This is a genomic window from Nesterenkonia lutea, assembly GCF_014873955.1.
GTDB classification, from domain to species: Bacteria; Actinomycetota; Actinomycetes; order Actinomycetales; family Micrococcaceae; genus Nesterenkonia; species Nesterenkonia lutea.
In genome coordinates, this window is record NZ_JADBED010000001.1 from 514,951 (window position 1) to 572,621 (window position 57,671).

Below are 57,671 nucleotides of genomic sequence, written 5' to 3' on the forward strand. Positions count from 1 at the left end.
GGCCTCGTCGCGCGGCCGGAGGAGCTTGCGCGCGGTGAAGGACACGCTCCCGGACCAGTTCGTGAACCGAGGATCACCTTCTGAGCAGGCCTCTGGCGGCGCGGTCTTCATCTGTGTGACAGTCCTGAGTGCGTCTCCAGCATGTCGCACAGGCTACTCGCTGACCTCCGAAAGTTCCTGAACAGAGCCCTTTGAGAGGCTGAGTGCATTCCGCCGGGCAGATCAGTCGGTGGGGCATTCAAGGTCGGCGGTGTCGTCGTATTCGGGGACCGGACGAGCCTCTGCATCCTCGACGGTGGTGGCGGCGCCGTTGCTGTTGATGTCCTCGATCAGCCAGTCCATCTCCGCGATCTCTCGCCGTTGGGCCTCACTGATCGCGACGGCGAGCTCGCAGACCCGGACGTCGTCGAAGTTGGCACGCTCTGAACGGGTGATGGCCATCGAATGGTGGGGGATCATCGACTTCATGTACGCGGTGTCCTGCACCGTGACCTGGCTGCGGTCCAGGACGACACCAGTGCCGAGCAGCAGCACGCTGATGACGACCACTGCGATGTTGGCCTTGGTGTTCTTGTACATGTTCATCATCCACGCGAACATCACCAGTCCCATGGCGCCACCCATGGTCAGCGCCATGATCATGCGGCTCTCGCTGAGGCGCACGTGGCTCCACTCCCAGGTGCTGACGAACATGAGGCCGTACATCACCACCATCCCGGTGAGGATCATGGCACCGAAGCGCAGATACATCTTCATCTGGTGGTGGGACTGTTTGGAGTCGTGGCCGTTCTGCGACTCGTGGCCGTGATGCTGGGTATCGTCACTGTGCTGCGTCATGATTTTCATCCTCTCCCATACTTCGATTGACCTGGTCGGACAATCTCATGTGATCGGTATCATAAAAAGCATTTGTTTCTGGGGCTACACTACTTTGTCGTTCAATGAATTGCACCAGGGGAAGGATGAGCGGCGTCGGGGCGTCCGGTCCTCCGGGGTGACGGACCCGGGTCACACAGGTGCCGCCGTGCTCTCCCGCACCACCAGTCGAGTGCGCACCACGGGCCGTCGGCTCGGCGTGGCGGGGTCCCGAAGCTGCTCCATCACTTCTTCGACGCACTCCCGCCCGAGCTCCTCGAAATCCTGGTCGATCGTCGTCAGAGGCGGGTCGAAGGCGTCTGCGTCACCGATGTTGTCGAAACCGACGACGCTGACGTCCTCGGGCACGCGTCGCCCGGCCTGACGCAGCGCACGATACAGACCCAGTGCCATCTGATCGTTGGCGCAGAACACAGCTGTGCACTCGGTGTCCGCCGGAAGCCGCAGCCCAGCTTCATAGCCGGAGCGGGCTGTCCAATCCCCGCGGACCACCGGGGGAACGGTTCGACCTGCGAGCTCGAGACTCGCCCTCCAGGCTTCCTCCCGCCTGCGCGCGGCATGCGAGACCAGGGGCCCAGCGATGTGCCACACGGTGTTGTGTCCGAGACCGAGCAGGTGCTCTGTGGCCTTGCGTGCCCCCGCGACCTGGTCTGCATCAATGCCGTAGGTGCCGGCTCCATGGTCCGCGTCAACGATGACTACCGGCACCCCGGGAGGAAGAACCAAGTGGTCCGAGTCGCGGAGATTGGTCTCCATGATCACGATCACCGCGTCGGCGGCAAGCTCCTCAAGTCGCCCGAACGCCCGGTGAACGCTGCGCTGAGTGGGGGTGCGCACCGGCAGGAGTGTGGTCGCGTACCCCACATCGGCCGCCGCCTGGGCGATCGCGTCGATGGTCCGGACGTTCCCGTAGGTAGTCATCGTGAAGGCGATGATCCCCAGCGTGCGAAAGTGTCCGCGCTTGAGGGCGCGAGCGGCGCTGTTCGGCCGGTACCCGAGATCGCGCATCGACTGCAGGACCTTGTCACGCGTGGGTCCGCTGACGTTCGAAGCATCATTGGACACTCGGGAGACGGTCTGTGACGAGACCCCCGCATGCGCTGCGACATCTGCCATGGAGACACGTCTCCCGACCTGCGGAGTGTTCAGCGGTGGCATGGCCGGGCTCCTGTCGATCGTGGTGACGATGGTATACCTGACCGTGCAGACTCCCAATACCAACCATTGTGACGTACATCATAGCGTGCTATGTTTACGCAAACATCGCGGGAGTGCAGCGTGAGGGGCGGGCTATGACAGTAGTTTCACCAGCAGTTGCGGCGGATCCTGCTGTGCGCCGTCGACGGCGGGCGGGAGCCGCCGGGTCCTCAACGGGATGGGCCTTCCTGGCCCCCTTCATGATCGTCTTCTTGCTGGTGTTCATCGCACCGATCATCTACGCGATCTACCTGAGCCTGTTTCGAGACCAGCTCATCGGCGGATCGGTCTTCGTAGGACTGGACAACTATCTGGTGGCCGCCCAGGACGGAAACTTCTGGGCGGGCCTGACGCGCGTGAGCCTCTTTCTGGCGGTGCAGGTCCCCATCATGCTGTTCCTCTCCCTGCTGGCAGCTCTCGCCCTGGACAGCGGTCGCCTCTACGGAAGCAGCTTCTTCCGGCTCTCGATCTTCCTGCCCTATGCCGTTCCCGCAGTGGTCGCCACGCTGATGTGGGGCTTCATGTACGGCACCCGGTTCGGGCTGGTGGGCAACATCAACGACAGCCTCGGCGTGAATCTCCCCGACCCGCTGTCCCCGGATCTGATCCTTGCCTCCATCGCGAACATCGTGACCTGGGAGTTCGTCGGATACAACATGATCATCTTCTACGCGGCGCTTCGGGTGATCTCCCCGTCCCTGTATGAGGCGGCCGCCATCGACGGTGCCAGCCAGCTCCGCGTCATCGCGCACATCAAGCTGCCAGCCATCCGCGGGGCCATGGTCGTGGCCGCGATCTTCTCGATCATCGGCAGCTTCCAGCTCTTCAACGAGCCCAGCATCCTGCAGACCCTGGCGCCGAACGCGATCACCTCGTCGTTCACACCGAATCTCTACGCCTACAGCCTCTCCTTCTCCGGCGGGCAGTACAACTATGCGGCCGCGGTGGCGATCATCATGGGTGTCATCACGATGATCATCGCGTACGCCGTTCAGCTCCGCGGCATACGGAAGGACGGGCAGTCATGAGCGGGGGACTGATCACCCTGCGCTCCACGCGCAGGCCCAAGACGCCGCCGAGCGTGCTGCGGCCCGCCAAGAGCAGACTCCTGACCGTGCTCATCGGTCTGATGGTGGTCTACTCGGTGGTGCCGCTCATCTGGCTCGTCATCAATGCCACCAAGAGCCAGCAGTCGCTTCTGTCCAGCTTCGGCCTGTGGTTCGCCGATGACTTCTCGTTGGTCGACAACGTGGTGGAGACCCTGACCTACGACGACGGAATCTTCCTGCGCTGGCTGTCCAACACGATGCTCTACGTGATCGCCGGGGCTGGGGGAGCCACCATCCTGGCCGTGCTGGGCGGATACGCGCTGGCCAAGTTTGATTTCGTGGGCAAGCCGGCGGTCTTCGCCGTGGTCATCGGCGCTGTCGCGGTTCCCGGCACCGCGCTGGCCGTGCCGACCTTCCTGATGTTCAGCGAGATGGGCCTGACAAACACTCCCTGGGCGGTGATCATCCCGACGCTGATCTCACCCTTCGGCCTCTACCTGATGTGGATCTTCTGTGCCGATTCGATCCCGCGGGACCTCATGGAAGCCGCACGGATCGATGGGGCCAACGAGCTCAGGCTCTTCCTGCAGGTCTGCCTGCCGCTGCTCAAACCGGGCATCGTGACCGTGGCGCTGTTCAACATGGTGGCCACCTGGAACAACTACTTCCTGCCGCTGATCATGCTCCGCAACGAGAACCTCTATCCACTGACGCTGGGGCTCACCGCCTGGAACCGACAGGCGTCGACCATCGGCGGCGAAGCCATATTCCATCTGGTCATCACCGGGGCACTGTTGACGATCATTCCGTTGATCGTGGTCTTCCTGCTGCTGCAGCGGTACTGGCAGAGCGGGCTCTCACTCGGAAGCACCAAAGAGTAATCGCGAACACTCTCTTGAAAGGGACGACATCATGAAACAGCTCACGGGGAGAACCTGCACCGGCACCGCTGCCTTCGCAATCTCTGCACTGGCACTGTCCGCATGCGGAGGCTCCGAGGAGACGACAGAGACAGACGCCGCATTGGAGGAGGGTGGCACCATCACCGTCTGGGCCTGGGAGCCCACCCTTGAACAGGTTGCCGAGGCCTTTGAAGCAGAGAATGAAGGGGTCACCGTTGATCTCGTCAACGTGGGAACCGGAGACGAGCACTATACGAACCTGCAGAACGCCATGCGCGCCGGATCCGGACTTCCCGATGTGGCCCAGGTCGAGTACTTCGCCATCCCGCAGTACATCCTGGGGGAGTCCCTGATGGATCTCTCAGAATTCGGTGCAGACGAGTACGCCGAGGACACCTTCACGGACGGTCCCTGGGGCTCGGTGACCTTCGGCGGCGAGGGGATCTACGGCATCCCGATGGACTCCGGACCCATCGCGCTCTTCTACAACGAGGATGTCTTCGACGAACACGGAGTCGAGGTGCCGGAGACGTGGGAGGAATACGAGGAGGCGGCGCGGCAGTTCCGCGAGGCGGATGACGATGTCTACATCACCAGCGATCAGGGCGATGCGGGACAGGTGACCACGATGGTCTGGCAGGCCGGAGGGACGCCGTTCAGCACTGAGGGCACTGATGTGACGGTCAATCTCACCGAGGACGAGGGCACCGCACAATGGGCCGAGTACTGGCAGCCATTCATCGATGACGAGCTGATCATGCCGGTGGCCGGCTGGACCGACGAGTGGTATCAGGCACTGGGCGATGGCAGCATCGCCAGCCTCACCATCGGCGCCTGGATGCCAGCGAACCTGGAATCAGCTGTTCCCGACGGTGAAGGCTCCTGGCGGGTGGCCCCGCTGCCGCAGTGGGAGGCCGGAGACTCCCAGACCGCCGAACAGGGCGGCAGCTCCCTCGCCATCCCCGAGGGTGCCGAGAACGCAGAACTGGCGTACGAGTTCATGGAGTTCGCCGGGGTCGGTGACGGAGTGCAGGAACGCCTGGACGCTGGAGCCTTCCCCGCGACGCTGGAGGACCTCCAGTCGGATGATTTCATCAATCGCGAGTACGAGTACTTCGGCGGCCAGCAGATCAACCAGGTCCTCTCCGAATCCGCTCAGAACGTCGCCGAAGGATGGGAGTATCTGCCTTTCCAGGGCTATGCCCACAGCGTCTTCAACGACACCGTCGGACAGGCCTACGAAGGTCAGGCCACCTTGGAGGAAGGTCTCAGCGACTGGGAGGACGATCTCGAAGCCTACGGCCGCGACCAGGGATTCGACATCGCCGAATAGCGCCGACCTCGAACCCCTCCAACGGCGCAGCTGGTGTTCAGACGCGCCGCCGCCCCGTCCCTGAAAGGAAACCTCTGTGGCCCAGTCGACTCCTGAATGGCTGTACCGACATCCGACATCCGCGCGGGCGGGGAACCCACGGCGAATCTCATTCGGGGCGGACTACAACCCGGAACAATGGCCGCGCGAGGTGTGGGACGAAGACATGCGCCTGATGAAACAGGCCGATGTCGACGTCGTCTCCATCGCCATCTTCTCCTGGGCGCGGCTGCAGCCGGCCGAGGATCGCTGGGACTTCGCCTGGCTGGACGAGCTCATGGACCTGCTGGCGAAGGCTGGAATCGGTGCGGATCTCGCCACAGCGACCGCCTCGCCCCCTGCCTGGCTCGCTGCCCAGCACCCTGAGATTCTTCCGGTGACCGAGAACGGAACGGTTCTCTCCCCGGGAGGGCGTCAGCATTGGAGGCCCACGTCGCCGGTGTTCCGGGAACACGCCCTGACTCTGGTGCGCACCCTCGCCGAGCGATACGGGGGCCACCCGGCCTTGGTGGCATGGCACGTCAACAACGAGCTGGGCTGTCACAACCTCTATGACTATTCCGACGACGCCGCCCGGGCCTTCCGAGTCTGGCTGCACCGCCGCTATGGGACGGTGGAGGAGCTGAATCGCGCCTGGTCGACCGACTTCTGGTCACAGCGCTACCAGGACTTCGATCAGATCCTGCCGCCGCGCACGGCGGCAGCGTTCCCCAATCCCGCCCAGCAGCTGGACTTTCACCGGTTCAGCTCGAACGCGCTCAAGCAGCATTTCATCGCCGAGCGCGACGTGCTGCGGGGGCTCACTCCTGAGGTTCCCGTCACCACGAACTTCATGGTGGTGGGGGAGACCAAGGGCATGAACTTCGCCGATTGGGCCGAGGAGCTCGACTTCGTCGCCAATGACCATTACCGCCTCCCGGTGGAGAACTCCCAGGAGGAGCTGTCCTTCTCCGCCGCCATCACCTCGGGTCTGGCGCAGGGAGAACCGTGGTTCCTGATGGAGCACTCCACCTCGGCGGTCAACTGGCAGCCGATCAACCGTCCCAAGCGCTCAGGCGAGCTGCAGCGAGATTCTCTCGCCCATGTGGCCCACGGTGCGGACGCGGTCTGCTATTTCCAGTGGCGGCAGTCAGCCGGCGGAGCAGAGAAGTATCACTCCGCCATGGTTCCCCACGCCGGTGAGGACAGCAGGCTCTACCGCAGCGTGGTGAAGCTCGGCCAGACCCTGCGTCGGCTCGACCCGGTCGCCGGGAGTCGGCGGAGGCCGGCGCAGGTCGCCCTGCTGATGGACTGGGAGTCGTGGTGGACCAGCGAGCTGGACTCGCACCCCACTGAAGACCTGCGCTACCGGCCAGAGCTCTTCGGGTGGTGGCTGGCTCTGCTGGACACCGGCGTCCGGGCCGATGTGGTCCAGTCCCGTCAGGACTTCAGCGGCTATGACATGGTCATCGCACCCGTGCTGCACATGGTGCCGGCGGCTCTGCAGAAGCGTCTGGAGCAGTACGTGGCGTCAGGCGGACATCTGGTCACCACGTTCTTCTCCGGCACCGTGGATCAGGACGACCGGGTCTGGTTGGGCGGCTATCCCGGGGCATTGCGCGAACTGCTCGGGATCAGGGTCGAGGAGTTCTCCCCCCTGCTCCGGGACGAGTCGGTCACGCTTGATGATGGAAGCACCGGCCGACTCTGGAGTGAACCGGTCGACGTCGCGGACGACGTCGTGGTCTTGCGCCGCTATCGTGGCGGCGACCTCGATGGGCGAGCCGCCATCACTCGGCGCGAGCACGGCTCGGGCTCCGCCGCCTACGTCTCCACCCAGCTCGACACCATGGGCCGTTCCTCGATTCTGCGCGAGCTCCTGCGGCACACCGAGGTGGTCGCCGAAGTGCCGGCTTCATTGCGCGGTCGGATCGAGATCACCCGGAGAACCGGCGACGCCGGGGACTTTCTCTTCATCATCAACCGAACCGACGAGGTCTTGGACATCTCAGAGTTTGAGGGCCACGACCTGATCGGGGCGGATCAGGGCTCGAAGACGCTCGCCGCCCGCGGGGTGGCCGTCCTGCGAGAAGTCCCCTGAGTCACTGAGTCACTGAGTCTCTGCGTCTCTGAGTCTCTGAGCCGAGCCCGAACCAGCATCCAGGAACAGAGGTGGCCGCTGTGACCGAGGAACCGCGGATCAGACTCGATCCGACGCAGACCTGCAGGATCCACCTGTGCTCTGCCGGGGTCTCGGTCCTTCTCGACATCTCCAGCGCGTCGCTGCCCTGGATCGTGCACTGGGGCGCAGCCCTGCCCGGGCTGAAGGCCGCAGAAGCCGCGTCGCTCGTCGCGGTCGCGGTGCCCCACCGCACGGGCAACGGGCAGGACCTTCCGGTGCGCCTGGACGTCATGGCGAGCCCGCACGCGGGCTGGAGCGGTCGTCCCGGACTTGTGGGAGATCGCGACAGCACCGCGTGGACTCCGCTCTTCAAGATCACCGAGGTTCATCTGGAGCCCCTGGAGCCCCTGGAGCCCCTGGAAGCCGTGGACCCTCAGGAAGGCGTCACCGATTCCACCCTGACGAGCGTCGGTGCGGGCACTCTGTTCGTCACGGCGGAGGATCCTGCATCGAGCCTGCGCCTGGCGATCGAACTGGAGCTCACGCGGTCGGGGCTGCTGCGAGGACGCGCCACGCTGACGAACACCGCCTCGAGGCGCTACCGCGTTCAGGAGCTGGGGCTGGTCCTGCCGCTGCCCGCTCAGGCCCGAGAGATTCTCGACTTCGCCGGCCACTGGGGCAAGGAGCGCGTTCCGCAGCGCCGTGAGCTGACCGTCGGGACGCATCTGAGGGAGGGTCGCAAGGGCCGCACCGGCGCGGACGCCGCGCATGTGCTCACCGTCGGAGAACCAGGCTTCGGATTCGCCGAGGGTGAGGTCTGGGGATTGCACACCGGGTTCTCCGGGAACCATCGCACCTGGGCGGAGCGGCTCTTCGACGGGCAGCAGGTTCTGGGCGGCTCTGAGCTGCTGCTGCCGGGTGAGGTGTCCCTCGCCCGGGGCCAGAGCTATACGACCCCGTGGTTGTACGGCGCATACGGACGGGGACTCGATGAGCAGGCCGCCCGGTTCCATGACTGGCTTCGGTCGCGCCCCCACCATCCGGTCCGTCCCAGGCCGGTGACGCTGAACGTATGGGAGGCGGTGTACTTCGACCACCGCCTTGAGAAGCTGGCCGCTCTGGCCGACCGAGCCGCCGCCGTCGGCGTGGAGCGCTATGTCCTCGACGATGGGTGGTTCGGGGATCGTCGCGACGACACTGCCGGGCTGGGGGACTGGGTGGTCTCTGCGGATGTGTGGCCCGAGGGACTCTCTCCCCTGATCGATCACGTCACCGGCCTTGGCATGGAGTTCGGGCTGTGGTTCGAGCCTGAGATGGTCAACCCCGACTCAGCCGTGGCGCGCGCCCATCCTGAATGGATCATGGCCCCCGGGGACCGCCTGCCGACCGAGGCTCGCAGTCAACAGGTACTGAACCTCGGCGTGCCGGAGGCCTACGCCCATGTCCGCGACCAGATGGTGGCCCTGCTCGAGGAATACCCGGTCGCCTACATCAAATGGGACCACAACCGCGACCTGCTGGAAGCAGGTACTCGCCCTGACGGACGCCCCGGGGTGCACGCTCAGACCCTCGCCGCCTATCGACTGATGGCTGAGCTGAAGGAGGGACATCCAGATCTGGAGATCGAGTCCTGTTCCTCCGGGGGCGCCCGCGTGGACCTGGGCGTGCTCGAACATGCCGATCGGGTATGGACCTCAGACGACATCGACCCGTTCGAGCGGCAGCAGATGCATCGATGGACCCAGCAGCTGATCCCGCCGGAGCTGATGGGCGCACACGTCGCCTCGGGTGTCTCGCACTCCACCGGGCGCACGCACACCCTGCACTTCCGTGCCGGCACCGCTGTGTGGGGACATCTCGGGATCGAGTGGGATCTCACCCAGGCGGATGAGCAGGAGAGCACCGAGCTCCTCGAGTGGGTCTCCTTCCACAAGGACCACCGTCGCCTGCTCCACACCGGAAGAGTCATCCGGCTGGACGCCGTCGATCCCGCCCTGCAGATGCATGGTGTGGTCCGGGCTGATCGCAGGGAGGCACTGTTCGCCATCATCGGCGCTGCGCTTCCCGATGTGGAACCCATAGGTCGACTGCGTCTGCGCGGGCTGGAACCTGAGTTCAGCTACCGAGTGCAGGACGTGACCCCCGGGGCCGCCCCGCATGGATTCCGCCGACCCCCCTGGTGGCCCGAGGAGCAGGGCGCTGTTCTCTCCGGTCGGGTGTTGCAGACGGTCGGCGTCCATGCGCCATGGTTGGCTCCGGACACGCTGCGCATTCTGCATCTTGACGCCACCCCCGGCTGAAGCAAACACGTGGTTCAGGCGTAGGGGAGCCTGTGCAGCCGCTGTCCCAGACGGTGCTGGCGCTCGGCCTGGATGCGCAGACGCCGGTACTCGCGGTTGCGGCGCTCGGCCATCACCGCGATCAGGAACTCCGTGGCAGAGGACGACGGCGCCGGGGGAGCCACATGGTCGGCCACCTCATTGGCCAGCCGGTTCGCCGTGTGCTCCAGGGCCTGGGGGTTGTGTCCCTTCGGGGACTCCTGCACCGTGCGCAGGAACCGTGACGCGCGGGCGGCCACCGGGTCCGGGATCCGGCCCAGATCCGCGATCTGGGTCCAGGAGGTCAGCTGCGGTGGGACCGGCAGCATCATCGGCTTCACAGCGGGCTGGCGGACCCGGATCACATAGGTGCCGGCGACCATATCGCCGAGCCGTTTGGCGCGCCGGCTGAACATCCCGGCGAACAGCGGGACCATGCCGAGGGTCAGGTAGATCTCCCCGAAGCCGACCAGCGCGCGGATGGAGGCATGCCGCAGACGGATCGCGCCGCCGTCGTCGCGCACCACTCGGGTGCCGAAGATCAGCCGCCCCACCGAGCGGCCGCGGGAGAGCGTCTCCACGGTCATCGGGATCAGCACCAGGCAGAGCACTGCTCCGCCCAATGTCACCGCGGCCTCCAGCGCCGGGTCCGACAGGGCGGCGCCGGCGGCCAGTCCGGAGAGGATCACGAAGACGATCAGGCCGATCCAGTACACGATCAGGTCCACGATCAGCGAGGCCGCCCGGGTGATGAGCGAAGCAGCGGGGAGCTCCAGCTCGACTCCCTCACCGGTGATCACATTGCGCACGCGCCAAGCCTAGCTGGTGTGGGACCAGGCTGGTGGGGGCTCACCTGCGGTGGGGCAGCTGCTTGAGGTACGCTGAGCGCGCAGCTCAAGCAGTGGGCTCTTGATTCTACTTTCAAGGGTTACCCATTGAAGCGCATTCTTCCGAGCGGCACCGTTCGCTCCGTCTCCCCGCCGACAGAAGCCGTGCCGAGTCAGGCACCCGCCCCCGCGGAGGCCGCAGGTCTCGGCACAGCCGGGGGAGGTCACCCGTCATGACGAGCGTCGCTGAGATCATGAGCTGCGGTGCGCCATGCCTGGACGTGGACAGCACTCTGGAAGAAGCAGCCCTCGCGATGAGCGAGGCGAGGACGGAAGCTCTGCCGCTGGCTGACGCGGCGGGGACGTTCCTGGGCGTCGTGGCCCGCCGTGACATCCTCCGCGCATCCCGCTCTCTGGGGGACCTTGCCCGGTCGATGAAGGCCAAGGACCTGATGGATCCCGACGCGCCCACCATCGGGATCAATGACCGGATCGAGAAGGCCATGGCGGAGATGGCGATCCATCAGGTCCAGCATCTTCCGGTCCTGGACGGCGCCATGGTCAGCGGGATGCTCAGCAGCGCAGACATCGCCCAGGCGGCCCCGCTGGTGCAGATCGAGCAGCTCATCGAGCACGTGGCTCTCATCCCTGACCAGGAGCCGCTCCCCGCGCGGCGCAACGGTCTGTGAAGAGTCCCTCCGACTCAGCCTTCGGGCTGGGCGGGCTTCGCCGTCTCCTCGGGAATGTCACTGTCCTGAGTGCCGGCATGGGCGACTTCCTCCGCCTGGGCGGCGCGATAGGGTATCCGGCCCCCGGCCACGACCATCTCAACCTGCCGGTCCGACAGGCGATGACGCAGCTCGATCGGCTCATCCCCGATCCGGGCCGTGACCGTGTCTCCAGAGCGCAGGGCCTGGTGCAGTCCGGAGAAGGACAGCACATCGCCCTGGCTGATCTGCTCGGCAGCCGCGGGATCGACGAACTCCAGCGGGAGCACCCCGAAGTTGGCCAGGTTCTGCCAGTGGATGCGGGCGAAGGACTTGGCCACCACGAGCCGCAGGCCGAGGTGGCGCGGGGCGATCACCGCGTGCTCGCGGGAGGATCCCTGGCCATAGTTCTCCCCGCCGACGATGGCGTGCCCGCCGTCGCTCTCTGCGGCCCGGGTGGGGTAGGTGTCATCGACCTGGATATAGACGAATTCGGCGATCTTCGGAATGTTGCTGCGGAAGGGCAGGACCCGTGAGCCTGCAGGCATGATCTCATCGGTGGAGATGTTGTCCCCGACAGTCAGCAGCACCGGAAGCTCGATGTCTTCGGGCAGCGGATCAAAGGTGGGCAGGGACTTGATGTTGGTGCCCTTGACGAGCTCCACCTCGCGGGCCTCGGACTCGTCCAACGGGGGCAGCAGCATCTGATCATTGACGCTGAACTTCTCCGGCAGCTCCGGTGCGGGATAGGCCATGTCCAGATCGCGCGGATCGGTGATGCGCCCGGTCAGCGCTGCCGCGGCCGCGGTCTCGGGGGAGCACAGCCACACGGAGTCCTCGTCCGTGCCAGATCGACCGGGGAAGTTGCGCGGCATGGTGCGCAGGCTGTTGCGACCCACGGCGGGCGCCTGGCCCATGCCGATGCAGCCCAGGCAGCCGGACTGGTGGACGCGGGCCCCCGAGCGGATCAGCTCGAAGATCCAGCCGCCCCGGGTGAGGTCCTGGAGGATCTCCCGTGAGGTGGGGTTGATGTCCAGGGAGACTCCGTCATCGGTCTGCCTGTCGCGCAGAATCTCAGCGACCACGGCGAAATCGCGCAGACCCGGGTTGGCTGAGGACCCCACGACCACCTGGTGCACCCTTTCCCCGGCCACCTCGCGCACCGGCAGCACATTGCCGGGCGAGGAGGGTTTGGCGATGAGCGGCTCCAGGCTCGCCAGGTCGATCTGCTCCTCGACGTCGTAGCTCGCGCCCTCGTCCGCGAGCAGCTCGGTGAAGTCATCGGCACGACCGACGGCGCGCAGGTAGTCATGGACGGCGTCATCAGCTGGGAAGACCGTGGTGGTGGCCCCGAGCTCTGCGCCCATGTTCGCGATGACGTGGCGATCCATGGCGGTGAGGTGTCTGAGTCCCTCTCCGTGGTATTCGATGATCCTGCCGACTCCGCCCTTGACGTCGTGGCGGCGCAGCAGTTCGAGGATGACATCTTTGGCCGAGACCCAGTCGGGCAGCTCACCGGTGAGCTCGACACCCCAGATCTGCGGCATCTCGACGTAGAGCGGGTCGCCGGCCATGGCCATGGCGATCTCCAGACCTCCGACCCCGATGGCCAGCATTCCGAGCGCCCCGGCGGCGCAGGTGTGCGAGTCGGACCCGATCATGGTGGCCCCGGGCCTGCCGAAATGAGCCTGGTGGACGGGGTGGGAGACCCCGTTGCCCGCCTTGGAGAACCAGAGCCCATACCGCTGGGCCGCTGACTGCAGGAACAGGTGGTCTTCGGAGTTCTTCTCGTCGGTCTGGAGCAGATTGTGATCGACATACTGGACGGAGAGTTCGGTCTTGATGTGGTCCAGGCCGAGCGACTCGAGCTCCAGCATCACCATGGTCCCGGTGGCGTCCTGGGTGAGGGTCTGGTCGATGGTCAGGCCGATCTCGTGGCCCGGTTCGGGGGTCCCACTGACCAGGTGGGAGTGGATGAGCTTCTGAGCTGCGTTCAGCGGCATCTCATACCTCCTGCTCGTCGGTCCCGCCGCGGCGGGCTGTGACGTCTCTTCCCAGATTACTGGTCCGAGCGTCAGCTGAGTAGAGCAGTGCGCGCGGAATCCGCGAGCAGGAGGAGAGAGTCCGTTGTCTAGGAGGCTGGCGTCCAGGGGCGCAGGATCTCACCCATGGCGTCGGTGAGGCTGCGCTGCAGCAGCGGGCCGAAGGAGACGCGCTTGACTCCCAGGCGCGAGACCTCCTGCAGGCTCAGCCCGTCGGGGACCGCCCCGTTGACCGGGTGGGCGGTCACGTTCACGGGGGTCTTCACCTCGCGCAGGATCCGTTCCAGGTAGTCCAGGGAGGGCACCTTCACGGGGTAGAGCACATCGGCTCCGGCCTCCTCGAGCAGGCGCATCCGGGTCAGCGCGTCCTCCAGCTGGGTCTCCGGCTGCTCATCCGTGGTGAAGGCGTCGGTGCGGCCGTTGATGACCAGGTGTGTGCCGATGGCATCGGCGGCGGCGCGCAGCTGGGAGATGTAGTCGGCGTGCTCCTGCGGTGAGCGCATCGAGTCCATGGAGTGGACCGTGTCCTCGATGTTGATGCCCACCGCGCCGGCGTCCAGGGTTCGGCGCACGAGCTCCCCGGCCGGGGTGTCGTAGCCGGACTCGAGGTCCACGGACACCGGGATGTCCAGCACCGCGGTGATGCGCCGGACCACGCCCAGCACATCCTCGAGGTTCATGGCCTCCCCGTCGGCCTCACCGAGGGAGTCCGCCACCGGGTGGCTGCCGATGGTCAGGGCCTTGAAGCCCAGGGAGGCGCAGGCCTCTGCGGACCAGACGTCCCACACCGTGGGGAGGATGACGGGGTTCGGCCGGTGGTGGAGATCGAGCAGGCGCTGGGCGAGTTCCTCAGATGTAGTCATCTCCGCATGCTTGCACAGCACGGACCACCTGTGAAACCCCCAAGCCCGACTGTTGGGGTCAGCTGCCCGGGTACTGCGCCTGGGTCAGCTGGCGGGCCAGGTGCACGGCGTTGGCGGCGGCGGTCTTGTTCGTCGCGGCCACCGCTGAGGGAGTCTCGTCGAGGTCCTTATAGTCCTTGGGGTTCATCGCCTCGTGGTTCCAGTAGGTCCCGCCCTGGGCTGGGATGGTGTATCCGATGTCGTTGAGCCCCTGGAACGTGTCGGCGATGATCTTGTGGGCTCCGTCCTCATTGCCCACCACGGCGACGATCGCGACCTTGCCGAACATGATCGGCCGGCCCTGATCGTCGGTCTCGGAGAGTTCAGCGTCCAGGCGCTCCAGCACTCGCTGCGCCACGCTGGACATATGACCCACCCAGGTCGGGGTGCCGAACACCAGGATGTCGGCGGCCAGGATGCGTTCGCGAAGCTCCGGCCACTGGTCACCGTGGCCCATGTCGGCTTCCACGCCGGGTTTGACGTCGTAGTCCACCACGCGGATGGTCTCCCCCGTGACGCCATGGGTCGTCAGCTCGGCGAGGAGCTGGTCGGTGATGACATCGGTGCTTGATTCACCGGGGGAGGGCTTCAGTGTGCAGTTCAGAGCGACGGCGCGCAGTGGAGTATCCATGAAAAGCACGCTACGTCTGCCGGGCCAGCCGTCGCAAGAGTGGAGCAGGCGGCAGGGCAGCGGTGGGACAGGCGTGGGACCGCAGGTCAGGCAGATCCTCCGTCGCGGTAGTCTCATCCCGTGGATATCGACGCGTTCATCGCCGTGCATCAGCACGAATGGGACCGGCTCTCAGCGCTCGCCTCCCGTCGGCGGCTCACCGCGCCCGAGGCCGATGAGATGCTGCGCCTCTACGAGCGGACCTCCACGCACCTGTCCATGATCCGCGCCGCCGAGCCGGACTCCCCGGTGGTGCCCTCCCTCTCCGCGCCGCTGGGTCGAGCCCGGGCACACCTGACCGGGGCGGGGCAGAACGTCTTCGTCTCCAGCGCCTACTTCTTCACCCAGACCCTGCCCGTGGCCTTCTACCGGATCCGCTGGCTCACCGTGATCCTCGGAGTGGCGTTCATCGCGGTGGCGGTGGGCTTCGCGCTGTGGACGGTGAACCATCCACAGATCGACCTGCTGATCCCGGAGGGGGAGCGGCAGGCCTATGCCGGCACCGAGTTCGTCAACTACTACTCGGAGCACCCGAACTCCAGCTTCGCGGCCCAGGTGTGGACCAACAACGCCTGGATCGCCGCCCAGGAGGTGGCCTTCGGGATCAGCGGGGTCTTCGTGCCCCTCGTGCTGTTCCTCAACGCTCAGGGTCTGGGCATGGCCGCCGGGATCATGGCCGAACAGGGCGAGGCGTCCACCTTCTGGCTCTACATCCTTCCGCACGGACTCATGGAGATGACTGCGATCTTCATCGCCGGAGCCGCCGGGCTGCGGATCTTCTGGGCATGGGTGGTGGCCCCTGGACAGATGCGCCGCTCCGCCGCGCTCGCCGCCGAAGGCCGCAAGCTGATCACCGTGGCCTTCGGTCTGGTGCTGGTGCTGCTGATCTCTGGGGTGGTGGAAGGCTTCGTCACCCCCTCGGACCTGCCGCACTGGGCGCGGATCGGGATCGGCGCCGCGGTGCTCGCCGCCTACTGGACCTACACCCTGGTCCTCGGCGGGCGAGCCCACCGCGCGGGCGTCACCGGGGACCTCGGCAAGTACGACGCCGGCGCAGTGGAGCTGACAGCCTGACGCCCAGGTCGACCCAGTAGTGGGCGGGCTCGATTCGTTGGGAGCCACGAGTACCTTGGCATGGCTCTAAGGGCGACGCACCCGTGGCAAGAACCTCATGCCCCACAACAACTAGAGGGTGTCGTTGATTTACTCGAGGAGTCGGCTGCTTGAACCTGTGGCGCTGTGCACGTCTCCAACGGGGAACACCGTCTCGCGGCTCAGGGCCGGTGTGATCATCCACGGTTCTTCCATCGCTACCGCTCATCAACGGTGACAGCACGTACATCCTGCCCGTTCAGCCGAGGCGCGGGCCGGTGTATTCGACGGGTCCTCTTCGGCGGAGTCCTTGGTCAGGAGGTGGGCCGGAATGCAACACGCTTCTCCCCGCCACGCCTCGACACCTTCCTTCATCGCCACAACCGCGATGATGAGAGCCGCGATGGGATCTGCCCAGCTCCACCCCAAGGCGCTGTTGAGCAGCAATCCCACCAGAAGGACCCCAGAGAGGTAACTGCACAGCAGAGTCTGGTGAGAATCAGCCACCGTGGAAGCCGACCCCAGTTCCCGCCCGGTCCGCCGTTCAAACCAGGACAGCGCCGGCATTACCGCTACGCTCACGGCGGCCAGGATGATGCCCACTGTGGAATGCTCGGCCTCCTCCGCGCCGGTGAGGGTTCGGATTGCATCGACGGAGACCAAGGCGGCAAGCCCGAAGAACGAGGTAGCGATCAGCCGCATCGCTACCCGCTCGCGGCGTTGCGGGTCAGAGGCCGCGAACTGCCACGCCACTGCTGCAGCCGAGAGCACCTCCACGATCGAATCCAGTCCGAAAGCGATCAGTGCTGTCGACGAGGCGATGGTGCCAGCGATCAGGGCGATGACGGCTTCGATGACGTTGTAGGTGATCGTTCCCGCCACGATCCATCGCACCCGTCGATGCAGTACTTTCTGCCGAGTGGCCGAGGGCTGTGATTCTAGAAAGCTATTAGTCATCGGCACGTGCACCCTCCTGGTGTGCAGCAGGCGGGGTCCACGGCCACCGCGAGCTTCAGCAGAAGTCCGAGCGTGGAAGCGATCTGCGGGTCGGCAAGTTCATACCAGGCGCTGCGCCCCTTGGCGCGCGCTTTCACCAGGTCGCACCCGCGCAAGCAGGCCAGCTGGTTGGACATCACCTGTTTGGAGACGCCCAACTGCTCGGCCAGTGCGCCAGGTTGAGCGGGGCCCTCCCGGAGCGCGAGAAGGATCCGAGTGCGCGTGCCATCGGCAAGGGCGTACCCGATCCGAGACAAGGAGGTCGCATGAGTCAAAGTCACAGTGTCCACGACTAAACAGTACAGCAATCGCTGTACTATCGTGATGCACGCTAGACCATAGTGCCGCGGGTAGGTGAGGTTGCAGCGCAGACGCAGCCGTTCTCAGTCGATGAGAGGGTTGGGGCATGTCCCAGAACAAGCAACTGGCACTGCCCGGAGCAACAGTGACGCCGTTGACCGAGCTTCTCGAGAAGCGGCGGAGCACTCGTACTTTCGCTGAAGCGGGCATCCAGATGACCGAACTGGCTCACCTGCTGCGAGCCGCCGTCGGACTCCGGACAGATAGAGGCTCCGTAGTGCCCTCGGCTCACAGTTTGAGTCTCCTCTCAGTCGGAATTGTCGCGGGTGGTGTCGAGAACCTAAGACCGGGGAGCTACGTCTATCTACCGGGTACTGATGCGCTCGTATGCGAAACGGTGGGGGATCATCGCAACGAAGTCGCCTCTGCGACATTGGTAGATCAGAACTGGAGCGCGAGAGCCTCGGTGTTCCTGCTCATTACTGCTCAGGTCGAGACACTCAATGATCATTTTGCTGAGCAACCACCACTGGGACGACGCGGTGAGAGATATGCGTTGCTGGAAGCCGGTCACATCAGTCAGAACACCTACCTCGCCGCAGCTGAACTGGGCCTTGGGGCCGTGCTGATCGCCGGATTTCGTGATGAGGAACTCTCATTACTCTCGGCGACGCTCTTTCCCTCTCTGCCGCCAGACAGCCAGGTCCTGGGGATTATTGCTCTCGGTCGAGCAGTGAAAAACCCCGGTTCCTGAAGTCCTCGTCCGTCGAGCTGCGTCGGTGTGGTGCTCTCAGCCGCGTCGCCGCAGGCTTCCACCCGGTCACATGCCGTGAAGCACTGACGGTCCTGGCCAGGGGCCTTGTGAGCAGGGCAGGGATCGATCTAGAGTTGAACTCATGAGCAATGAATCGACTTCCGCTTCGTTCCCCGATCCCCGCGAATTCCAGGGCACCCAGCTGGCCTTTGATGATCCGACCACGCGCCACCAGAAGATCTCCCCGCCGAAGCAGGATCAGCCCGAGCCGGGTCTTGAGACCGACGCCGACCCGATCCCGGACATCGGACTTGAGTCCTACCGGGGCCTGGGCCGTCTGCAGGGGCGCAAGGCCCTGGTGACCGGCGGGGATTCGGGCATCGGTGCCGCTGTGGCCATCGCCTTCGCCCGTGAGGGTGCGGACGTGGCCATCTCCTACCTCCCAGCCGAGGGCAAGGACGCCGAGCGCGTGATCAGCGCCATCGAGGACGCCGGGCGCACCGCCGTCGCCCTTCCCGGAGACCTGATGGACAAGGCCTACCGCGAGAGCGTGGTCGATTCCGCAGCCGAGAAGCTGGGCGGGCTCGACATCCTGGTCAACAACGCCGGCAAGCAGATCGTCAACGACTCCCTCGAAGAGCTCACCGACGAGCAGGTCGATGAGGCCTTCCAGATCAACATCAAGTCCATGTACACGCTGTCCCGGGCGGCGCTGAAGCACATGGGCCCGGGCTCGACCATCGTGAACTCCACCTCGGTCCAGGCCTACCAGCCCAACCCGATGCTGCTGGACTACGCGGCGACCAAGGCTGCGATCAACAACTTCACCAAGGGCCTGGCCCAGCAGCTCGCCCCCCGCGGCATCCGGGTCAACGCCGTGGCGCCGGGACCGATCTGGACGGTCATCCAGCCCAGCGACGGTCAGCCGAAGGAGAAGCTGCCGGAGTTCGGCCACAACTCGCCGCTGGGACGTCCGGGGCAGCCCGTGGAGATGGCACCCGCCTTCGTGTTCCTGGCCTCGCCCGAGTCCAGCTATGTCACCGGCGACACCCTCAACGCCAACGGGGGCACCCCCACCCCGTAGGCCGGTCGCGTAGTGTCCTGACGATGAGTCAGGACACTACGCGCACCGCCGGGATTGATCTTGCTGCCGAGAGCAGGCGGACGGCCCTGGCCGTCATCGAGTGGAGCCCGGACTCTGCCTGCCTTCAACAGCTGAGTCTCCACGCCGATGATCCGATCATCACCGAGGCCACCGCCGAGGTCGCCAAGATCGGCGTGGACTGCGCGTTCGGATGGCCCGATGAGTTCGTCGCGTTCGTGACCGATCACGCCAACCTCGCCCATCCGCGGGCCGTCGACGGCGGGATCGACTGGCGACGCACGCTCGCCTTCCGGGCGACCGACCGGCATGTTCACCAGCTGACCGGTCGATGGCCGCTCAGCGTGTCCACCGACCGATTGGGCCTGACAGCGATGCGCTGCGCCGGTCTGCTCGGCAGGCTCGCCGCCAGTGGCCGAGTCATCGACCGCTCAGGACGCGGGGGCGCCGTGGTGGAGGTCTACCCCGGTGCCACACTGCGGATGTGGCGCTGGGAGAGCAAGGGATATCGAACAGACCCTCAGGTGCGCCGCTCGCTTCTCCGGCAGATGCGGCGGGAGGCCCCCTGGTTGGATCTCGGCACGCATGCGCAGCTCATGGAGGAGTCCTCCGACGCCTTTGACGCAGTCATCGCGGCCCTTGCCGCCCGCGCCGCCGCAGTGGGCCGATACCACCTGCCGCTCTCTGAGCATCAGGAGCGCGCGGAACGGGAGGGCTGGATCGCGTTGCCGACCTGTACGCTCGGCGACCTGCTCTGAGGCCCACCGTTCAGCGGGAAGCGCCCGCTTTCCGGGTACGCAGGATCAGGTAGACGACGAGGCCGAGCAGGACGAGCACCGCGCCGCCGAGGATGTAGACCAAGTTTCCAGGGAGCGCGTCCTGGTCGATGCCGGGCAGTGCGTCCTGCTGCGAATCGACGGCGATGCTCTCCTCAGCTTTCTCCACGGAGAAGGGCAGATCCACAGCAGCGGCGCTGACGCCGCTCGGCTCGTCGGTCATGGAGCCGCTGAGCGTGTAGTCACCGACCTGGAGGGCACCTTCCAGGGGCATCTCCGCAGTGGTCTGGGTGCCGGCGATGACATCACCCATGGTGACCTCGGCCTCGGAGACGATCTCCCCGCTGTCGTCTCGGATCGTGAAGTCCCCCGCCGGTTCCAGGTGCTCGTTGCCTGTGTTCGTGAGCTCCAGGTCGACCACTGAACGGCCCGCGGCGTGCTGGTGGCCGGCTTCGCCGAACTCGAAGGCGGGAGTGAGTTCTCCCGGGACCTCAATGGTGATGGGCATCGCCTGCCGCACGGTCTGGTTCAGGGCGACGTCCCCGGAACCCGCCACGGGCTCGGCGTTCTGCAGGACCAGGCTGGTGATGTACTGGCCCGGTTCCGTCTCCGGCGGGACGGTCAGGGTCAGCGTGCTCTCCTGTGTGTCGCCCGCGGGGAGTGTCACCTCCTGTGCCGCGGAGTCGAGCCAGGTGGTGGTCCCAGTGGTGTCCGCGCCGTCCTCCTTTGCGCCGAAGCCCCCGTTGACGAGGCTGTATGCATCGGCGGGGTAGATGCTCGCGTCCAGGTCGGATTCCCCGTGGTTGGCCTGAGCGAAGGTGAGGGTCTGGCTCTCGCCAGGCTCCATGGTGAGGGCGAAGTACGAGCCGGGGTGGTCTACGGGTTGGAGACTGAGGTTGACCGGCTCAGCAGTCTCCGCTGCAGCGGCGGTGGCTGAGGAGGCGGGGACCAGGATCAGTCCGGCCGTCAGCAGCAGCGGGGTCAGACTCGAGCGGAGGTGGTGTGACACGGGAGAGGACATCCTTCAAAGACTCAGGGGACAGAAGAGGTGCTGGTGGTTCCCGGCTCAGGACTGGACTGAGGTTCAGGTTCAGGTTCAGGAGTCGCGCTCGTCTCGGCAGGTGGCGACACGGCGGATTCAGGTTCGGGAGGCGGCGTCACGGTGATGTCAGCCTCAGGGTCCTGTGCGGCTGTCGGGTCCGGCTCCACAACCGCCGTGGGCTCAGAGTCCGGTTCGGGTGCGGTTGGCGCCTCCACCGTCGGCCCCGAAGCGGTGTCGAGATCAGGGCTGACAGTGGTCGTGATCGTCCCGGTGTACGTGCCGGTGCGTGCGCCGGGTGGCAGGGTCAGCGAGACGAGCAACCCCTGCGCGTATGAACCTCCGGCCCCTCCAGGGCCGGCCTGGAGCACGATCCGCGCCGTGTTCAAGGACCCGGCGGCGAAGGTCGAGGGTGCTCTGGGTCGCGCTTGGGGATCCAGAGCTTCGCTGCTCTGATCGGTGGCCACCGGTGCTTCGATGGAGGTGAGTGTCAGGTTCCCGGGAGGGATGCCGGTGCCGTCGTGGCGCCCGCCGTAGTCAAGACCAGCAGCTTGGATCGAGACCTTCCAACCCGTGTACTCGACGGAGAGCGAGTCGGTCGCATCGACAGTGGTGAGGATTATCCGTCCTGAGATGGTCTGGGCGTCGTGGGAGAAGGGGACGGTCGGGAGCCAGAGATCCTCCAGTTCCGCTGCGGTGGAGGCTGAGACCGGCCCTGGGTGGAGCGCCGCGAGGATGATGCTCACTGCCAGCACGGCCGATGCGCGTCTCTCACCAGAGTGACCCATCCCTGTGCCCCTTCGTGTCAGGTCCGGGGCCGATCCAAGCAGGATCGGCCCCGGACTGATTCGTGCTTGCAAGCCGCCGTGGCACGGCGGGCGGTGCCGTCAGCTCACGCTATGCGTGGGTCGTCTCGGTTCAGAGGGCGGGGGTGGCGGCGGTCGTGGTCGTGAGAACTGCCGCGTAGGCGCCGGCGCGGCTACCTTCAGGGATGTTCAAATCCACGCTCAGGGGGACGGTGTAGGACCCTTCACCGTTCTCCGCGGCAGCGGAGAGCACCGTACGCTCGGTCCCTAGGCTGCCTGCCGTACCCACGTCGACCGTCTCGGCGCCATCGGCACCGGCGAGCGCGGAGACAGTTCCTACCGAGGACACGACGAAGTGCTCTGCTGCGATGGCGTCGCCAGCGTTGCCGCCGTCGGTGTATCCGAAGTCCGAGACCACCTGGGTCACGCTCCAACCGTCTCCGGTGCCGGTGGAGTCATCGACTGCGAGGTTCACGGTGCCGGAAGTGGTCTGGGCGGCGTGCGAAGTGGTGACTGCCGCCAGCGCAACGTCCTCGGCGGACGCGGACAGTGATCCACCGGTGACCGTAGCGGTCGCGGTGCTCTCGGCTGCCAGGGCCGCGGGCGTGATGAACATGGAGGCGGCCAGGAGGGAACCGACGGTGACTGTCTTCACAGAGGTGCGCATGGTGCTGCTTTCTCTCGTCCGGGTGTGCCAGGAGGCTCGTGCCGAGGAGCCGGCAGGGCCGGACTCGGTTCCACTCGGGAGGGGACTCCTGTCCGGGTCCGGACTGGAGGCGTGGCTTGGTGCTCTGGTGCAGGTGATGCCGTCGCCGTCTGCAGGACAGTTTTGCCGGGCTGATAATCATGCAGATCAGACAAGCTTGCTGAACGAACAAGAATGCTCATAACGCAAACTTGCGACAACCTGAGTGTAAGGGGCGGTTCGCCGCTTGTCCACGCAGTGCCCAAGAAACTGTCAGGTTTTGTTCAGCGTTGTCCGTGGGTGCACGGGAGCGCCTATCAACTGGGTGCAGACACGGGACGCAGGCGGGGCGTCCGAGCAAACCGTGGTGACGCGCCTCCCTTGGTCCTCCTGGGCCTCCGTGGAGTCCGGCTGCGTCAATGGCGCCGAGCCGGTGGCGCGGAGGCCGAGGCGAAGGCTCGCCTGTGGGGGACCGATCGACACGTAGAGGAGTCGGTTGGCGACCGCGCAGCGTGTCGAACGCGGGATCGGGCCAGACGCATGCCCTCCGCCTTGATTCGAGCTCGGCGCCCACGCGAAACTCAGCGAGGAGCCGTCCGGTGGCCTTGATGCGCTTGCGGTTGCCGCTCGCTCGTGGGCGGCGCGACCCGGTCACTCCTGCCGCATCAGGAGTGCGGACGACGCCGTTGCGGTGTAGCGGAAGAAGCGCGTCAGCCGGTGATCACTCAGGCAGCTTCGCGGCTCATCTGCCGAGTGTCAGCGAAGGCGTGGATCTCGACACCGGAAAGGGGCACGCCCACCAGCTGAACAACTTCGGCGGCCTCCCCAGCTCCAGGTCGTGACGAGCCGGACGGCGATCGCCAGGCCCCGGGTGAAATCCGGCGCGAGAATCCCCGCCTCCTCCAGTCCGAGATTGCTGTCTGGCTGAATGAACCGGACGCAGCGATGGCCGCGACTGAGAGGGTTCTCTCGGTCGCAGCCATCACGGGTTCAACTCACAGTTCGGCCTAGAAGGGGTACGGTGCGATGTCGGGTCGCATGGTGAGCCACTGAGTCTCGGTAAAGGCTTCGATGTTCGCCGCGTAGCCGCCGAAACGTGCTCCGGTGCCGGAAGCGCCGACGCCGCCGAACGGGGCGTTGGACTCGTCGGCGACGGTCTGTTCGTTGATATGGACCTTGCCGGAGTGGACCTGGTCAGCCAGTTTCATGGCTTGGCCGACCTCACCGAGAATTCCCACGGAGAGTCCATATTCGGAGTGGTTGATGATCTCGGCAGCCTCCTCGAGGGTGGCGAAGCTCATGACCGGGGCGACAGGGCCGAAGATCTCTTCGGCCCATGCCGGGTTGTCCCTGTCCAGGCCTGTAAGCACGGTCGGCGAGTAGAAGAGATTGTCATAGGTGCCGCCGGCCTCGATGACCGCCCCGGCATCTTTGGCCGCCTGAACGAGCCGGTCGATGTTGTCCCGCTGGCCCTCGTCGATGATGGGGCCCAGGGCGACCTGTCCCGTCATCGGATCTCCCACAGGCAGGTGCGCGGCCTTCTCCCGCAGGGCCGCCACGTACTCGTCTTTGAGGGACTCATGGACCAGATGGCGGCCGGCGGTCATGCAGATCTGTCCCTGGTGGAGAAAGGATCCGAAGGCGCCGGCAGAGGCGGCCTTAGCCACGTCGGCACCCGGCAGGACCACGAGGGCGTTGTTGCCGCCCAGTTCGAGGTGGGCACGCTTGAGGTTGCGCCCGGCGGCCTCGCCGACCTTCCGCCCAGCCGCGGTGGACCCGGTGAAGGACACGACGCGCACCTCGGGGGCCTCGGTAAGGGCTGCTCCGGTTTCGGCGCCCCCGGGGATCAGCTGCAGGACCCCGGCGGGCAGCCCTGCCTGTTCGAAGGCGCGCATGATCATCACTCCGCCGGAGACCGGGGTGCGTGGATCCGGCTTGAGGATCACGGCGTTGCCCAGGGCCAGGGCCGGGGCGACGGAGCGGATCGACAGGATCAGTGGGAAGTTGAACGGGGAGATCACCGCGACCACCCCGGCCGGAATCCGGCGGGCGAAGGACCAGTGCTCGGCATCGGAGGCAAGCACGTCTCCTGCCGGGTGATGGGGCAGGGCAGCGGCATCGAAGCACTCGTTGGCGGCCACGTGCGTCTCCAGTCCGGCCTTGGCTGCGATCGCCCCGGTTTCACGCTGGACCCACTCGCCGAGCTCGACGGCGTGGGTCTCGAAGAAGTCCCCCGCTCGGCGCAGGATCGCTGCTCGTTCCTCCGGCTTAGTGGCCGCCCACGCCTTCTGGGCCTGCGCGGCGCGGGTGGCGGCGGCCATCGCGTCCTGGTTCGAGGCCATCCCCACGGTGCCGAGGACGGTGCCGGTGGCGGGCTCGGTCACCTGAACCGTCCCGGCTGAACCCTCGGTCCAGGCGTCGGTGTAGATCTTCCCGTCCCACTGGGACAGTTCCAGGGCGGTGCCCCGCTCGGTGTCAATGGCAGTCATGATGATCCTTTACATTGGGTGAAGGAAAGCTAGGTCGCTCTCCGAAGAAATGCGTAGTCGAGGAACTGAAGACGACCTCGGGTTCTGCAGGGTCTAGCTGGTGATGACTTGAGGCGTGCCGAGTTGTTTGAGGCCCTCGACTCCGAACTCGAGGCCGTAGCCGGACTGCTTGGCTCCTCCGAACGGGATGCGCGGGTCGATGGCACCATGCTTGTTGATCCAGACGGTGCCGGCCTCGATCCGGGCGGCGACCTCACGGGCCCGGTCCGCGTCGGAGGACCAGACCGAAGCGCCTAGGCCCACGTCCAGCCCGTTGGCCATCTCTACGGCCTCATCGAGCGTGGAGAACTTGATGATCGGCAGCGCGGGACCGAACTGTTCCTGGGCTACCAGTGGATTGTCATTGTCGATATCGGCTACCAGGGTCGTCGGGTAGAAGTAGCCGGGTTGGCTGGCCACGGGGTTCCCTCCCAGGAGGATCCTCGCCCCTGCGTCCTTCGCCGCCTGTACCAGGCCTGAGACGATGTCGAACTGCGCCTGGTTCTGGAGCGGGCCCAGTACATTGGTCTCGTCCAGGCCCACTCCCATCGGCATCTTCGACGCAACCTCTACCAGCGCGGCGCACACGTCGTCGTAGATGTCCTCATGGACGTATAGGCGCTTGAGAGCCGCGCAGGTCTGACCGGTGTTGATGAAGGCGCCCCAGAACAGATCTTCAGCCACCGCATGGATGTCGGCGTCCGGCAGCACGATCCCGGCGTCGTTGCCGCCCAGCTCCAGGGTCAGCCGCTTCACCGTGTCGGCTGAGGAACGGATGATCGCCTTGCCCGTTGCGGTCGATCCGGTGAACATCACCTTGGCGATATCCGGGTGTTCCGTGAGAGCTTCGCCCACGGCTCGGCCGCCCGGCACCACCTGGAGCACACCCGGGGGCAACACCGTGTTCAGCACATGAGTCAGCGCCAGCACGGACAATGGGGTGTATTCCGAAGGCTTCAGCACCACGGTGTTACCCATGCGCAGTGCCGGCGCGAGCTGCCAGATGCTGATCATCATCGGCCAGTTCCACGGACCGATGGCGCCCACCACGCCCAGCGGACGGTAGTGCAGTTCGGCATGCGTACCCTCTTCCTCGACCAGGACCTCCGGTCCCAACTCGAGTGCCGCGGTGGTCCGCAGCCAGGCCGCGCAGGCCCCGGCCTCGAACCTTGCGTTCGGTCCGTTCAGCGGCTTGCCCTGCTCACGTGAGAGCAGCTCCGCCAATGCTTCGGCGCTGGCCTCCACAGCATCCGCAGCCCGCTGGAGCACATCGCTGCGCGCGGTATCGCTGCGGGCAGCCCATTCTCGCTGGGCACTGCGAGCGATGCTCACGGCGGTGCCCAGGTCTGCAAGGGTGGGTTCGGCGACTCTGCCGACGACCTCCCCGGTTGCCGGGTCCCTGATCTCCCGCCCGCCTTCGGACGGCTGGATCGCCCCCAGAAGCTCTGTCATGGAAAAAGCGTTGATTTCAGAAGTTATCGTCACGGTTGGCTCCTTAGAACCCTTGAGGATGCTGATGGGCGTGTACGTAAGCTGGATCGGTGTCTGCGTATGCAGGGGCGTCGGTACCCGAGCAACGTCAGCAGAGCGGCGTGACGCGGGTTGTGGGGAGCTAGGGGAAGGTCACCACGGTCCGGCCGACATGGTCATGCATCGAGGCGTAGGCGTCGTTCACTTCTTCGAGGGAGATTGTCCTGGAGACGACATTGTCGAGGTTGAAACGACCCTCATGGTAGAGACCGACGAACTTTGGGACGTCTCGAAGGAAATTCGTCGAACCGTTGAAGACCGGGCGGATTCGTACCTGATTCCACACCGCCTGTGCGTCTATGGCGATCTCCAACGTGGCCCCCGGTTTGGTCAGACCGATGATGCAGAGTTCGCCGGCGCGTCCGACCGATTCGTAGGCCTGCTTCGTCACTTCAGCCCGACCGACGAAGTCGAAGACGAAATCAGCGCCGCCGACCAGTTCACGGATTGATGCAACCGGATCTGTCTCGGCGGAGTTGATGGTGTCCGTGGCGCCGATCTCGAGGGCCGACGCCAGCTTGTCACCGGTGACATCGACGGCAATGATCTGTGAAGCTCCCGCGAGTACTGCCGCCTGAATGGCGGCAAGACCTAAACCGCCGCATCCGTAGACCGCCACTGTGGCGCCCTCATGGACCTTTGCCGCGTTGAGCACTGCACCTGCACCCGCCAGGATGCCGCATCCGAGCACACACGCGATTTCATGGGGGATGGACTGATCGAGACGCACAAGGTTGTTCTCGTGGACGAGAACCTGCTCGGCGAACCCGCCGAGATCTACGAGTGCCGTGACCGGTTCCCCCTCGAGCGTGACGCGAGGCGGCTCACTGTCGGCGCGCCGCACAAACTCTGGATTCGTGCACATATTGATGTCACCGGCCATACAGTGCGTGCAGGTGCCGCAATGGGATTGGAGGCATGCCACGACGTGGTCTCCCACAGCCATTCCCTGAACGTCGGGTCCGACCGCCGCGACGAGGCCAGAGACTTCGTGACCTAAGACAGCCGGGAGCGGAAAGCCCCCCATGCTGCTCGCGGTCCGATCACTCTGGCAGAGCCCGCTGGCTTTGACGTCAACCAGTATCTCGCGCCCGATCGGGGCGGAAAAGTCTACATCAGCGGTCCGGAATTGACCCCCGACTTCGTCAAGTATGAGTGCTTTAACCACTGTAAATCCTGTCTCGGTAAGTTGATAATTGTCTGTCACGGGTTCGATTGAGATAAGACGCGCAATCAGGCGGCAGCAGAGTAGTCTCCGCGAAATGAGGTGGGTTTACAGCCGAATGTCGCCTTGAACACTTTGCTGAAATAGGAAGGTTCGATAAACCCCCACCTCGCTGCAATCTCTGACACTGAGTGATCAGCAAACATGGGGTCAGAAAGGTCCCTACGGCACATTTCGAGCCGACGCTCACGGATCCACGCCGTGATGGTGGTGTTCTTGCGCTGGAACTGCGCCTGCACGTGCCGCGTCGACACGTAGTGGGCGATAGCCACTTCGGTGAGCGAAAGACCGGGGTCTGCCAAGTGGTTTTCGATGTACTCGCACAACTTTGGCATGAGGGCGTCAGAGCTCCCTGCAGTTGTCTCTGTCTGGATAGCGTCAGCGAGCATCGTTGAGACGACATCCACCACGTTGTAGGCCAGGCGATGTCCGGTGGGTGTTGCGAACTGCTCGAGGTTCTCGATGATTGACGACAGAATTGCCGACACGATCGGCCGAAATCCTTGGCTCCCTTCCAGCCGCACCGCGGTGACCCCGCACACCGAGCTCGGTGGAATCGGAAGCAATGTTCGCGGAAACATGAGTACGACCATGTGTGTGTCCTGTGAACTCACGAGTGTGTAGGGCCGCGTCGTGTCGTAGATGCACAGGTCGCCCGCCTGCAGCGTGGCTTCTCGTCCGTCTTGCATGACCGTGCAAGAGTTGGCGAGCACCATGCACAACTTGTAAAAGTCGCCTGGCTCTGTTGCATGGATATCCTCATCGGTCCGCTGCGCAACGTGGTCAGTCGCGGTGATATCGAAGCAGGACACACCTTCGCTCTCAGCCATCCGGATTCGACCAGAGAATTGTGAGCGTCTGCTCGAGACTGTGATGGGCACAAGACTGCGACTCATGATGTTGTTGAATGCCTCGATGGAGGCGACAAAATGCTCCACCACGCTCGATGATCTGCGTGGCTTCGCGTATTTAATCGTTTCCATGATTCTGCTTTCTCGCACACACTGTCAGAGTTGACGGTGATACTGATCACACTCTTCCACGAGTGGAGTTCATGCGCTGCGGAAACTCCCATGCCATGGGACAAACCGGGCTCCCGATGGGTGAAACCCCGATCGGGAGCCCGATTGACTCAGAAGGACGTGATGACGGCGCGGGCAACGGAGCCTCCCGCCACCCGCCCATACGCCGCTTCAATGTCGTCAAGCGAGATGCGTTCGGACACGAGGGCATCCAGCTCAAAACGGCCCTGTCGGTACAGGTCGGCAAACATGGGGATGTCTACGTGCGGGTTTGCTGACCCCATCGAGACGCCGAGCATCCGGCGCTGCGGCCAGATCACGTCAGTGAAGACATCGAGGTCGAGTTTGGTGTCGGGCCGTTGCACACCGATGAAGAGGGCCGTGCCCCCGACGCTGAGCATGCGTACGGCCTGTTCCGCTGTTGGTTTCAAACCAACGACCTCAAACGAGTAGTCGACCCCGCCGCCTGTCAGCTCATTGACGGCCTGCACGGGATCAGATTCACCCGAGTTCACCACGTCGGTGGCGCCGAACTTTCGCGCGAGTTCCAGCTTGGCCGGCTGCAGGTCGACGGCGATCACTCTTGAGGCACCGGCAAGGCGGGCACCTTGGATGGTGTTCAGGCCGACGCCGCCGCAACCGATGACCGCCACTGTGTCGCCCGGGCGTACACCAGCCGTGTTGATGGCCGCACCCGCGCCGGTGAGGACGCCACAGCCCAGCAGGCAGGCGATGTCGAAGGGAATGTCATCAGCGATCGGTATCGCAAGGTTCTCGTGAATGAGGACTTTCTCAGCGAAGCCCCCGACTCCCATGAACTGGGTCACTGTCTCTCCGCCGCGTGTGATGCGTGGAGCCTCGCCTGCTCCACGCTCGAGCGAGGAGACTTCCTTGCAGCGGAACGGTAGGCCTCTGCGGCATTGCACGCAGCGCCCGCAGCCCGCCACCATACAGACGACGATGCGGTCTCCGACGGCAACATTCCGGACATCAGCCCCGACCTCGGCGACGACTCCCGCGACTTCGTGGCCGAGAAGGATGGGCATCTGGAAACCGAGGCCTTCCTCCGCGATGCCGATGTCGCTATGGCAGAGACCACTTGCTTTCACATCGACGATGATCTCGTGACTAGCCGGTGCGTCCAGCTGTGCGTCCTCGATGAGGAACCCGTTTCCTGGGCTCGCTACAAGAGCGGCCCGCATCAGGAGACATTCCCGGCAGCAACGAGCATTTCGCTGTTCGGATCGTCTACACCCACGAAGGGCGTTGCCGGACCGACCAGGAAGAAGAACGAAACGTCCCCGGTGCCTTCACCTGGGCGTCCCGTTCCGATGAACAGGCGGTCATTCACCTTACGGACCTCATCGAGCAGGCCCATATTCCCCGCAGGGTTGTCAAAATCGCTGTACTTCAGAAACAGCGTTGGCTGTGTGTCAACCGGTGAGGTCCCGAAGAAGATGGTGAAGCGATCTCGACGAGCGACGTTGCGGTCATCATTGATCACACGGTTGTAGCCGACGGAGTCGCCACCCTCTGTGCCAGGGAAAGCTTTGCCGAGCCAAGTCCAGCCGTTGCCCCCCTGGACTCGGCTGAGCGAGGCCGCGAAGGACTCCTCGGTGCGACCGAAGTGGTCTACTCCCGCGTACTCGCCGACCAGTTCGCCAGCAGTGGGTGGTGCCAGCTCGCTGAAGAGTTCGAGAAGCGAGTCGCTTGTCTGAGCGATGAGATGGGAGACTTGCCAGTTCTCGATGGGGTCCGCATTATTCATGATGCTGTTCCTTTCGTAATTCACACGATCGATTTCTGTCTTTGTGTCCGCGCCTAGACGCGATCGCTGAGCTTCCGACCGCGGCCGTAGATGACCATGGCGATGATGATGATGAGTCCTGAGAAGATCTGTTGGTCGCCCTCGCCGAGCCCATGGCCGATCAACACCGTTGTGATGACGGTGAGCATGACGGCGCCTACCACGGTGCGGGTGTAGTCGCCCGGCCCGCCCATAGCGGTGCCACCGATGATGACCGCCGCGAGGCTCTGGAACAGGTAGGGACCGCCGATCGACGTGGTGACGGTGCCGGAGAATGCTGCGAGCGCAATACCGGCCATCGCCGCGAGCATGGCGCTGAACGCGAAGACGACTATCCAGATCCGGCGCACTTTGATGAGTGAGTACTGTGCTGCGCGCGCATTCGCGCCAGTCATCTGCAGTCGGCGCCCAGCTACGGTCCGGTGGATGAATACGGCCATGACAAGGGTCACCAATGCCCAGATCACAAGGATCGGTGGGAAAGGCAGCCCCAACGTGGTGGACTGCGTCGAAGTGAGGCCGCCTAACCATTCCGGCACGCTGCCCGCGATCATGCCCGAGGTCTGAATCTGCATGAGGCCGATCGCGAATGTGCCCATGGCCAGCGTCGCGACGAGTGGTGAGATCTTGAATTTGTGGCACAACCACCCCACGAATCCGCCGAGGATGAGGGTGCTCGGGATCAGGATGGCGACCGCGACGATGAACGAGATGTTGTAGGTTCCCGTGAGCTGGGTGACCATGACGGCCCCCACCACAAGGAAGTTTGCGACCGACATGTCGATGCCGCCGATGAGGACCACCAGTGTCTGCCCGACTCCGGCCAGCGCCACCAGGGCGGACAAGATGAGCACGGTCTTGATGCTGTTGGCCGATGCGAACCCGTTCAGAGTGAGCGCGCCCAGGAGAAACGCGAACAGAGCGATGAGCAGCTGTATCACGGGGAAACGTGACTGCAGCCGGATGAGCGCGTCGAGCGCACCCCGGTTCCGACGCGAGTCGTTGGGTTCTGCTTGCACAGACTCAGTAGCAGCTTCCGCCGTCATGGTCATGATTTCTTCTCCTTCGCTGGGGCACTAGACACCGCAGTCGCGACGATCGCGAAGAGCAGCAGCGCGCCGTAGACAAGGTTCAGCCAGACCTGCGAGACGCCGAAGATCGTCAGCATGTTCTGCACGAGGAATATGACCGCAGCCCCTGCGATCGCACCGATCATGCCGCCACGGCCACCGCCCAGGCTGACCCCGCCCAGCGCGACTGCGGTGATCGCACCGATGATGTAGGCGCTGGAGGCGCTTGCGTCTACCGAACTCACAAGGCCCGTCAGGGCGAAGCCACCAATAGCGGCAATGATTCCGCCGACCACGTACGACATGATCTGTATCAATGGGACGTTTATTCCTGATGAAAATGAAGTAGCGTCACTACCGCCAACGGCGTACAGGTTGCGACCGAAAGCTGTTTTCGAGAGACATAACCACAGCACGAGCGGGATACCGATCGTCAGCAGGCCCCCGGGGATGATCCACACCGACGTCGCAAGATTCATGACCCAACCGTCAAAGAGAATGACAGGCCGGGGCGCGAGTCGAAGGTTGAGGCCTGTGATGATGAACATCATCGCCAGCGTCACAACCATGGCAGGCAGCCGCAGCAGGACGATGATGAGGCCGTTCAAGCCTCCGACGATGCCGCCGATGATGAGCAGAATCCAGATCGATTCGTAGCCGCCGAGTCCGGCAGGTGTCAGATAGCCGACCAGAAGGATCGACGACAGCGTCATCTGCGGGCTGATCGACAAGTCGATTCCTCCACCAAGCACTGACGAGGCCGTTGCCATTGCGGCCAGGGCGATCGGTGCGAATGAAGCGAACTGCTGACCTGGGTTGAGATTTGGCTGTATCGCGAAGCTCACCACGAGCATGACGGCTGCCAGCACCAGAGCCAGCGCTGCAGGGTAGCGGCGCAGGAAGCCTTGAACCCGAGCCCAGACATCGTTTCCCGCTGCGTGGGAAGTTGGCGTGCGAACCTCAATGCGTTGAGACATCGGTCGCCTCCTTTCCGAAGAAGCTCGCCACGAGCGACTCCCGCGTCAGGCTGCTGCGATCAAGCTCGTTCGAGCAGGCATGCTCGCTGAAGACCAAAACGCGATCCATGAGCTCGATGTGTTCATCGACTTCGGTCGAGAGCATGACAACGGCGAGTCCCTCGGAGGTCAACTGAGCGAGCAGTCGATAGAGATCGCGTTTCGCGTTGATGTCGATGCCGCGGGTTGGATCGTTGAGCAGCAGCACTCGTGGCTCGGTGGCGAGCCAGCGGGCAATGATGACCTTCTGCTGATTCCCTCCACTCAGCGTGGCGATCGCGTCTGATGATCGACCAAGCTTGATATGCAGCAGATCGATATACTTCGCAAACCGCTTCGAGGTGCGTTCCGGCCGGATGAACCCCCGGACCGCATCCTTGGCGATCGTAGGCGCGACGAAGTTGTCGAGAATCGACATCCACTCGTACAACGATTCACCGCGTCGTTCACGGGGTACATAGGCGATTCTCTGCGCGTGCGCCTGGTCATGACTCGTGATCGGTGTCTCCGCGTCGTCATGAACTCTGAGGACTCGGCCTGGAGCCGGATGCAAGCCCGCAAGTGCTTTGAGGAAGGTGTCTTGACCCTGGCCTTCAAGTCCGGCGAGTCCAATAAGTTCTCCCGCACGAATCGCTATGGAGACAGGGGCTTTGCCGGGACTCAGCACCAGTTCCTCGGTGCGCAGCAGCACTGGCGCGTCGACCGGTCGGACGCGCGACTCTGCCCTTGCCGTTGGCTGCGTCAGGTGTTCGCCGCCGGTCATCATCTCCACGAGCTGTTTGGTCGTCCAGGCGTGACCGCTGACCGTGCCGACGGTCGCGCCTGAACGAAGCACCGTGATCTGGTCGCCGATCTCTTCGATCTCGTCCATGCGGTGAGTGATCAGGATGATGCCCACGCCCGTGCTGCGAAGTCGGCGCACGACGTCGAACAGCCGCGTGCGGCTGTCGAAATCGAGAGCGGAGGTGGCCTCATCGAGGATCAGGATGCGTGGGTTGCGCAACATGGCGCGCGCGATGCTGCAGACCTGTCGATCACTCAATGAGAGGTCCTCGACCAGCGTGTCGAGTGAAGGCGGGGTTTCGAGCAGCTCCTGGAGGATCGCCCGGGCGCGGGTCACTTTTTCGTTGTGTGAGATTCGGCTTCTGAGAACCCCGTCGACGCCCAGCCAGAGGTTCTCCAGCACACTTCGGTTGGGTGCGCTGAGGACCTCTTGGAATACCGTGAAGATGCCAGCCGCCTGCGATGCCCGAGGTGAAGGTAGACGCGAATGCACCTTCCCGTCGATCGTGATCGAGCCCTCGTTGGGAGTATGAACGCCGCTGAGGATCTTCACGAGGGTGGATTTGCCGGAACCGTTCTCTCCGACAAGGGCATGGATCTCACCCGCACGAATCTCGATCGACGCGTCACGCAGGGCGACAGTGGGACCGAACCGCTTGGTCAGGTTCTCAACTTTGAGTATTACTGTGGCGGTGTCCGCCGAGGCGGGCGGCATCACTGTGCCGCCCGCCGTTGCGTTCGTAGCCATGCTTACTCTCCGGGGTTCGAGAAGTACCCGTCGAGGTACTCGGGGTCGAGGAGGGAACCGACGGTCTGGGTTTCGGCTGCACTGGTCACGCCTTCGTCCGGCACCAGGAATTCATCGACGTTCTCTGCCGTGATGTAAGGCTGCTGCAGCGCGATCTGATTGATCTGCGGCTTCTCACCGTTCATTGTGCGGATGGCAACGTCCCAGAGCGCCTCACCGAACTGGGCGCCGGTTCCCGCAAGAGCCAGTCCCTCGTACCCGTCCGGCCGTTTCTGATCCCACCAGGCAAGCGAGGCCGCGGTGGGAAGGTTGTCGACAACGACGGGCATGTCATCGCGGCCGGCGTCCTCAAAGCCAGCGAAGACGCCGGCGCCCATCGAAGCGACCTGGTAAACAAGGTCGATGTCCTCAGGGTGGGAGGCGAGGAAGCTCACGACCGAAGTTTTGGCTGCCGCGTCGTTGAAATCACCTGCTGGGGTGCCCACAAGCGTGATGTCTGGGCACAGTGCAAGTACTTCCCCAGCCGTGTCGACCGAGGCCGTGCTGACTGTCATGCCCTCGACGCCCTGGACGACCATGGCGTTGCCTTCGCCCCCGATCATCTCCGCGCCCTTGGCCACTGCCTGCGCCACGGCGTCAAAGTTGTTCGGGGTGATGTTTATGGCGTAGGGCGATGCGACGTGTCCCGTGAAGGTCACAGTGGGGATGCCTTTTTCCCCGGCACTGTTGACTGCGCCGACGAGAGCTTCGCCGGAAAGCGGCTGCGCAATGATGATGTCCGCTCCCTTGCTGACGAGCTGCTCGAACGCGCGCACCTGGTCAGCTGCTGTCAGCTGCCCACCTGTGCCGCCGGGTGTCTCGACGAGCAGCTTCTCGACCTCTCCACTGGACTTCGAGTCCTCGAACTGGGCATTGATCTCTTCAGAGAGCGCCGCCGCCACCGGGCTGCCGGAGTCCTGCTGCAGGTAGCCGACGGTGATCGGCCCTTCGGCAATCTTTGATTCGAGGTCCATCCAGGCACTGGCCTCAATAGTTTCCGGCCATCCGTTGAATGCGGTCTGGATTTTCTCCGGCAAGTCCGGGATGACTCCATCAGGGTCATTCGGTGCGACGGTGGGAACTGAACCGCACTCGCCTTCGAGATCCTGCCCGGCACCGGTTTCGGCATCGGCGCTGGTGGTTCCTCCGCCTCCACAGGCTGACAGGACGAGCACTGCCGGCAATGCGAGCAGTGGAAGCCTGCGTCGCATGGATCGACGCGGTGGAACGACGTTGTTCTCGGTCATGGGTGATCCGTTCTCTCGGCGCACGCCCACGGTGGCGTGCGCAGTATGGACCGGCCTAGGGCTAGGGCAGCGCGTCCGTGACCCGCAGATTGAGGAACGTCCTTGGGGCGCTGGATCAGGTCCGTAAGGAGCACGCTAGTCACACAGGGCAGGCCTAAAGCGGCAGTTGAGGGAGCTGTGCGGGTTTGTCGTACTAGCGTTCGCGATCCGACCAGCCTTGTTCCGCAGTGTGAGCAGAGTCACGCCGAAAGCTATTTGCGGGCGATGTTCTTCGCTACGGCGAGAGCAGTGGTCTTGAGCAGGGGCACCAGGCGGTGCTCATCCCACCGTTCGCGCGCCGCGACGATGCCCAGCGCGGCATTGGGGGCCGAGTCGCTTGAGGGAATGGGGGTCGCCAGAGACACCGTTGTTTCGGAGAAGATCTTGGCGTACCCGTTCTCGCGTACAAACTGGATGGCGTCGGCAGGGTCCTCAGCATTCGCCAGGTCGGCCGCAGCGTCTCGCTTCGCCTTCTGTAGAAACCCTTCCACCCACTCGTCAGACTGGACGGAGACAAGTGCGCGTCCGAGAGCTGTGGAGAGCAGGGGTGACCGAGCTCCCTCGCGTTCGCTCGTAGTGACTGATCGAGGTCCCCGCACCTGGCCGACGTTGAGCATGGCCGCGAATTCGGGAAGGTCAGAGGACAAGACGCCGAGAAAGACGTTCTCCCCACTCGCATCGTAGAGACGCGTCATGTGGACCTGTGCCAAGGTGCGAAGTCTTGAGTGGATGAGCGAGACGTGGCCCAGCTCGAACATCAGGGCGCCAATGGAGTAGCGAGCCCGACTGGACCTCGTGAGAAACCCCAGAGTCACGAGGTCCATCGCCAACCGGTGCACACTCGAGCGGGGCAGACCAGAGCGCTCCACCAGCTCGCTCACTGAGAGAGTGTCGGCATCGACATCGAAGCACCGCAGCAGATCGACCGAGCGGCGAAGCACGCTCGGCACGTCCTTGAGTCTTTCCGCTTCCGCAGAATCTTCGATGGGCATCGGACTGATGTTACCGGAGCGCCTGTCCATGAGATATGGGCTTCTGCTGTCACGATGTCCGGATCCGACGGCCGCGCCCGCAGCGCCGCCACGCCCGTGTCCGACTCTCCGGGCTTCCTCCCAACATTGAGGCCAGCGCGCTCATACTGTTGACTAGAGTCAGTAATGCGTGGAGAGGCAGATATGAGCGCGAATTCCGAACGGAACGAGGCCGGCAGGCCCGCCGATGACAACGACGATTTTGAATCAGGCCTGGACTACGGAGCCTTTGCCTCCGAAGAGCCTGATTTCCCCGAGGACACGCTGAGCGCCGAGCGCGAGCAGCGCCCTGCCCAGCAGAGTGCCCCCGCCCCGGCGGATCAGCGCAGCGACGATCAGGCCACCCAGGCGATCCCCGCCGCCCGCGAGCAGCAGGCCGCGCCGGGACGCCACGATCAGGCCAACGACGACGACGCCACACAGAACATCCCGGCCCAGCGCGCCCCGCAGGACACTGCCGCGGAGAGCCCCAACGCCACGCGGTCCCTGGATGATGTGCGCACCACTCGAGAGCCACGCTCCATCGAGGACACCACCACCTTCACCGGAGCAGCCGCGGCAGGGACCCCCGTCGCTGGCGGAACCGCTGCAGGTGCGGGCCGGACCTCCGGCGCTCCCGCTGATGCGTCACGGAACACGCCGGGCCCCACCTCGGCGACGAACGATCCGGCCGACACGCGCCAGCCCACGGAGAACGCCGCGGAGCTCAGCCGCCGCGAGCAGCGCCGTCGGGACCGGAACGAAGCCGCCTCTGATGACCAGGACACCGCCGTGGTCTCCACCGCCACTGGCGGCGGCGCCACCGCAGTGTCCGGAGCCGCTGCCGCTGCCGGTGCCGGCGCAGGTGCCGCAACCGGAACAGCTGCAGGTGCCGGCGCGGCCGCAGGTGTGGGCTCCGTGGATCATTCCCGCCGGCACGCCGCCAGCCCGTCCCACGCCGTCTACGGCTCGGACGAGTCCATCACCAATGAGGACCTGGATGAGGAGGTCTCCCGCTCCAAGCGCGGAGTCTCCCGCTTCTTCCAGGTGCTGATCGCGATCTTCACCCCGATCCTGCTGCTGGTCGCCGCCGTGCGGCTGGTCGCCTCCCCGCTGTTCCTCTGGGTGGCGTACAACCGCCCGTGGATCCCCGAGGGCGCGTACAGCATGGATGAGGGCGACCGGATGGTCTACGGCTCCTACGGGACCGACTTCCTGACCAACCTCGCGAACTCCCGCTACCTGGCCGAGCTGGCCCCGGGCGGAGAGCCGCTGTTCACCGAGGCCGAGGTCTCGCACATGGTGGACGTGAAGTTCGTGGTCCTCTGGGCCATGCTTATCGGCCTGGCCCTGCTGATCATCACCCTGATTCTGGCGCTGCTGCTGCGCGCCTGGCGCCCCGGGGGAGTGGCCCGCGGCCTCTTCGCCGGTGCCTGGGTGACCTTGGGCATCATCATCATCGTCGCCGTGCTGGCGATCATCGACTGGCAGTTCTTCTTCGCCGAGTTCCACCGGATCTTCTTCTCCGACGGCACCTGGACCTTCCCGGCCGACTCCACGCTGATCCAGCTCTACCCCGAGCAGTTCTGGATCGACGCCGGAATCGCCGTGGTGGCCCTGGCGGTGCTGTTCTCGGTGATCCTGCTCATCGCCACCTGGCCGACCAAGCGCCGCCGGGCACGGAGGGCGGCACGCCTGGCCGAGGTGCACGAGCGCCGCAAGGCGAAGCTGGTCGATGAGCTGAACCAGGGCAACGGCGACTACCACGACGAGCCGACCCGCACCCGAGACCAGGATCGCGGCCGCAAGCGCGGACGTGACCGCGATCGGGATCAGACCACCACCGCGGTGGGCTGAGACCCTCGTAGGTACGACGGCGCCTGCTCCACTGGGTGCCCCGAGTACACTCAACGCTGATGACCAGTGACAACGCTGCCGCAGACCCCTCCGCCCAGGGTCCCCTCATCGGGATCCTGGGCGGCATGGGTCCTGCCGCCACCGTGGACTTCTATTCCAAGCTGATCGCGGCCACCCCCGCCGCCACGGACCAGCAGCACCTGCGGGTGATGATCTGGGCCGATCCCACCGTGCCCGACCGCTCTCAGGCGATCGCCGGTCACGGGGAGGACCCCACGCCGAAGCTCGTGGAGGGTGCACAGCAGCTCAAAGACGCCGGCGCGGCCTTCTACGTGGCCGCCTGCAACGGGACCCATGCGTTCCTGCCGCGAGTCCGCGAGCAGGTGGACCTCGAGTACATCTCCATGATCGACGTGACCGCAGAGCACCTCAGCGCGCTTCCCTATGTGAAGGCCGCCGGCCTGCTCGCCACCGACGCGACGCTCACCGCCGGGCTCTACCAGCGCAGCCTCGCCGAGTACGGAGTGGAACCGATCGTGCCGGAGCCGGCGGACCAGCACACGGTCATGGAAGCCATCTACGCCGTGAAGGCCGGGAACTTAGGGTCGGAGCTGCGCGCCTCACTGGTGCGGGTGGCGCAGTCCCTGGTGGAACAAGGCGCCGACGTGATCGTCGCGGCCTGCACTGAGATTCCGCTGGCTCTGACCGCCGCGGAGTCCCCGCGCCCGCTGGTGGACCCCGCGGTGCTGCTCGCTAACCGTGTGGTGACCAGGGCGAACAGCCGGTGACCACCACGGCGGCCGGTGCGCCGGCAGTGGGGGACCAGGCGCCCTCGTTGAAGCTGGCCCTGCGCGCCGCGCTGTGGATCATCGGGATCACCGCCGTGGTCTTCGGCGGGACGCTCGGACTGCTGTTCATCCCCGAGGAGCCCGATCAGCTCGCGGTCCCGGCGATCGTGCTGGCGGTGATCGTCCACTCCGTGGTGGTCCTGGCTGCCCTAGGGCGACTGATCCGGCGCTCGGACTCTTCCTGGCGGGCCGTGGGGTTCGTCCGGCCCTCCTGGCGGCTGCTGCATCTGCTCTGGCAGGTGCCGGTGGTGATCATCGCGGCGCTCACCGCACAGCTGGTGACCGCCGCGCTGACCGATGGGGCCAACAGCGAAGCTGGAGGGTCCATGGGGGACTTCGCCGTGGGAATCAACCCTGTGCTGGCAGTTCTGGCGTTCATCGCCATCGCCGTACTGACCCCGCTCTGGGAAGAGATGTTCTTCCGCGGCCTGCTCTTCGGAGGCATCCGGGCCCGGTGGGGAGTCGTCCTGGCGGTGGCGGTCACTACGGCGCTGTTCTCAGTGGTGCACGCCGTGCTGGTTCTGGTGCCCTACTTCTTCACCCTCGGGCTGGGCCTGGCCCTGCTGCGTATCTTCCACCGCAACCTCTGGGGCCCGCTGGCGTTGCACGTGACGATCAACTGCATCGCCTCGGCGACGATCCTCACCGCGCTGGTGTAAGCCGCGGGGGGTCGCTGGAAAGCGCGGCCGTCCAGTTGAGGCGGCCCCACCATGGGAGGGGGAGCTCTATTCTGTGAGGCGGGTTCGGCCTCGAACTGCGCCGCGCCATCCTGCAGGGGCTCATACGACGTCGGGCCTGGTCCGCACTCGCGACGTTGACCAGAGACGGCAGAAGGTCAGTCATTGCCGCAACTGTCAACACCTGGTCGGCTGTGGCAAGAATGCTCGCTTGATCTCTAGGGTTATGCGCGCACGTCCACTGCTGCTCCCGACTGGGCGGACTCGAGCATCGCTTCGGCCACACGCAGTGTGTTCAAGCCTTCGCGCATGGTGACGACTGTGCTTCGTTTACCGAGAACGGCGTCACGGAACGCTTCATGCTCAACCTTCAGAGGCTCACGCTTTGTCAGTGCGAGACGGGTGACGTCGCCTTCGGTGACTCCACGGAAGTTTGAGATAGCTTCCCACTCCGTATTGATGGTGCCGTTTTCGTAGAACGTCAGGTCAGCCGTCAGGGTATCGGCGACGAATGCCCCCTTTTCACCCGTGACCACAGTCAGTCGCTCTTTAATGGGAGACAACCAATTGACGAGGTGTGAAGTTATCAGACCATTCGAAAGCTGGCACGAGGCCGAGACCATGTCCTCATGTGGACGCCCCGACCGGATGCTCGTCCTGGCCGAGACTGACGCGTAGGGCGATTGGGCGAGCCACGCCGTCAGGTCTATGTCATGCGTACCGAGGTCCTTGACCACACCAACGTCGGCGATGCGAGATGGGAACGGGCCCTGGCGGCGTGTCGAGATCTGATAGACGTCGCCTAAGTCATCACTTTCAATCCGTGAGCGGAGAGACTGCAATGCGGGGTTAAAGCGCTCGATGTGGCCCACAGCTCCCACCAACCCCGCATCCTCGAAGGCCTGCGCCAACCTCTGTCCCCCTTGGATCGTTGAGGCGATTGGTTTTTCGACCATCGTGTGAATTCCGGCTTCAGCAAGGGCAATGCCAACTTCCTCATGCAGGCCGGTAGGTACGGCGCAAACTGCCATGTCGATGCCTTCGGCGATCAACTCGTCCACTGACCTGCAAAGTGGCAGGTCACCGGCCGTCCCATGAGGGTCACCAAAAGCGTCAGCAACGGCGACCAACTGCACACCCTCGAGTTCACGGATTACCCGAGCGTGATGTCGTCCCATCATTCCCAGACCGATAAGGCCCACGCGCAATAAAGCCATCTAGGCCCCCGCCCCGGCGAGTTGGTTCACAGCGACCACAATCCGCTCCAGGTCACCACCGGTGAGGGAGGGATGAACAGGAAGGGATAGCACCTCTCGTGAGGCAATCTCAGTGTTTGGGAGGTCTTCGACTCGTTTGAAGGACGGTAGTCGATGGTTAGGTATGGGGTAGTACACACCACTGCCGATCTGGTACTCCTTCTTGAGCGCGGCAGCAAACCCGTCACGGTCTTCGTCGACACGAACGGTGTACTGGTGGAAGACATGCTCTGCGCCCTGCGCAGTTGCGGGTGTACGCACGCCCTGGATGTTTGCTGTCAAGAAAGCTGCGTTTGATTGCCGTTGCGCCGTCCAACCCTTGATCTTGCCCAACTGCACACGTCCGATAGCCGCGTGCAGGTCGGTCATACGCGCATTAAAGCCCACTAGTTCGTTCTCGTACTGCCGTTCCATGCCTTGATTTCGCAAAAGACGGAGGTTTCTTTCAATGACAGGGTCTCCGGTCGAGACCATCCCACCCTCGCCGGACGTCATGTTCTTAGTTGGATAGAGCGAAAACATGGCGAAGTCACCAAATGTCCCCACACGCTGACCATCCAGAGCGGCACCATGGGCCTGCGCAGCGTCCTCAAACAGTTTAATGTCCCGACGGTCTGCGAGACGTCGGAAAGCTGCGATGTTCGCCGGATGACCGTAGAGGTGAACCGGCATGATGCCCTTGGTCGCGTCCGTGATCAGGGACTCCACATGATCTAGATCGAGGCAATAGTGTTCAAGTTCAATGTCGGCAAATACGGGGGTGGCACCGGTGAGGGCGACTGAGTTCGCCGTTGCCGCGAAGGTGAAGGAGGGGACTATGACTTCATCTCCAGGACCGACACCGGCGGCGAGCAAGCCGAGGTGCAGACCTGATGTTCCAGAGTTGACGGCTACGGAAGAGCGACCATCTAGGAGAACTTCCGAGAACTCCTTCTCAAAACTGGAAACTTCCGCTCCCTGGGCCAGCATTCCGGAAACCAGCACTGCGTCGACGGCGGCGCGCTCCTCGTCGCCGACGAGGGGCTTCGCTGCTGGGATAAAACCTGTGCTCATTTCTGTCCCTCTATCGGTTTCAAAGCTTCTTCGTTCTCACTGTATTTCTCGCCAGTTTCCGGGCAGTGCCACAGCCCATCTCGTTCGAAAAGCGGCTGTCCAGCCTTGCCCACCCAGCCAAGCCGTCGTGCGGGGACCCCCGCAACTAGTGCGAACGGCGGTACGTCTTTGGTCACCACTGCACCGGCTGCGACAGTTGCCCACGCACCGATGGTCACTGGCGCTACGCAGACAGCTCGCGCTCCCACAGATGCTCCGTCTTCGATAGTGACACCGACGGGGGTCCAATCGTTGGCACTTTTTAGAGACCCATCCGGCGAAATAGAGCGGGGGTAAGTGTCATTGGTCAGGACAACTGCCGGACCAATGAACACTCCCTCGCCTAACCGGGCAGGTTCGTACACCAGTGCGTAGTTCTGCACCTTAGAGTTTTCCCCCATTGACACCCCGGTGCCGATATACGCGCCGCGGCCAACTATGCAATGCGCACCCAGGACGGCGTCTTCTCGAACCTGTGCCAGATGCCAAACCTTGGTCCCCTCGCCGAGGGTTGCGCGCTCAGAAACGTCGGCGCTATCCGCGATATAAGTCATAGTGTCTCCTGTTTCCGCAGCGGTCAGGCTCTGCCGATCACGCGGTACGTCACGCCATCCCATTTTTCCGCACTACTCACGCGACGTCCGTCGATCAAGACCCGCACACCCGGAAGGTCTTTCGCCGTGAGTTCGGCGTACTCGGAATGGTTGGCCTGGATGACGGCAGCATCCACGGGCTCGCCCCGATGGTAGGGAACGAAACCAAGTGCACTGAGTTCTTCGTCCGAATACATCGGGTCGTGAACCAACACTGTCGCACTTCGCTTCTTCAGCGCATCTACCGTTGCGAAGACGCCGGAAAAAGCGGTCTCCTTAACTCCGCCACGGTAGGCGGCACCGAGAACGACGACAACGGCACCGCTCAAGTCTCCGTAAGCGCCTTCAAGCAGGCCCACGGTGTACTCGGGCATACCGGCGTTCGCCTCGCGTGCGGCGCGGACAACGGTGGCGGAAGGATCATTCCAGAGGTAAAGGCGCGGGTAGACAGGAATGCAATGGCCACCGACTGCGATTCCTGGCTGGTGAATATGGCTATAGGGCTGCGAGTTGGACGCTTCAATAACCTGGTAGATGTCGATGCCGACTGTGGACGCGAAAGTGGCGAACTGGTTGGCGAGCCCGATGTTCACGTCTCGGTAGGTGGTCTCGGCCAGTTTGGTCAGCTCAGACGCTTCAGCAGACCCTAGGTCCCACACGCCGTTACCTCGGGGAAGGTCGGGCCTGTCATCGAAATCCAGCACAGACTCGTAAAAATCGATAGCACTCTTGGTACCAGTCTCTGACAGTCCGCCTACAAGTTTGGGGTACTTACGCAGGTCTTCGAAGACCCGGCCGGTCAGAACTCTCTCTGGTGAGAAGACTAGATGGAAGTCCTTCCCCTCCAGGAGACCGGACCCTTCCTCGAGCATCGGCTTCCACCGCGTGCGGGTGGTCCCGACAGGGAGCGTGGTTTCATAAGAGACGAGCGTCCCAGGTGTCAGGTGCTTTGCGAGTTCTGTTGTTGCGCTATCCATCCAACCAAAGTCTGGCTTGGCGTCACTGTCAACGAAAAGCGGGACGACTAGCACAACCACATCAGCGTCGGGCACGGCTTCCGCATAGTCTGTCGTGGCCCGCAGCTTGCCCGCGGGGACCAGTTCTGACAATTTTTGCTGAAGGTGGACCTCGCCGGGGAACGGCTCTACGCCATTGTTCACGAATTCGACGACCTGGGGGTTAACGTCAACCCCCATCACTTCATGGCCCTTCGATGCGAACTGGGCCGCCAGTGGTAGGCCGATCTTTCCCAGGGCAATGACAGCTATCTTCACGGTGGAATGACCTTTTCTAAGTAGGTGGGCGATGCGGCTCCTGGCTCCAGAAACTAAGCCTACCGCTAGACGGGACGGAATAGCTCTTCCCAGTCTGCGAGGAGTTGTGTTCGGGGCTTCATCGAGAGAAATCCGTGGCTACCGGACAAGAAACCCCGTACCCGGGCCAGCCGACATTTATCGGGGGCCTCGCCGCTCACCCGGCCCCGCTGCTCCACCCGGACGAGACGTGGCTATCTCTCTTCCTTCGACGGGCCAGAGAGAACCGTCGGCCGGGTTCGATGCGCGTCCCGCGCAGACTCTCCATGCTGTTGCTGTGCTGCGGCACTATCTACACCGGCGGAGACGTCTGTACCGGGGCTCAAGACGCCTACCGGTTCGAGTTGCGCAGACCAGTTGGCACATCATTCCACGCACTCGACCCTTTCAAGCCCCCTTGGAAACACCCGGCACTGATCCTTGCTTGGTTCGAGGATCTTTCCCATGAACTCAGGCGGGTAGCTCGGCAGATTTGGCATTACCTGATCTCTCGCGGCCGCGACGACGAAGACGAACCTGTCCTGGCGCGCCCTAGTGGTAGTCGCTGTGCGTACTGCGGCCGATGGCTCCACCAAACGCGACCCAGGATGATTCGACGCTCCGTTACCTTTGCCTGGCGCAGTCAGGCCAGATCAAGAGACACGAGCCCAGAGTGCCCGACGCATGTGCTCGAGGTGGGCGACGTGGTCGGGGATGGCATCCAGCGTGTAGGCGTGGTGCAGGATTGTCTCGTGGCCCCGGTGCCCTTCCCCCATGTACACGGCTTCCTCAAGCTCGTGCATCTTCGCCGGATCGAAGTATCGCTTCCAGCGCGAACGGTCCTGCAGTAGGTGCTCCATGTAACCGGGCGCAGTCTCCCAGCTTCGGTTCGCCTTGGCCTTGTTGATCGTTGTCGACTCCGCGAGCGTCGACTTGTAGTAGGGGATATCCTCCCAGCTGGGGATCAGCGCCCCGGCGAGCTTGCGTTGCATCAGCCGGTCGACGCGCTGCTCGGGCGTGAGATCCAAGCTGGTCCGGACGAAGACGGGGTTGAGGAGCAGGATGAAATACGCGGCACCCATCTGGTTGTTGATCCACCGGCGGTATTTCGATGTCATTTGGAACACGTTCAGAGCGGTCGCGTCAGTGTGCCCCATGTCTATCGTGAACTGCTTGCACCGCTCGAGATACGCCACGGCGTTCGGCCTGGACTCGGCGGTATTGTAGCGTCCCGGAAATTGTTTGAAGAGCTTGTCAACAGGATGACTGAGCTTCCTAACCGCTTCCAGCGTTGCCTCGGTCGCGTAGTGGATTCCATGCATTACCTCGCCATTGGCACCGCCGATCGTGAGGCGGCCGCGCCTAGGGGGCATGCGAACGGGGCCCTTGAGGTTACCCGTCGCGAAGTCGCCATCCCACATCAGCATCGCGGTCCGTAGGCGGTCCTCCATGGAGAACTCAGCGTACTCCGCGACGTTCGACTCCTTGATCTTGTACGTGATCCCGCGGTCCTCGAGCGAGATCTTCTCGTCGAGAGCGTCCATCAGTTGCTGCGCGATGGCAACCTCGCCTGGCAACGTCCCGTTGGTGATGACACGGGCCGGTTTGCCGCCTGCGATCCAAGCGGCGGCGGTCACCCGTGAGTCCTGTCCGCCAGACAAGTGGACCGCGGGAGGCTCCACCGCGATCGCACCACAGTTCGAGGCGGACAGCCGCAAGGAATCGGCGACGGCCTGAAAGTCGGGCTCGACCTCACGGTACCCGAACCATTCCTTGGGGGAGGAGTAGGTACGCCGGTGAGCCACTCCATCGGCGCTAACGGAGACGACTTCGGCGGCACCGAGGCGGGTGATCTGTTCCATCGGGGAGTTGTTCTCCGGCCAGAAGCCGATTTGGGCTTGGACGTCACAACCGTACTCGTCGACCGTGAGCGGCTCGGAGCAGAACAGCGAAACCATGGCGATCTGGTTGCCGACCACCACGAAATCGTCATTGTGGACGTAGTAGCTGCGGCCGAAGCCGAAGAGGTCGTTCCAGGCTTCGAGACTACCGTCGCGGCTCAGTTGGATTCCAAAGTATCCGGGGTGCACCGACCGCCGACCAGCGTCATCCCGTAGCGTGCGCAACGTCCACTCGGTCCACGCTTCCTCCGCGACTTCCTCGACGTACGAGACCGGTGGTTGGGAGAGCGCGAGTACATCGCCATCGGACTCAATCCAGGTCGGCGCCTTCCAGATCCCGTCGGCCGCTCGGGCGTTGAACACCGCTCGGTCTTCGGTCACGAGGCTGGCGCCGTTCGTTGTGTCGTACGCTTCCCCGCCTCGGCGGAGCGCTTCTTCCCAGATCGCCGGCAGGAGGTTGCGCCCGCGCTGCGAGAGCGCGGCCACGCAAAAGTTGACGTTCACTGTCGATCATCGCCTTTCACTCGCACGGTGCCTCTCGCGGCACGGGGACTTGCCAGTCAGTCAGATGTAACCTTCCACAGTGTCTTGTTCGGTAACCCACCAATCCCTGTGAGTGAGGCCCAGGCCCGCAACCCCTCGCAGACCGCAAGGAGCTGCTACATACCGTCTAATACAGCAGGTCGGACGAGGGTCTATTCCTTATCCCTTGGGTGGTCTCGGGAGACGGGTTTCGGCTAGGTGGCGCCACAGGGCCCTATCGTAGAGGGGGCACGACCCCCAGGACATACAGTGTCCGTAATCGCCCGATACTTATCCTCAAATTGAGCTCTCTGCGACGGTCAGGCGTCCTTGGTGGCGGTTGCGAGTGTGCCTGCAATGCGCTCGGCTTCAGAAATCAGGATCAGTCTCTCGCGTTCCCATGTGTTACAGCGCCCAAATTCCGCAGCCGCGCGCCGGTACATCTCGCGATCCGAAGGAGTGAGAATCTTTGTCACGGCGGCAGCTAACCCCTGAGGGTCAAAGGGGTCGTAGACCGCTGCGCACCCCTCGTCTCGTGCGATGCGCCGCAATTCCGGCAGATCAGACGCCACGAATGGGATTCCCGCGCCGGTGTACTCGAAAACCTTGTTAGGCAGGGCCAGGAAGTTGTTGGTCGACACTGGCTGATAAGGAATAACCCCGACTGCTGCTGCGGCCGTGTATCCCGCGAGTTCGTGCGGCAACACGGCTGGAATGAAGTGCACACGGTCTACGAGGCCTAATTCTTCGACCTGTCTCCCCAGTGACTCCCGTTCGCGGCCGCTCCCCACAAGGACCGTATGTGCGCCTTCGGGGAAGTCGGCCGAAGCCGCGACAAGGACGTCAAGTCCTCGCCCCTGTGCAAGACCACCTTGGTAAAGCACAATCGACGCACCGCGCGGGAGGTCAAGCAGTTGGTGGATGTCCACAGGGCTGTCCAAGGTATCTTGTGGAACGGCAGGCCCGCAGTTCCGCAGCACCGTCCCCTCCACTCCGTAGCGATCCCGGTAGACGTCCCGGATGGACTGGTTCACAACGACGACGCTGTCTGCTCGACGCATGAACAGAGCTTCGATAGGTTGAAGCAGTCGCTTCTCGTATCCCTTGAACGACGTGCTTTCCAGATACAACTCGTGACAGTCGTGCAGGTGAGGACGCCGTAGGCGCGTAGCTGCAATGTTTGCCCCGACGAGTCCCGGGAGGTCCGAGCTGACCACGAGATCGGGCGACAGTCCTTGTACGTAACGTGCAGACAGATTCCAGAACTCGACGAACCTGTTGATCCGGTGAAACACTCGGAAAAGAGCGCGTGCCCGCGTGTCGCGAAGTTTCCTGAGTGCACGCCCCGTGCGGATGAACCGCCTGCGCGTGCGTCTCCAGGTACGCAGAAAGAAGCGGCCCGTGCGAACGGCGCGCTTAGACGTAAGCACTTCGACGAGTGGTTGGAGCACCGAGGGGGCCGAGTGTGCAATCCTTGGGCGGTTTGCTTTTTGGGATCTTCGCAGGACTGACGCTGCTTTCTCTGCATCCCATCTTGCGCGTCTTTCTCGATTCTGAATAGTAACCCAGTTGGTATACCTAACGGAAAGAGACTTCGGATCTAGGAATTCCACACGGAGATTCGGATGCTCTAGCCCGACGAGGAAATCGTCACGGGGTCGCGAGTTAACGATGATGACCTCGGTGCCCATCTCAAGGAACGTAATGATGTTGCGTCGTATGCGCCCTCGAATCTGCGGCTTCATAGCCACAACAACGACACGCTTCCTTCTAGCGGGGGCCTGTCCGTGTTTCGTCTCAAGCATGATGGGGCTTTCGGTTCCGACGAACGGTTACCAGGACAGCCACCAAACCAAGTGCACGATGCTTGTTGCCACGGAATGGTTTGAACTCCACGCGTCCTCCAACGGCTAGTGTCGCATCTAGCGGGAGACGCTCGGCTCGGAACTGAGTCATGCCTAACGGGACAGGGGTTACTCCGCGCAACTGTGGCGATGAACTGTCCATGGGGCCCGTTTCAGATTCTAGGAGGGAACGTCGCTCGACTGGAGACCGACGTAGCTTCATATCATCGGCGACGAGACGCACCGATCCCGGAAAATACTGGTCAAACGTGTTGGACTTCTGAACTTGTGCAACCGCCATGTCACGAAGTTCCCCATTGGTTGATCTCACAGATTCCTCGACTCGTTGATCGGCCACGTACCGCACGTCCCTGACTTCCGCCTACGTGGTGGTCGGGGGTGGAACCGCAAGTTTCGCTCGGGCTCCAATCGTTGCCTACTGAGTAGGCGAAGCTCACTCCCTACGTCCCGTTCTCGCTCCCTGTAGGAGAGCCGTAACGACGCGTTGCGCTGCTTGTCCTGACCCGTACGGCGCTGCAGCCGTGGGAACAGGTTGCGGCCTGGTGACTGCGGCGCGCAACTGGCTTAGGTCTTCCGATACGAGAACATTCCAGCCTAAGTCTACTGTTTCTACCCACTCAGTTTCTGGGCGCACCGTGGTGCAGGGAACGCGCAGGAGAAACGCCTCCTTTTGCAGCCCTCCAGAATCCGTCACCACGCCTGCTGAGTGTTGAACCGCGTTGATCAGTTGAGGGTAGGCCAGCGGCGATATTGGCAGCAGAGCCCCAGCATCCAATCGGATGCCGTGCTGTTCCGCGCAAGCGCGTAGTCTTGGATGAGCGAGGAGTAGGACAGGTTTATCGAGCTGAGACAGCTCAGTGAGGATAGCTCCAAGGCGTCCAGGGTCGTCCGTGTTGTCCGGTCGGTGGATGGTCCCCACGTAGTATGCGCCGGGTTCGAGTCCTGTGGGCGGTCCTGGTTCGTAGTCGCCCTTGCTGCGCGTCAGGAAAAGCACGTCCGTCATGACATCACCTACAAGCACACTACGGTCTGCAAGACCTTCGGACGCTAGATGTGTCATCGCAACTTCAGTGGGTGCTAGAAGAAGGTCGGCTGCGTGGTCGGTCAAAACTCTGTTGTGCTCTTCTGGCATCCGTCGATTAAATGACCGAAGTCCGGCCTCGAGATGAGCGACCGGAATATGCATCTTGACCGCCGCAAGTGCTGCTGCGAGAGTCGAGTTGGTATCACCGTAAACCAGGACCCAATCAGGATTCACCTGCCCGAATACTTCTTCGAGCCCAGTCAGCATCGTCCCTGTTTGTCGACCATGCGCTCCCGATCCAACCTCAAGATTGAAATCCGGTGCGGGTATGCCGAGGTCTCGGAAAAAAACGTCCGACATCAGTTCATCATAGTGCTGACCCGTGTGGGCGATGAGATGCTCAGCTTCTCCTTTCATGGCCGATGCTATTGGAGCCAACTTCACAAACTGAGGCCGGGCACCGACCACACTAAGAATACGCATGGCCCCAGCCTATCTGACCGGAGACTCGATTCTTCAGGAAGCTCGGTTGACTACATGGCCGCTGAGGAATGCGGAGAACAGACTCTGTTGCCGAAGAGCTACTCCGAAGACGTCCAAGCCCCGGGCCGAAGCGTATCGGTCTTGGCGAAGCAGTCCGTTGGTGTTCCCAGTGCATCCTCGTTGCCCCGGGGAGCGGAGGTCCCCGAAATAGACTGGAGTGCCTGATGTGACCTTGAACTGAGTGCATTCGGGACGAGGAACACGACTGTGCGGTGTGGTCTAGGACGCATCCCTGCGGCCCCTCGGTGCGATAAGCTCGCCCCACCGGTCACCTGAACGGACGACTGCAACCCGGTGCGACCGTCGAAAGAGAGCGATGAACCACGACTCCATATCGTTCGACACGGTTGAGCCGATCAGCCATAGGACCGCCGATATCCGGGACGCTTACGACCAGATCACGCGCCGCGGGCTCGAGGTGGCGGGTGGGGATATTGAGTGCAACCCCGGGTACCGGTCTAATGAGAACGGGCACTTCGCCTGGGACATGTCTCTGCTCGTCCGCGCAGCGTGCCTGACCTGGCGCGTGACCCGCGACCCGCTGCACCTGCAACAAGCCGTTACCTGGGCGCGGCACATGGTTGAGCGTACTGACGAAGCATTAGGCCTGGTGAACTGGCGGGGATGTAGCGGACCGGTTTGGTCCGCAGGCTCCCGCTACACCGCGGGAACGGCGAGAGTCGGGGCGATCGGCGGCACACCGATCCGCATACAGGCTGTTGCTGACCGCGTGATTATCGAACGTCCTAGCGAGACCACGGCTATTGTCCGGGCTGTCCGTGAGGGTGGCCGTACCTGGTCGTCCCCCGTTGTCTCTTTGCTCCCGAAGGAGCACAACTACTTGCCCGACGTCTTGGGACGGCTCAGCGCCAGCTTCTCGGTCCAAGTGCGAGGCTTGCCCGCTCCCGTCGATCTCACCTCACTGATCCCGGGGGAATACTCTCTAGAGCCCCAGATGGCCGCCCACTTTGTCCACACCGGGATGATCGTCCGGTCCCTGTTGTGCGTCACCCAAGAACTCGAGTCCGCAGGATCGAACGCAATAGACGTTACTATCACTCCTGGCGAGCTGCTCGCCGCCGGGAAACGGGCTCTACTCTTCCATGACGACGAAATTCGCACCCGTTCCGGTCAGGCTTGGTACATCACGCCCGTAGACTTCCCCGGCAGGCGGCTCGGCCTCGAGCTACCACACAACCACGTTGTCGACGCGGCGACTGCCTTCCTGATCCTCGGCCGTCGCCTGGGCGACAAGAGCCTGCACAATCACGGGGCCTCGCTCACTCGAAGGTTCCTCAGCGAGATCGAGGCCTATCGGTCCGGGGCGTTACGGCATCCGTGGTTCTACTATCCTGTCACCAGCGAAATCTTCTCCGGAGTGACTCGAGACGAACCGATGGCCGAACGGAGTGTCCCTGCCGTACCGCGAGGTGAGGACAGCTCACACGCTACGATGCGCGTACGAGCCCTGACAGAGTGGAAAGCCTTTGACAGCAGACTCGTCCCAGACAGGCTGCTAAGCACGGTCGCGCTGTCATTCCGCCGGCATTACATGTCCAACAGCGAGGGCGTCGTCACTCTCCGGTGGCTTCCCGGAGATGGGAAGGACTCCCCTCGGCGCGGCCGCACAGATGCCTACGCCGGCGCCTGGGGGACCCTGTCCCCATGGGACCCCAGCATCAAACGACGCATCAACTCGATGGCGCACCACCACCCCCCGACGGAAATCTTCGGCGCGACGGTACTCTCCGCCGCGGAGATCTTCGCCATGAATGCAGGTATCCCTACTTATGCTTCTTCGGATCGAACCGCTCGAGCGTGATCCGCTCGTCCTGATATTCCGTGATGCTCCCCCACCTATTCGGGAAGCGCTGCCACCGGTCGCGGTAGTACCGAAGGAGGTCGCTGCCAGTCTCGTCAACGATTTTCGAGAGCGTGTCGACATGGATCCAGTGGTACTGATTGAACTGGCGGCCCGCAATGGATTTTCCGAAGTTCGTCGGATAGGCAATGAGCTCTGCTTCGGTCCACGGGATGGAGACCTCGATGACGTTGGTTCCTTCCTGCACCGGAAAGGTGCCGAGATAGTTGTCGACCGCGGGCCGTAGGAACCCCGTTAACGGGTTGTACACGTTGTCTCCGATGAAGCCTTGCACGGTACCTTCGCTGTGTGACTCCACCGTAAACAGGACGGTATTCGGTTTGGGGAAGGTTTGTCGGCTGAGATCTACCTTGAAAGGCTTCCTGTCCCCTTCGTTGACCTTGCGCGGACCGAGCGCCAGCGCTGCCCCGCCAGGGTCGACGTCCGAGTTGGCGTCGAACGTCCCTGCGCCGGGCATGTTCACCTGCACACTGTTCACGATCAGTTCCGTGCCAAAAGGCTGCAAGCTTATGGACGCGGACCCTTTGAGCTTGTACCGGGAGGTTGCGTATTCGGGGACGTCGTAGAGCGGGATAAGACTTTCAAGGCCGCTCACCGAGCGGTGAAACAAATCCCATGCATACTCGTCATCATGGGTTTTCGCGTAATCGAGGAGGATGCAAGTGGCAGTCGTCCATCCGTTCAGTGTGCAGTCCGGGGCGAGTGAGGGGTACTCCTCGATGATGAGGCCTCCGTTGCTAGTGGACGCAGCGATTCCGCCGGCCTCAACGGGGACGGAGAGGCTGGCCAGGATGCCCGAGAGCGCCTCACGGAAACGGGCGGTGCCAGGCTGCGAGAGCAGTTTGTTGAAGACGTCGATGTAGCGGGCCTGCGTGAGTCCGCTGTACCAGACACCCTTCTTACTGGAGACCTTCGCCTTGTCCTGGCTGTAGATGAACGCCAGGCCGTCCCCCAGGGGCTCCATGCGGGCGATGGCGGCCTCGGCTACTCTGCATGCAGCGTCGAGGTAAACTTGGTCCTTGGTCGTCTTGTACTGGTGCACGTAGTCCGCGATCACGTATGGACCATAGATCGGGTGGGCAAAGAGCTCCCCCTCCGTTCTGCGCCCCGGGTAGCCGTCCGCAAGGAACTCGATCCTGTAGTACGTCCATACCGCTCTGCGCGAAGACTGCAGAGGTGGAAAACCCAGCTCGGCCTCGTTGGTCATGTACTCGGTGTTCTCATTCACTTTGCTTGTCTCCCAATTCCCCCCGGCTTACCCCGGGCCTTACGCGTTCTCCATTGAAACGCCGAGCGTGAACAACGATCCCATTCATCCCAGTGCTGCGTCCTACGGGTCTGCATACCGTTTTGGCTCCTTCGGTAGCGCTGTGCTCGACCGTCGCGATACCCTCGGGGAACCACCGGAAGCTCGGTTCCCACATCTCACAGGCTTTGATTGAATTCACGCCGCTCAACAGGCTCTGCCGCCTCGCTGAGTTTACGGACCGTGGCACTCGAGAGGCCAGCCCGTCCACAACGTTGGGGTTTAGGTGGAGAGCTGGCCCCACTCCTCCGCCAGGGCGAACTCTATCCCGGCATCTACGTCACTTGCGTCTGAACAGTCGAAGTATGATGTCCCGCGCTTGCTCGGGCCACGGAGTCCTTACTTTCCCGTAGGCCTTGCCCAGACGGGTATGGAGGCCCGTCAGGCGGCCCTCATAGTTGTGCCAGCTCTCTGCGACCGCATACGTGGCGCAGTTCCGCCGCATCAACCCGAGGTCCAAATTCGACAACCGGTTGACGGCGACGGCGATCTCCGTCGGGTCGAGCGCCCGGTCGACCGTCAATCCGATGCCGTATTCATCGATCTTCTTCTTCATCTCGGGCATATCGGTAGCCAAAATCGGCACCCCGGCGGAAGGGTATTCCCAGAGCTTGTTCGGAGAGCAGTACAGGTGATTGAGCCCCGTGTTCTCGTAGGGGATCGTGCCGAGGGTGGCGCCAGCGGTCCACTTCAGTAATTCGTCGTGCGGGGTGCCGGGGACCATCGCGACGCGGGCACGGCCCACGGGACGGTCCGACTTGGCATCGACGTACCCTCGGATGTCCTCCTCGAGCTTGCCCCACCCCATGAAGACCATAGACCAGCTGTCGTCGAGTTCTTTTGACGCTTCGAGCAGCGCGGGGATTCCGCGGTGTGGCGAATACCCGCCCTGAAAGAGAAGAATCTTCTGATCTGCCGCGAGGCCCGCTTTCTCGTGGAGACGGCCGTCGTAGCTTGTCTGTGCCACACGTTCGACGGCATTCGGCAACAACACGGCTTTGGGGAGTTCTGGGTACCTTGCGTGGTAGAAGTCGGCGATGCTCTGGTTCAACGTGATAAAACCATCAACATGCTGGACGTTATCCTGGATGATCCGTGAGTTAACGGTAGCGCGGACCTCTTCGATGCTCGCAAGATCCTCATAGATCTCGTGGGCGTCCCAGATGATCGGACAGCCGAATGCTTCCTTATACTTCCCTGCCGCGGAGAAGGCCAGGTGATCGTGAATGTGCACGATCTCCGGGTCGAAGGTCGCCTCGACACTCTCGAAGAGGGTCTCCCCTTGGATTCGAAACGAAGTCCAGATGGAGCTCTCCCGACCCCTGGGCAGCCCCTCGCGCTGAATACGCGCCTTGGCGTCGGTGAGATCTCGGTGTTGAAGATGGACTGGCACCCCGTTGGAAAGGGTAAATTCCTTCGTTTTGTCCGAAGCGAGTCCGAAGAGTCGCACATCATGGCCTTGCGCCCTCAACGACGCAGCACCCTTCAAGACTCGTGCATCGTGCTCGACATCGTTGTGAACTACCGCCGCTATACGGATGACGCCCCCTCTTGCGGTGCCAGGCTTGGGCAGCTTCGCACCAAGCTATCCCCGAAGCATACTAGCCCACTAGTTGAGGGGAGCCCGGTACCCTGTCGAAGGCGTTCCCGTGTTCATTGACAAGACACTCATGTCGACCACGGTCCCTGAGCCGTCGTGTTGATTCTTGACACGGAACTTGACGATTTTCTGTCATTGCTTGAAGACTGAGATTGCATAATTACAAGGGACCTCGCTGGGCAACGTTAGTTAGGCACTGAACTTCCGCGGAAGGTGTTGCAGGAGCCCCAACGAAGGTTCACTGGCCTGGCGGGATGCGCCCTAGGGTGGATGCGTATGAACGAGCCCAGAATCGGTCAGTGACCATCCCTGAGGGGATCTCGCATGGAGCGACTCACCGCCACCCTCGATGCTGTTCACGCTGTGGAGCACCGTGCATCATCGGGATCACCATCGTGGTCTTCAGCGGGACGCTCGGGCTGCTGTTCATCCCACAGGGGCCTGATCAGCTGGCGGTCCCCGCCATCGTGCCGGCGGTGATCATCCACTCTGTGCTGCCCCTGGCCGTGCTGCTCCTGGCGGCGCTGAGGCTGGTGATCCGGCGTTCAGGGTTGTCCCTGGGTGGCCGGCGGCTTCGCGCGGCTGCTGCATCTGTTCTGGGGGGTGGTGATCATTGCTGTGCTGACCGCACAGCTGGTGACCTACGCGCGCACCGACAGGCCAACGGCTAGGCCGGGAGCTCCTTTGGACTCCTGTGTCGTCAGGATCAACCCGATGCTCGTGGTCCTCGCGTTCATCGCCATCGCCGACCTGACCCCGAAGTGGAAGGAGACGTTCTTCCGTGGCCTGCTCTTCGGAGGCCTCCGGGTCCGGTGGGGAGTCGTCCTCGCGACAGTGGCGACCACGGCGCTGTTCTCGGTAGTCCCCACGGTGCTGGTGCTCGTGCCCCACTTCTTCACGTCGGGATGGGGCTGGCCCTCGATCCTCACCGCGCTGGTGTGAGCAGCGCGCGGTGGCTCACAATGCCCAGCCGCTCTCCGACCCGTCTAAGGTTGTGCCCGTCGGATGATTTCACCGACCATCGCGTCACAGACATGACGGCACTGACCGAACACGGGCAGATCGTGAACCAGCGGGTTGGCGCTGGTGTTGACTTCGATCACCATGGCTCCCGCAGTGGACGTGACGTCTGGCATGAGGACATCCACACCGGCGTACCCGAGCTCAGGAATGGCTTTCGTCACTCTCTCCGCAAGTCGGAGGATCTCCGCGGGAATAGTGTCAGTGATGTCCACGGGAACACCCCCTTGGGAGAGGTTGGCCGTTCCGTTGAGGAACTGCACCTGATTCGGCAGGAGAACCGTTTCCTGGCTCGCCGTGGCTCGGCGTAGATATTCTGGGTCGGGGAGAAGCTTCAATCGACGCAAGTAGGAATGCCGGGTTCGCGCGGTGAGCAGCTCGGCAGTCAATTCCGCCAACGTAGCGGTTCCGTTCCCGACCACGAAGGGAGGGATTCGCGCAGCAGCTGCAATGGCGACCCCATTCACAACTGATACGCGAACGTCGACTCCTGCTACCTCGTCCTCAATGAGGATCATCTCCGCTTTCGTGGCGTTCTTTGCCCTTTCCCACGCTGCGTCGAGTGCCGATGGAGTTCGTAGTCCAGTGGTGATCCCCTTGCCCTGGTTGCCGTCGAGGGGCTTGACCACCAGTGCGTCCTTGGGTCGACTCCTCACGTACTCCCGGGCAGACTCGATATTGTTCCGACTGATGAGCCGGAACGCAGGCGTGGGCAGGCCGGCTCGAAGCAGAAGCTCTTTGGTGAGCCCCTTCGAGGCGCAGATCTTAGTGGCCAGTCCGGTCGATATCGATGGCTGCGTTCCGACCAGTCCGCCGACGCACTCATCTCCTTGGAGGAACAGAGAGACCCCGGGTCCCTGGATGACCTCCAACCCTCGGGATGCGGCAACTCGACGTATCCGCTCTGACGCATGGACGTACTCCGCAGAGTCTTCGAAGTCTTTCCACCGCGAGACAAGGTGGTCTTTCACGAATCGAGCATTGACCGCGGTCAGATCTGACTCCGGGGAAGCAAGGGCAAGTTCCATGGGTTTTCCCGAAAGGTCGTATATTGGCGAAGATTCCCTCAAACCTACACGGATACGCGATAGCGTGCCTCCCGGATCACCGCGGCCCTACGGTCGGGCGATAGACTCGGCGGTCATGGACGAAACTCTCAGCCCGGCCCGGCAGGCACGAACCGCTCTCGAAGCGACTCATGGTCTGCTCATCGCGCTGTTGCCGAAATTGAACGCCCTTCGCGCAGATGTGACGCTCAAGGCAGACGACACTCCGGTGACGGCCGCAGATCAGCTGGTCCAGACTGAAGCAGAGGTTCTGCTTCGTGCCCACTTTCAGGAGCTCACGTTCGTAGGCGAGGAGGATCGCGCCGGCTGGGATGAAGTCCCCTCAGGCTGGGTCGCCGTCGTCGATCCCATAGATGGGACCGAGAACTTCGCTTCCACCCTTCCCGAGTGGGGGACTGCCGTCTCGATCTTCCACGAGGGTGCCCATGTAGGAAGCATGATCGCGCTCCCTGAATTAGGTCGCCGTCTGATCACCGGAGACCACGTGACCTACGCGCATTCGCGCGTCACAGCGTTCTCCTCCGGGATCACGGATGTCCTCGCCAGAGATCTTGCGGCCACACCACAGTCTCGGGTGATGGGCGCAGCTGTCTACAATCTGTATGGCGTGGTGACGGGACGTTTCGCGCGCTTCATCAATCCTGTCGGTGCATACTCCTGGGACCTGCTCGCAGGTCTCCAGCTCGCCCTCGAACACAACTGTGAGGTTATTGTCGATGACCATCCCTACGATGGACGCTATCTCGAAC

Annotated in this window: 50 protein-coding genes (3 of these 50 cut by a window edge); 17 read left to right on the forward strand and 33 right to left on the reverse strand. The window is 63.4% G+C overall.

Annotated elements, in window-relative coordinates:
• The 3 genes from H4W27_RS02445 to H4W27_RS02455 form a co-directional block, all read right to left on the reverse strand.
• Positions 1–111 carry the 5' portion of a D-arabinono-1,4-lactone oxidase gene (locus H4W27_RS02445; RefSeq protein WP_192594518.1) on the reverse strand. The gene continues 1,134 nt to the left of window position 1, outside the view, so the window shows 111 of its 1,245 coding nt (coding positions 1–111); the start codon lies at positions 109–111; the stop codon falls past the left edge of the window.
• A 111-nt stretch (positions 112–222) separates the two neighbouring features.
• Positions 223–837, reverse strand: coding sequence for a DUF305 domain-containing protein (locus tag H4W27_RS02450; protein WP_225938974.1), 615 nt, complete (start codon positions 835–837; stop codon positions 223–225).
• Positions 838–1,008: 171 nt separating this feature from the next.
• Complete coding sequence (locus tag H4W27_RS02455; RefSeq protein WP_225938975.1) at positions 1,009–2,034, reverse strand: LacI family DNA-binding transcriptional regulator; 1,026 nt, start codon at positions 2,032–2,034, stop codon at positions 1,009–1,011.
• Between the two features lie 134 nt (positions 2,035–2,168).
• Between H4W27_RS02455 and H4W27_RS02460 the strand changes: the two genes are divergently transcribed.
• From H4W27_RS02460 to H4W27_RS02480, 5 genes are all read left to right on the forward strand, one after another.
• Positions 2,169–3,101: a carbohydrate ABC transporter permease gene (locus tag H4W27_RS02460; RefSeq protein WP_192594519.1), complete on the forward strand. Its 933-nt coding sequence runs from the start codon at positions 2,169–2,171 to the stop codon at positions 3,099–3,101.
• Positions 3,098–4,003: a carbohydrate ABC transporter permease gene (locus H4W27_RS02465; RefSeq protein ID WP_192594520.1), complete on the forward strand. Its 906-nt coding sequence runs from the start codon at positions 3,098–3,100 to the stop codon at positions 4,001–4,003. The genes H4W27_RS02460 and H4W27_RS02465 overlap by 4 nt, the downstream gene beginning before the upstream one ends.
• Before the next feature lie 31 nt (positions 4,004–4,034).
• Entirely contained in the window at positions 4,035–5,357 is a 1,323-nt protein-coding gene (locus tag H4W27_RS02470) for an ABC transporter substrate-binding protein (RefSeq protein WP_192594521.1), read from the forward strand.
• 76 nt (positions 5,358–5,433) lie between these two features.
• The gene (locus H4W27_RS02475) at positions 5,434–7,476 is read left to right on the forward strand and encodes a beta-galactosidase (RefSeq protein ID WP_318782093.1); all 2,043 of its coding nucleotides are present in this window, start codon (positions 5,434–5,436) and stop codon (positions 7,474–7,476) included.
• 80 nt (positions 7,477–7,556) lie between these two features.
• On the forward strand, positions 7,557–9,797 hold the full coding sequence (locus H4W27_RS02480; protein WP_318782095.1) for an alpha-galactosidase: 2,241 nt from the start codon (positions 7,557–7,559) through the stop codon (positions 9,795–9,797).
• A 14-nt stretch (positions 9,798–9,811) separates the two neighbouring features.
• Here the strand turns inward: H4W27_RS02480 and H4W27_RS02485 are convergent, their stop codons facing one another.
• Positions 9,812–10,624 carry an RDD family protein gene (locus H4W27_RS02485; protein WP_192594522.1) on the reverse strand — a complete coding sequence of 271 codons (813 nt, stop codon included), beginning with the start codon at positions 10,622–10,624 and terminating at the stop codon, positions 9,812–9,814.
• Between the two features lie 251 nt (positions 10,625–10,875).
• Between H4W27_RS02485 and H4W27_RS02490 the strand changes: the two genes are divergently transcribed.
• Entirely contained in the window at positions 10,876–11,331 is a 456-nt protein-coding gene (locus H4W27_RS02490) for a CBS domain-containing protein (RefSeq protein WP_192594523.1), read from the forward strand.
• A gap of 14 nt (positions 11,332–11,345) precedes the next feature.
• Here the strand turns inward: H4W27_RS02490 and H4W27_RS02495 are convergent, their stop codons facing one another.
• The 3 genes from H4W27_RS02495 to H4W27_RS02505 form a co-directional block, all read right to left on the reverse strand.
• Positions 11,346–13,352 carry an aconitate hydratase gene (locus tag H4W27_RS02495; protein WP_192594524.1) on the reverse strand — a complete coding sequence of 669 codons (2,007 nt, stop codon included), beginning with the start codon at positions 13,350–13,352 and terminating at the stop codon, positions 11,346–11,348.
• Between the two features lie 128 nt (positions 13,353–13,480).
• Positions 13,481–14,254, reverse strand: a complete 774-nt coding sequence (locus H4W27_RS02500; RefSeq protein WP_192594525.1) for an isocitrate lyase/PEP mutase family protein — start codon at positions 14,252–14,254, stop codon at positions 13,481–13,483.
• A 58-nt stretch (positions 14,255–14,312) separates the two neighbouring features.
• Positions 14,313–14,924, reverse strand: a complete 612-nt coding sequence (locus H4W27_RS02505; protein ID WP_192594526.1) for a flavodoxin family protein — start codon at positions 14,922–14,924, stop codon at positions 14,313–14,315.
• A 120-nt stretch (positions 14,925–15,044) separates the two neighbouring features.
• Between H4W27_RS02505 and H4W27_RS02510 the strand changes: the two genes are divergently transcribed.
• A complete protein-coding gene (locus H4W27_RS02510; protein ID WP_192594527.1) occupies positions 15,045–16,037 on the forward strand; it encodes a stage II sporulation protein M in 993 nt (330 codons plus the stop codon).
• Positions 16,038–16,283: 246 nt separating this feature from the next.
• On the opposite strand, the gene H4W27_RS02515 is transcribed toward H4W27_RS02510, so the two are convergent.
• Both H4W27_RS02515 and H4W27_RS02520 read right to left on the reverse strand, forming a co-directional pair.
• On the reverse strand, positions 16,284–17,012 hold the full coding sequence (locus tag H4W27_RS02515) for a cation transporter (RefSeq protein WP_192596385.1): 729 nt from the start codon (positions 17,010–17,012) through the stop codon (positions 16,284–16,286).
• Entirely contained in the window at positions 17,009–17,341 is a 333-nt protein-coding gene (locus H4W27_RS02520; RefSeq protein ID WP_192594528.1) for an ArsR/SmtB family transcription factor, read from the reverse strand. Before H4W27_RS02520 ends, H4W27_RS02515 begins: the two co-directional genes overlap by 4 nt.
• A 116-nt stretch (positions 17,342–17,457) precedes the next feature.
• On the opposite strand from H4W27_RS02520, the gene H4W27_RS02525 reads away from it, so the two are divergent.
• From H4W27_RS02525 to H4W27_RS02535, 3 genes are all read left to right on the forward strand, one after another.
• Positions 17,458–18,105: a SagB/ThcOx family dehydrogenase gene (locus H4W27_RS02525; protein WP_192594529.1), complete on the forward strand. Its 648-nt coding sequence runs from the start codon at positions 17,458–17,460 to the stop codon at positions 18,103–18,105.
• Positions 18,106–18,247: 142 nt separating this feature from the next.
• Positions 18,248–19,189 (forward strand): SDR family oxidoreductase, encoded by a 942-nt coding sequence (locus H4W27_RS02530; protein ID WP_192594530.1) that lies wholly within the window; start codon positions 18,248–18,250, stop codon positions 19,187–19,189.
• 23 nt (positions 19,190–19,212) lie between these two features.
• Positions 19,213–19,965, forward strand: coding sequence for a DUF429 domain-containing protein (locus tag H4W27_RS02535; protein ID WP_192594531.1), 753 nt, complete (start codon positions 19,213–19,215; stop codon positions 19,963–19,965).
• A 10-nt stretch (positions 19,966–19,975) separates the two neighbouring features.
• Here the strand turns inward: H4W27_RS02535 and H4W27_RS02540 are convergent, their stop codons facing one another.
• The 14 genes from H4W27_RS02540 to H4W27_RS02605 form a co-directional block, all read right to left on the reverse strand.
• The gene (locus H4W27_RS02540) at positions 19,976–20,992 is read right to left on the reverse strand and encodes a WxL protein peptidoglycan domain-containing protein (protein WP_192594532.1); all 1,017 of its coding nucleotides are present in this window, start codon (positions 20,990–20,992) and stop codon (positions 19,976–19,978) included.
• Positions 20,993–21,015: 23 nt separating this feature from the next.
• A complete protein-coding gene (locus H4W27_RS02545) occupies positions 21,016–21,810 on the reverse strand; it encodes a hypothetical protein (RefSeq protein WP_192594533.1) in 795 nt (264 codons plus the stop codon).
• Between the two features lie 130 nt (positions 21,811–21,940).
• A complete protein-coding gene (locus H4W27_RS02550; RefSeq protein ID WP_192594534.1) occupies positions 21,941–22,495 on the reverse strand; it encodes a hypothetical protein in 555 nt (184 codons plus the stop codon).
• Between the two features lie 1,025 nt (positions 22,496–23,520).
• Complete coding sequence (locus tag H4W27_RS02555) at positions 23,521–25,002, reverse strand: benzaldehyde dehydrogenase (RefSeq protein WP_192594535.1); 1,482 nt, start codon at positions 25,000–25,002, stop codon at positions 23,521–23,523.
• 93 nt (positions 25,003–25,095) lie between these two features.
• Positions 25,096–26,493, reverse strand: coding sequence for an aldehyde dehydrogenase family protein (locus H4W27_RS02560; RefSeq protein ID WP_192594536.1), 1,398 nt, complete (start codon positions 26,491–26,493; stop codon positions 25,096–25,098).
• Between the two features lie 160 nt (positions 26,494–26,653).
• Positions 26,654–27,778: a zinc-binding dehydrogenase gene (locus H4W27_RS02565; protein ID WP_192594537.1), complete on the reverse strand. Its 1,125-nt coding sequence runs from the start codon at positions 27,776–27,778 to the stop codon at positions 26,654–26,656.
• A gap of 26 nt (positions 27,779–27,804) precedes the next feature.
• Positions 27,805–28,779, reverse strand: a complete 975-nt coding sequence (locus H4W27_RS02570) for an AraC-like ligand-binding domain-containing protein (protein WP_192594538.1) — start codon at positions 28,777–28,779, stop codon at positions 27,805–27,807.
• A gap of 149 nt (positions 28,780–28,928) precedes the next feature.
• Positions 28,929–30,020 carry a Zn-dependent alcohol dehydrogenase gene (locus H4W27_RS02575; RefSeq protein ID WP_192594539.1) on the reverse strand — a complete coding sequence of 364 codons (1,092 nt, stop codon included), beginning with the start codon at positions 30,018–30,020 and terminating at the stop codon, positions 28,929–28,931.
• Positions 30,020–30,586 carry a hypothetical protein gene (locus tag H4W27_RS02580; protein ID WP_192594540.1) on the reverse strand — a complete coding sequence of 189 codons (567 nt, stop codon included), beginning with the start codon at positions 30,584–30,586 and terminating at the stop codon, positions 30,020–30,022. Before H4W27_RS02580 ends, H4W27_RS02575 begins: the two co-directional genes overlap by 1 nt.
• 53 nt (positions 30,587–30,639) lie before the next feature.
• Positions 30,640–31,677, reverse strand: a complete 1,038-nt coding sequence (locus tag H4W27_RS02585) for an ABC transporter permease (protein ID WP_192594541.1) — start codon at positions 31,675–31,677, stop codon at positions 30,640–30,642.
• Entirely contained in the window at positions 31,674–32,672 is a 999-nt protein-coding gene (locus H4W27_RS02590) for an ABC transporter permease (protein WP_192594542.1), read from the reverse strand. The genes H4W27_RS02585 and H4W27_RS02590 overlap by 4 nt, the downstream gene beginning before the upstream one ends.
• Complete coding sequence (locus H4W27_RS02595; RefSeq protein WP_192594543.1) at positions 32,656–34,242, reverse strand: sugar ABC transporter ATP-binding protein; 1,587 nt, start codon at positions 34,240–34,242, stop codon at positions 32,656–32,658. The genes H4W27_RS02590 and H4W27_RS02595 overlap by 17 nt, the downstream gene beginning before the upstream one ends.
• Positions 34,243–34,244: 2 nt before the next feature.
• On the reverse strand, positions 34,245–35,528 hold the full coding sequence (locus H4W27_RS02600; RefSeq protein ID WP_192594544.1) for a substrate-binding domain-containing protein: 1,284 nt from the start codon (positions 35,526–35,528) through the stop codon (positions 34,245–34,247).
• 251 nt (positions 35,529–35,779) lie between these two features.
• Positions 35,780–36,559: an IclR family transcriptional regulator gene (locus H4W27_RS02605; protein WP_192594545.1), complete on the reverse strand. Its 780-nt coding sequence runs from the start codon at positions 36,557–36,559 to the stop codon at positions 35,780–35,782.
• A gap of 183 nt (positions 36,560–36,742) precedes the next feature.
• Here H4W27_RS02605 and H4W27_RS02610 point away from each other — a divergent pair, with 183 nt between their 5' ends.
• From H4W27_RS02610 to H4W27_RS13795, 3 genes are read left to right on the forward strand one after another with little or no spacing between them, the layout of a single operon-like run.
• Entirely contained in the window at positions 36,743–38,434 is a 1,692-nt protein-coding gene (locus H4W27_RS02610; protein ID WP_192594546.1) for a TIGR01906 family membrane protein, read from the forward strand.
• Positions 38,435–38,493: 59 nt separating this feature from the next.
• A complete protein-coding gene (locus tag H4W27_RS02615) occupies positions 38,494–39,222 on the forward strand; it encodes a cysteate racemase (RefSeq protein ID WP_192594547.1) in 729 nt (242 codons plus the stop codon).
• Positions 39,219–39,941 carry a CPBP family intramembrane glutamic endopeptidase gene (locus H4W27_RS13795; protein ID WP_192594548.1) on the forward strand — a complete coding sequence of 241 codons (723 nt, stop codon included), beginning with the start codon at positions 39,219–39,221 and terminating at the stop codon, positions 39,939–39,941. Before H4W27_RS02615 ends, H4W27_RS13795 begins: the two co-directional genes overlap by 4 nt.
• Positions 39,942–40,183: 242 nt before the next feature.
• Here H4W27_RS13795 and H4W27_RS02625 read toward each other — a convergent pair whose 3' ends face one another.
• From H4W27_RS02625 to wecB, 7 genes are all read right to left on the reverse strand, one after another.
• Entirely contained in the window at positions 40,184–41,176 is a 993-nt protein-coding gene (locus H4W27_RS02625) for a Gfo/Idh/MocA family protein (protein ID WP_192594549.1), read from the reverse strand.
• Positions 41,177–42,268 (reverse strand): DegT/DnrJ/EryC1/StrS family aminotransferase, encoded by a 1,092-nt coding sequence (locus H4W27_RS02630; RefSeq protein ID WP_192594550.1) that lies wholly within the window; start codon positions 42,266–42,268, stop codon positions 41,177–41,179. It abuts the gene before it with no gap.
• Positions 42,265–42,861 carry an acyltransferase gene (locus H4W27_RS02635; protein WP_192594551.1) on the reverse strand — a complete coding sequence of 199 codons (597 nt, stop codon included), beginning with the start codon at positions 42,859–42,861 and terminating at the stop codon, positions 42,265–42,267. Before H4W27_RS02635 ends, H4W27_RS02630 begins: the two co-directional genes overlap by 4 nt.
• A 23-nt stretch (positions 42,862–42,884) precedes the next feature.
• Positions 42,885–44,174 carry a nucleotide sugar dehydrogenase gene (locus H4W27_RS02640; protein WP_192594552.1) on the reverse strand — a complete coding sequence of 430 codons (1,290 nt, stop codon included), beginning with the start codon at positions 44,172–44,174 and terminating at the stop codon, positions 42,885–42,887.
• A gap of 671 nt (positions 44,175–44,845) precedes the next feature.
• A complete protein-coding gene (locus H4W27_RS02645; protein ID WP_192594553.1) occupies positions 44,846–46,597 on the reverse strand; it encodes an adenine nucleotide alpha hydrolase family protein in 1,752 nt (583 codons plus the stop codon).
• A gap of 338 nt (positions 46,598–46,935) precedes the next feature.
• Positions 46,936–48,420 carry a glycosyltransferase gene (locus H4W27_RS02650; RefSeq protein WP_192594554.1) on the reverse strand — a complete coding sequence of 495 codons (1,485 nt, stop codon included), beginning with the start codon at positions 48,418–48,420 and terminating at the stop codon, positions 46,936–46,938.
• A 493-nt stretch (positions 48,421–48,913) separates the two neighbouring features.
• On the reverse strand, positions 48,914–49,987 hold the full coding sequence (gene wecB / locus H4W27_RS02655) for a non-hydrolyzing UDP-N-acetylglucosamine 2-epimerase (RefSeq protein WP_192594555.1): 1,074 nt from the start codon (positions 49,985–49,987) through the stop codon (positions 48,914–48,916).
• A 376-nt stretch (positions 49,988–50,363) separates the two neighbouring features.
• Here wecB and H4W27_RS02660 point away from each other — a divergent pair, with 376 nt between their 5' ends.
• Positions 50,364–51,869, forward strand: a complete 1,506-nt coding sequence (locus H4W27_RS02660; RefSeq protein ID WP_192594556.1) for a hypothetical protein — start codon at positions 50,364–50,366, stop codon at positions 51,867–51,869.
• Here the strand turns inward: H4W27_RS02660 and H4W27_RS02665 are convergent.
• Both H4W27_RS02665 and H4W27_RS02670 read right to left on the reverse strand, forming a co-directional pair.
• Positions 51,832–53,157, reverse strand: a complete 1,326-nt coding sequence (locus tag H4W27_RS02665; protein ID WP_192594557.1) for a D-glucuronyl C5-epimerase family protein — start codon at positions 53,155–53,157, stop codon at positions 51,832–51,834. The genes H4W27_RS02660 and H4W27_RS02665 overlap by 38 nt on opposite strands.
• 358 nt (positions 53,158–53,515) lie before the next feature.
• Entirely contained in the window at positions 53,516–54,724 is a 1,209-nt protein-coding gene (locus H4W27_RS02670) for a glycosyltransferase (protein ID WP_225938977.1), read from the reverse strand.
• A 672-nt stretch (positions 54,725–55,396) separates the two neighbouring features.
• On the opposite strand from H4W27_RS02670, the gene H4W27_RS02675 reads away from it, so the two are divergent.
• Positions 55,397–55,777, forward strand: a complete 381-nt coding sequence (locus H4W27_RS02675; protein WP_192594559.1) for a hypothetical protein — start codon at positions 55,397–55,399, stop codon at positions 55,775–55,777.
• A gap of 44 nt (positions 55,778–55,821) precedes the next feature.
• On the opposite strand, the gene H4W27_RS02680 is transcribed toward H4W27_RS02675, so the two are convergent.
• Complete coding sequence (locus H4W27_RS02680) at positions 55,822–56,883, reverse strand: ATP-grasp domain-containing protein (RefSeq protein ID WP_192594560.1); 1,062 nt, start codon at positions 56,881–56,883, stop codon at positions 55,822–55,824.
• 115 nt (positions 56,884–56,998) lie between these two features.
• On the opposite strand from H4W27_RS02680, the gene H4W27_RS02685 reads away from it, so the two are divergent.
• On the forward strand, positions 56,999–57,671 hold the 5' portion of the coding sequence (locus tag H4W27_RS02685; protein ID WP_192594561.1) for an inositol monophosphatase family protein. The gene runs 56 nt beyond the window's last position; only the first 673 of its 729 coding nucleotides appear in the window; it begins with the start codon at positions 56,999–57,001; the stop codon falls past the right edge of the window.
• Positions 57,654–57,671: the beginning of an N-acetylneuraminate synthase family protein gene (locus H4W27_RS02690; RefSeq protein WP_192594562.1), read on the forward strand. It continues 1,539 nt past the right edge of the window; the window shows 18 of its 1,557 coding nt (coding positions 1–18); its start codon is at positions 57,654–57,656; the stop codon falls past the right edge of the window. The genes H4W27_RS02685 and H4W27_RS02690 overlap by 74 nt, the downstream gene beginning before the upstream one ends.

Excerpts from the sequence above, each read along its gene's own strand:
- wecB (WP_192594555.1), bottom strand. The coding sequence starts at position 49,987 with ATGCGTATTCTTAGTGTGGTCGGTGCCCGGCCTCAGTTTGTGAAGTTG.
- H4W27_RS02525 (WP_192594529.1), top strand. The coding sequence starts at position 17,458 with ATGTCCCAGAACAAGCAACTGGCACTGCCCGGAGCAACAGTGACGCCG.
- H4W27_RS02460 (WP_192594519.1), top strand. The coding sequence starts at position 2,169 with ATGACAGTAGTTTCACCAGCAGTTGCGGCGGATCCTGCTGTGCGCCGT.
- H4W27_RS02560 (WP_192594536.1), bottom strand. The coding sequence starts at position 26,493 with ATGACAGAGCTTCTGGGGGCGATCCAGCCGTCCGAAGGCGGGCGGGAG.
- H4W27_RS02555 (WP_192594535.1), bottom strand. The coding sequence starts at position 25,002 with ATGACTGCCATTGACACCGAGCGGGGCACCGCCCTGGAACTGTCCCAG.
- H4W27_RS02490 (WP_192594523.1), top strand. The coding sequence starts at position 10,876 with ATGACGAGCGTCGCTGAGATCATGAGCTGCGGTGCGCCATGCCTGGAC.
- H4W27_RS02470 (WP_192594521.1), top strand. The coding sequence starts at position 4,035 with ATGAAACAGCTCACGGGGAGAACCTGCACCGGCACCGCTGCCTTCGCA.
- H4W27_RS02660 (WP_192594556.1), top strand. The coding sequence starts at position 50,364 with ATGAACCACGACTCCATATCGTTCGACACGGTTGAGCCGATCAGCCAT.
- H4W27_RS02615 (WP_192594547.1), top strand. The coding sequence starts at position 38,494 with ATGACCAGTGACAACGCTGCCGCAGACCCCTCCGCCCAGGGTCCCCTC.
- H4W27_RS02495 (WP_192594524.1), bottom strand. The coding sequence starts at position 13,352 with ATGCCGCTGAACGCAGCTCAGAAGCTCATCCACTCCCACCTGGTCAGT.
- H4W27_RS02625 (WP_192594549.1), bottom strand. The coding sequence starts at position 41,176 with ATGGCTTTATTGCGCGTGGGCCTTATCGGTCTGGGAATGATGGGACGA.
- H4W27_RS02450 (WP_225938974.1), bottom strand. The coding sequence starts at position 837 with ATGACGCAGCACAGTGACGATACCCAGCATCACGGCCACGAGTCGCAG.
- H4W27_RS02570 (WP_192594538.1), bottom strand. The coding sequence starts at position 28,779 with ATGGAAACGATTAAATACGCGAAGCCACGCAGATCATCGAGCGTGGTG.
- H4W27_RS02515 (WP_192596385.1), bottom strand. The coding sequence starts at position 17,012 with ATGACTAATAGCTTTCTAGAATCACAGCCCTCGGCCACTCGGCAGAAA.
- H4W27_RS02610 (WP_192594546.1), top strand. The coding sequence starts at position 36,743 with ATGAGCGCGAATTCCGAACGGAACGAGGCCGGCAGGCCCGCCGATGAC.
- H4W27_RS02535 (WP_192594531.1), top strand. The coding sequence starts at position 19,213 with ATGAGTCAGGACACTACGCGCACCGCCGGGATTGATCTTGCTGCCGAG.
- H4W27_RS02595 (WP_192594543.1), bottom strand. The coding sequence starts at position 34,242 with ATGGCTACGAACGCAACGGCGGGCGGCACAGTGATGCCGCCCGCCTCG.
- H4W27_RS02590 (WP_192594542.1), bottom strand. The coding sequence starts at position 32,672 with ATGTCTCAACGCATTGAGGTTCGCACGCCAACTTCCCACGCAGCGGGA.
- H4W27_RS02580 (WP_192594540.1), bottom strand. The coding sequence starts at position 30,586 with ATGAATAATGCGGACCCCATCGAGAACTGGCAAGTCTCCCATCTCATC.
- H4W27_RS02505 (WP_192594526.1), bottom strand. The coding sequence starts at position 14,924 with ATGGATACTCCACTGCGCGCCGTCGCTCTGAACTGCACACTGAAGCCC.
- H4W27_RS02650 (WP_192594554.1), bottom strand. The coding sequence starts at position 48,420 with ATGCTTGAGACGAAACACGGACAGGCCCCCGCTAGAAGGAAGCGTGTC.
- H4W27_RS02545 (WP_192594533.1), bottom strand. The coding sequence starts at position 21,810 with ATGGGTCACTCTGGTGAGAGACGCGCATCGGCCGTGCTGGCAGTGAGC.
- H4W27_RS02550 (WP_192594534.1), bottom strand. The coding sequence starts at position 22,495 with ATGCGCACCTCTGTGAAGACAGTCACCGTCGGTTCCCTCCTGGCCGCC.
- H4W27_RS02635 (WP_192594551.1), bottom strand. The coding sequence starts at position 42,861 with ATGACTTATATCGCGGATAGCGCCGACGTTTCTGAGCGCGCAACCCTC.
- H4W27_RS02585 (WP_192594541.1), bottom strand. The coding sequence starts at position 31,677 with ATGACCATGACGGCGGAAGCTGCTACTGAGTCTGTGCAAGCAGAACCC.
- H4W27_RS02605 (WP_192594545.1), bottom strand. The coding sequence starts at position 36,559 with ATGCCCATCGAAGATTCTGCGGAAGCGGAAAGACTCAAGGACGTGCCG.
- H4W27_RS02600 (WP_192594544.1), bottom strand. The coding sequence starts at position 35,528 with ATGACCGAGAACAACGTCGTTCCACCGCGTCGATCCATGCGACGCAGG.
- H4W27_RS02465 (WP_192594520.1), top strand. The coding sequence starts at position 3,098 with ATGAGCGGGGGACTGATCACCCTGCGCTCCACGCGCAGGCCCAAGACG.
- H4W27_RS02530 (WP_192594530.1), top strand. The coding sequence starts at position 18,248 with ATGAGCAATGAATCGACTTCCGCTTCGTTCCCCGATCCCCGCGAATTC.
- H4W27_RS02455 (WP_225938975.1), bottom strand. The coding sequence starts at position 2,034 with ATGCCACCGCTGAACACTCCGCAGGTCGGGAGACGTGTCTCCATGGCA.
- H4W27_RS02630 (WP_192594550.1), bottom strand. The coding sequence starts at position 42,268 with ATGAGCACAGGTTTTATCCCAGCAGCGAAGCCCCTCGTCGGCGACGAG.
- H4W27_RS02500 (WP_192594525.1), bottom strand. The coding sequence starts at position 14,254 with ATGACTACATCTGAGGAACTCGCCCAGCGCCTGCTCGATCTCCACCAC.
- H4W27_RS02680 (WP_192594560.1), bottom strand. The coding sequence starts at position 56,883 with ATGGAACTTGCCCTTGCTTCCCCGGAGTCAGATCTGACCGCGGTCAAT.
- H4W27_RS02575 (WP_192594539.1), bottom strand. The coding sequence starts at position 30,020 with ATGCGGGCCGCTCTTGTAGCGAGCCCAGGAAACGGGTTCCTCATCGAG.